Source organism: Mesorhizobium denitrificans, from assembly GCF_003403035.1.
Lineage (GTDB): Bacteria > Pseudomonadota > Alphaproteobacteria > Rhizobiales > Rhizobiaceae > Mesorhizobium_G > Mesorhizobium_G denitrificans.
In genome coordinates this window covers 285,677-343,347 of sequence record NZ_QURN01000001.1, presented here as the reverse complement: position 1 = coordinate 343,347, position 57,671 = coordinate 285,677, and the positions used below count along the sequence as shown (strand labels likewise).

Annotated in this window: 53 protein-coding genes (2 of these 53 running past the window's edge); 24 read left to right on the top strand and 29 right to left on the bottom strand. The window is 61.7% G+C overall.

The window, feature by feature from the left end; all coding sequences use genetic code 11:
• The 11 genes from DY251_RS01590 to DY251_RS01545 form a co-directional block, all read right to left on the bottom strand.
• On the bottom strand, positions 1–2,752 hold the 5' portion of the coding sequence (locus DY251_RS01590; RefSeq protein ID WP_116622292.1) for a helicase-related protein. The gene continues 761 nt to the left of window position 1, outside the view; the window shows 2,752 of its 3,513 coding nt (coding positions 1–2,752); it begins with the start codon at positions 2,750–2,752; the stop codon falls past the left edge of the window.
• A 79-nt stretch (positions 2,753–2,831) separates the two neighbouring features.
• Complete coding sequence (locus tag DY251_RS01585; protein ID WP_116622072.1) at positions 2,832–3,137, bottom strand: HigA family addiction module antitoxin; 306 nt, start codon at positions 3,135–3,137, stop codon at positions 2,832–2,834.
• Positions 3,138–3,305: 168 nt separating this feature from the next.
• Positions 3,306–3,446, bottom strand: coding sequence for a hypothetical protein (locus DY251_RS21405; protein WP_158553209.1), 141 nt, complete (start codon positions 3,444–3,446; stop codon positions 3,306–3,308).
• 301 nt (positions 3,447–3,747) lie between these two features.
• A complete protein-coding gene (locus DY251_RS01580; RefSeq protein ID WP_158553208.1) occupies positions 3,748–4,620 on the bottom strand; it encodes a DMT family transporter in 873 nt (290 codons plus the stop codon).
• Between the two features lie 28 nt (positions 4,621–4,648).
• On the bottom strand, positions 4,649–6,472 hold the full coding sequence (locus tag DY251_RS01575) for a hydantoinase B/oxoprolinase family protein (protein ID WP_116622070.1): 1,824 nt from the start codon (positions 6,470–6,472) through the stop codon (positions 4,649–4,651).
• Between the two features lie 27 nt (positions 6,473–6,499).
• The gene (locus tag DY251_RS01570; protein ID WP_116622069.1) at positions 6,500–8,560 is read right to left on the bottom strand and encodes a hydantoinase/oxoprolinase family protein; all 2,061 of its coding nucleotides are present in this window, start codon (positions 8,558–8,560) and stop codon (positions 6,500–6,502) included.
• A 26-nt stretch (positions 8,561–8,586) separates the two neighbouring features.
• Positions 8,587–9,576, bottom strand: coding sequence for an ABC transporter permease (locus tag DY251_RS01565; RefSeq protein ID WP_245415812.1), 990 nt, complete (start codon positions 9,574–9,576; stop codon positions 8,587–8,589).
• On the bottom strand, positions 9,573–10,577 hold the full coding sequence (locus tag DY251_RS01560; RefSeq protein ID WP_245415811.1) for an ABC transporter permease: 1,005 nt from the start codon (positions 10,575–10,577) through the stop codon (positions 9,573–9,575). Before DY251_RS01560 ends, DY251_RS01565 begins: the two co-directional genes overlap by 4 nt.
• A gap of 17 nt (positions 10,578–10,594) precedes the next feature.
• The gene (locus DY251_RS01555) at positions 10,595–12,082 is read right to left on the bottom strand and encodes a sugar ABC transporter ATP-binding protein (protein WP_116622067.1); all 1,488 of its coding nucleotides are present in this window, start codon (positions 12,080–12,082) and stop codon (positions 10,595–10,597) included.
• 98 nt (positions 12,083–12,180) lie between these two features.
• On the bottom strand, positions 12,181–13,239 hold the full coding sequence (gene torT, locus DY251_RS01550; RefSeq protein ID WP_116622066.1) for a TMAO reductase system periplasmic protein TorT: 1,059 nt from the start codon (positions 13,237–13,239) through the stop codon (positions 12,181–12,183).
• A 254-nt stretch (positions 13,240–13,493) separates the two neighbouring features.
• Positions 13,494–14,870 (bottom strand): aspartate aminotransferase family protein, encoded by a 1,377-nt coding sequence (locus DY251_RS01545; protein WP_116622065.1) that lies wholly within the window; start codon positions 14,868–14,870, stop codon positions 13,494–13,496.
• A gap of 164 nt (positions 14,871–15,034) precedes the next feature.
• On the opposite strand from DY251_RS01545, the gene DY251_RS01540 reads away from it, so the two are divergent.
• Both DY251_RS01540 and DY251_RS01535 read left to right on the top strand, forming a co-directional pair.
• Positions 15,035–15,724 carry a GntR family transcriptional regulator gene (locus DY251_RS01540; protein ID WP_116622290.1) on the top strand — a complete coding sequence of 230 codons (690 nt, stop codon included), beginning with the start codon at positions 15,035–15,037 and terminating at the stop codon, positions 15,722–15,724.
• Positions 15,725–15,925: 201 nt separating this feature from the next.
• Positions 15,926–18,112 carry an alpha-ketoacid dehydrogenase subunit alpha/beta gene (locus tag DY251_RS01535; RefSeq protein ID WP_116622289.1) on the top strand — a complete coding sequence of 729 codons (2,187 nt, stop codon included), beginning with the start codon at positions 15,926–15,928 and terminating at the stop codon, positions 18,110–18,112.
• A 3-nt stretch (positions 18,113–18,115) separates the two neighbouring features.
• On the opposite strand, the gene DY251_RS01530 is transcribed toward DY251_RS01535, so the two are convergent.
• Both DY251_RS01530 and DY251_RS01525 read right to left on the bottom strand, forming a co-directional pair.
• Positions 18,116–18,889, bottom strand: a complete 774-nt coding sequence (locus DY251_RS01530) for an SDR family NAD(P)-dependent oxidoreductase (RefSeq protein WP_170971240.1) — start codon at positions 18,887–18,889, stop codon at positions 18,116–18,118.
• Positions 18,886–19,806: an aminotransferase class IV gene (locus DY251_RS01525; RefSeq protein WP_116622287.1), complete on the bottom strand. Its 921-nt coding sequence runs from the start codon at positions 19,804–19,806 to the stop codon at positions 18,886–18,888. Before DY251_RS01525 ends, DY251_RS01530 begins: the two co-directional genes overlap by 4 nt.
• Positions 19,807–19,938: 132 nt before the next feature.
• Between DY251_RS01525 and DY251_RS01520 the strand changes: the two genes are divergently transcribed.
• Together DY251_RS01520 and DY251_RS01515 are read left to right on the top strand one after the other, a co-directional pair.
• Positions 19,939–20,493, top strand: a complete 555-nt coding sequence (locus tag DY251_RS01520) for a VOC family protein (protein ID WP_116622064.1) — start codon at positions 19,939–19,941, stop codon at positions 20,491–20,493.
• An 81-nt stretch (positions 20,494–20,574) separates the two neighbouring features.
• A complete protein-coding gene (locus tag DY251_RS01515) occupies positions 20,575–21,255 on the top strand; it encodes a GntR family transcriptional regulator (RefSeq protein ID WP_116622063.1) in 681 nt (226 codons plus the stop codon).
• Between the two features lie 21 nt (positions 21,256–21,276).
• Here the strand turns inward: DY251_RS01515 and DY251_RS01510 are convergent, their stop codons facing one another.
• Positions 21,277–22,716 carry an NAD-dependent succinate-semialdehyde dehydrogenase gene (locus tag DY251_RS01510; RefSeq protein WP_199498758.1) on the bottom strand — a complete coding sequence of 480 codons (1,440 nt, stop codon included), beginning with the start codon at positions 22,714–22,716 and terminating at the stop codon, positions 21,277–21,279.
• Positions 22,717–22,752: 36 nt separating this feature from the next.
• Positions 22,753–24,120 (bottom strand): aminotransferase, encoded by a 1,368-nt coding sequence (locus tag DY251_RS01505; protein WP_116622061.1) that lies wholly within the window; start codon positions 24,118–24,120, stop codon positions 22,753–22,755.
• A 150-nt stretch (positions 24,121–24,270) separates the two neighbouring features.
• On the opposite strand from DY251_RS01505, the gene DY251_RS01500 reads away from it, so the two are divergent.
• The 3 genes from DY251_RS01500 (at position 24,271) to DY251_RS01490 (ending at position 26,862) form a co-directional block, all read left to right on the top strand.
• Complete coding sequence (locus DY251_RS01500) at positions 24,271–25,107, top strand: transketolase (RefSeq protein ID WP_425373267.1); 837 nt, start codon at positions 24,271–24,273, stop codon at positions 25,105–25,107.
• On the top strand, positions 25,104–26,081 hold the full coding sequence (locus DY251_RS01495) for a transketolase family protein (protein WP_116622059.1): 978 nt from the start codon (positions 25,104–25,106) through the stop codon (positions 26,079–26,081). The genes DY251_RS01500 and DY251_RS01495 overlap by 4 nt, the downstream gene beginning before the upstream one ends.
• A gap of 103 nt (positions 26,082–26,184) precedes the next feature.
• The gene (locus DY251_RS01490; RefSeq protein ID WP_116622058.1) at positions 26,185–26,862 is read left to right on the top strand and encodes a GntR family transcriptional regulator; all 678 of its coding nucleotides are present in this window, start codon (positions 26,185–26,187) and stop codon (positions 26,860–26,862) included.
• Positions 26,863–26,903: 41 nt separating this feature from the next.
• Here DY251_RS01490 and DY251_RS01485 read toward each other — a convergent pair whose 3' ends face one another.
• The gene (locus DY251_RS01485) at positions 26,904–28,130 is read right to left on the bottom strand and encodes an aminotransferase class III-fold pyridoxal phosphate-dependent enzyme (protein ID WP_116622057.1); all 1,227 of its coding nucleotides are present in this window, start codon (positions 28,128–28,130) and stop codon (positions 26,904–26,906) included.
• Positions 28,131–28,235: 105 nt separating this feature from the next.
• On the opposite strand from DY251_RS01485, the gene otnK reads away from it, so the two are divergent.
• The 10 genes from otnK to DY251_RS01435 all read left to right on the top strand — a co-directional run bounded on the left by otnK (position 28,236) and on the right by DY251_RS01435 (position 39,219).
• Entirely contained in the window at positions 28,236–29,513 is a 1,278-nt protein-coding gene (gene otnK, locus DY251_RS01480; protein WP_116622056.1) for a 3-oxo-tetronate kinase, read from the top strand.
• Positions 29,514–29,517: 4 nt separating this feature from the next.
• Positions 29,518–30,162, top strand: coding sequence for a class II aldolase/adducin family protein (locus tag DY251_RS01475; RefSeq protein WP_116622055.1), 645 nt, complete (start codon positions 29,518–29,520; stop codon positions 30,160–30,162).
• Between the two features lie 137 nt (positions 30,163–30,299).
• Positions 30,300–31,010: a GntR family transcriptional regulator gene (locus DY251_RS01470; protein WP_137113288.1), complete on the top strand. Its 711-nt coding sequence runs from the start codon at positions 30,300–30,302 to the stop codon at positions 31,008–31,010.
• 258 nt (positions 31,011–31,268) lie between these two features.
• Entirely contained in the window at positions 31,269–32,759 is a 1,491-nt protein-coding gene (locus tag DY251_RS01465) for an ABC transporter substrate-binding protein (RefSeq protein ID WP_245415826.1), read from the top strand.
• A gap of 33 nt (positions 32,760–32,792) precedes the next feature.
• Positions 32,793–33,806 (top strand): ABC transporter permease, encoded by a 1,014-nt coding sequence (locus DY251_RS01460; protein ID WP_116622052.1) that lies wholly within the window; start codon positions 32,793–32,795, stop codon positions 33,804–33,806.
• Positions 33,803–34,639: an ABC transporter permease gene (locus DY251_RS01455; protein ID WP_116622051.1), complete on the top strand. Its 837-nt coding sequence runs from the start codon at positions 33,803–33,805 to the stop codon at positions 34,637–34,639. Before DY251_RS01460 ends, DY251_RS01455 begins: the two co-directional genes overlap by 4 nt.
• The gene (locus DY251_RS01450) at positions 34,639–35,622 is read left to right on the top strand and encodes an ABC transporter ATP-binding protein (RefSeq protein WP_425373266.1); all 984 of its coding nucleotides are present in this window, start codon (positions 34,639–34,641) and stop codon (positions 35,620–35,622) included. Before DY251_RS01455 ends, DY251_RS01450 begins: the two co-directional genes overlap by 1 nt.
• Positions 35,623–35,624: 2 nt before the next feature.
• Entirely contained in the window at positions 35,625–36,644 is a 1,020-nt protein-coding gene (locus DY251_RS01445; RefSeq protein ID WP_245415809.1) for an ABC transporter ATP-binding protein, read from the top strand.
• Between the two features lie 26 nt (positions 36,645–36,670).
• Positions 36,671–37,516, top strand: coding sequence for an SMP-30/gluconolactonase/LRE family protein (locus DY251_RS01440; protein ID WP_116622049.1), 846 nt, complete (start codon positions 36,671–36,673; stop codon positions 37,514–37,516).
• A 35-nt stretch (positions 37,517–37,551) separates the two neighbouring features.
• A complete protein-coding gene (locus tag DY251_RS01435) occupies positions 37,552–39,219 on the top strand; it encodes a N,N-dimethylformamidase beta subunit family domain-containing protein (RefSeq protein ID WP_116622048.1) in 1,668 nt (555 codons plus the stop codon).
• A gap of 147 nt (positions 39,220–39,366) precedes the next feature.
• On the opposite strand, the gene DY251_RS01430 is transcribed toward DY251_RS01435, so the two are convergent.
• From DY251_RS01430 to DY251_RS01380, 11 genes are all read right to left on the bottom strand, one after another.
• Positions 39,367–39,831 (bottom strand): GNAT family N-acetyltransferase, encoded by a 465-nt coding sequence (locus DY251_RS01430; RefSeq protein WP_116622047.1) that lies wholly within the window; start codon positions 39,829–39,831, stop codon positions 39,367–39,369.
• Complete coding sequence (locus DY251_RS01425) at positions 39,828–40,247, bottom strand: MaoC/PaaZ C-terminal domain-containing protein (RefSeq protein ID WP_116622046.1); 420 nt, start codon at positions 40,245–40,247, stop codon at positions 39,828–39,830. Before DY251_RS01425 ends, DY251_RS01430 begins: the two co-directional genes overlap by 4 nt.
• Positions 40,244–40,657 carry an FAS1-like dehydratase domain-containing protein gene (locus DY251_RS01420; RefSeq protein WP_116622045.1) on the bottom strand — a complete coding sequence of 138 codons (414 nt, stop codon included), beginning with the start codon at positions 40,655–40,657 and terminating at the stop codon, positions 40,244–40,246. The genes DY251_RS01425 and DY251_RS01420 overlap by 4 nt, the downstream gene beginning before the upstream one ends.
• Positions 40,657–41,460, bottom strand: a complete 804-nt coding sequence (locus DY251_RS01415) for an ABC transporter permease (RefSeq protein WP_137113289.1) — start codon at positions 41,458–41,460, stop codon at positions 40,657–40,659. Before DY251_RS01415 ends, DY251_RS01420 begins: the two co-directional genes overlap by 1 nt.
• Positions 41,457–42,377 (bottom strand): ABC transporter permease, encoded by a 921-nt coding sequence (locus DY251_RS01410; protein ID WP_116622043.1) that lies wholly within the window; start codon positions 42,375–42,377, stop codon positions 41,457–41,459. Before DY251_RS01410 ends, DY251_RS01415 begins: the two co-directional genes overlap by 4 nt.
• The gene (locus DY251_RS01405; protein WP_158553207.1) at positions 42,374–43,354 is read right to left on the bottom strand and encodes an extracellular solute-binding protein; all 981 of its coding nucleotides are present in this window, start codon (positions 43,352–43,354) and stop codon (positions 42,374–42,376) included. The genes DY251_RS01410 and DY251_RS01405 overlap by 4 nt, the downstream gene beginning before the upstream one ends.
• 111 nt (positions 43,355–43,465) lie before the next feature.
• Complete coding sequence (locus DY251_RS01400) at positions 43,466–44,518, bottom strand: ABC transporter ATP-binding protein (protein WP_116622041.1); 1,053 nt, start codon at positions 44,516–44,518, stop codon at positions 43,466–43,468.
• A 7-nt stretch (positions 44,519–44,525) separates the two neighbouring features.
• A complete protein-coding gene (locus DY251_RS01395; RefSeq protein ID WP_116622040.1) occupies positions 44,526–45,959 on the bottom strand; it encodes an amidohydrolase family protein in 1,434 nt (477 codons plus the stop codon).
• On the bottom strand, positions 45,956–47,623 hold the full coding sequence (locus tag DY251_RS01390; protein WP_116622039.1) for a class I adenylate-forming enzyme family protein: 1,668 nt from the start codon (positions 47,621–47,623) through the stop codon (positions 45,956–45,958). Before DY251_RS01390 ends, DY251_RS01395 begins: the two co-directional genes overlap by 4 nt.
• Complete coding sequence (locus DY251_RS01385; RefSeq protein WP_116622038.1) at positions 47,620–48,462, bottom strand: MaoC/PaaZ C-terminal domain-containing protein; 843 nt, start codon at positions 48,460–48,462, stop codon at positions 47,620–47,622. The genes DY251_RS01390 and DY251_RS01385 overlap by 4 nt, the downstream gene beginning before the upstream one ends.
• A complete protein-coding gene (locus DY251_RS01380) occupies positions 48,459–49,358 on the bottom strand; it encodes an SDR family NAD(P)-dependent oxidoreductase (protein ID WP_116622037.1) in 900 nt (299 codons plus the stop codon). The genes DY251_RS01385 and DY251_RS01380 overlap by 4 nt, the downstream gene beginning before the upstream one ends.
• A gap of 228 nt (positions 49,359–49,586) precedes the next feature.
• Here DY251_RS01380 and DY251_RS01375 point away from each other — a divergent pair, with 228 nt between their 5' ends.
• Positions 49,587–50,804: an aminotransferase-like domain-containing protein gene (locus DY251_RS01375; RefSeq protein WP_116622036.1), complete on the top strand. Its 1,218-nt coding sequence runs from the start codon at positions 49,587–49,589 to the stop codon at positions 50,802–50,804.
• 28 nt (positions 50,805–50,832) lie between these two features.
• Here DY251_RS01375 and DY251_RS01370 read toward each other — a convergent pair whose 3' ends face one another.
• A complete protein-coding gene (locus tag DY251_RS01370; protein WP_116622035.1) occupies positions 50,833–51,597 on the bottom strand; it encodes a TetR/AcrR family transcriptional regulator in 765 nt (254 codons plus the stop codon).
• A gap of 184 nt (positions 51,598–51,781) precedes the next feature.
• On the opposite strand from DY251_RS01370, the gene DY251_RS01365 reads away from it, so the two are divergent.
• The 5 genes from DY251_RS01365 to DY251_RS01345 are packed head-to-tail and all read left to right on the top strand — an operon-like array spanning position 51,782 to position 56,423.
• Complete coding sequence (locus DY251_RS01365) at positions 51,782–52,942, top strand: acetyl-CoA acetyltransferase (protein WP_116622034.1); 1,161 nt, start codon at positions 51,782–51,784, stop codon at positions 52,940–52,942.
• A complete protein-coding gene (locus tag DY251_RS01360) occupies positions 52,935–53,342 on the top strand; it encodes a Zn-ribbon domain-containing OB-fold protein (protein WP_116622033.1) in 408 nt (135 codons plus the stop codon). Before DY251_RS01365 ends, DY251_RS01360 begins: the two co-directional genes overlap by 8 nt.
• A 3-nt stretch (positions 53,343–53,345) precedes the next feature.
• Complete coding sequence (gene argE / locus DY251_RS01355; protein WP_116622032.1) at positions 53,346–54,542, top strand: acetylornithine deacetylase; 1,197 nt, start codon at positions 53,346–53,348, stop codon at positions 54,540–54,542.
• Entirely contained in the window at positions 54,533–55,726 is a 1,194-nt protein-coding gene (locus tag DY251_RS01350) for an NAD(P)/FAD-dependent oxidoreductase (RefSeq protein WP_116622031.1), read from the top strand. The genes argE and DY251_RS01350 overlap by 10 nt, the downstream gene beginning before the upstream one ends.
• A 31-nt stretch (positions 55,727–55,757) precedes the next feature.
• Complete coding sequence (locus DY251_RS01345; protein ID WP_116622030.1) at positions 55,758–56,423, top strand: RraA family protein; 666 nt, start codon at positions 55,758–55,760, stop codon at positions 56,421–56,423.
• Between the two features lie 155 nt (positions 56,424–56,578).
• On the opposite strand, the gene DY251_RS01340 is transcribed toward DY251_RS01345, so the two are convergent.
• Complete coding sequence (locus DY251_RS01340) at positions 56,579–57,397, bottom strand: helix-turn-helix transcriptional regulator (protein WP_116622029.1); 819 nt, start codon at positions 57,395–57,397, stop codon at positions 56,579–56,581.
• Between the two features lie 177 nt (positions 57,398–57,574).
• On the opposite strand from DY251_RS01340, the gene DY251_RS01335 reads away from it, so the two are divergent.
• Positions 57,575–57,671 carry the 5' end (the start) of an ABC transporter ATP-binding protein gene (locus DY251_RS01335; RefSeq protein ID WP_116622028.1) on the top strand. 1,013 nt of this gene lie beyond the right edge of the window, so the window shows 97 of its 1,110 coding nt (coding positions 1–97); it begins with the start codon at positions 57,575–57,577; its stop codon lies off the right edge, out of view.

Below are 57,671 nucleotides of genomic sequence, written 5' to 3'. Positions count from 1 at the left end.
AGGTCGTCGCCGCCAAAGACAAGGCGCGGGCTTCCTGACCAGAAGACAGCCAGGGAGCATCGAGCACGTCCTTGAGCAAGGGACGCTCGGCTTCCGGCAGAGGATCAAGGTCGAGGTGTGGCGCCCATCCGGCAAAGGCCGCTTGCCCGTCCGGGCCGACACGCACGAATTGCAGCCGCTTGGAAAGCACCGAGCCGTCGCCAGATTTGATCTCGTGCGTCAGCAGAAACAGCATCCCCGGGTCGAACCCTTCATCGGATGGATCAACCAGGATCGACCCCTGCCGCAGAAGGTTGGTGTGCTGCTCAAGGATCATGTCCGACATGGCAAGCATGAGCGGATGGCCGGGGTGCATGAGCACGGCGCGTTCCAGCCCCGGCTTGTCGAGCGGCTGGATAGCCTGGCGCTCGAAGCAAACGCGGCTGTAGCGCCGTAGAACCGGCTCATGCTCACGACGGTTTCGACCCGTGAGGCGGCGGTCGCGTTCGCGGATCGCCGCCGGAATATGGGTGATCTCCGACCGTCCGGCCTCACGCGGATGCGCCGTGCCACCAAGCGCGTCGAGAGCCTTGTTGAAAAAGGCCCGCACGAAGAACGGCTGAAGCCTTCGCGCCTCCGCCTTTTCCATCTCCTCCTTCACGGCAAACAGCCGATCCGCACTCATCGTCTCCTGCGCAAGGGCATTGCGGTTCAAGAGAGATTTCAGGTGGTCGTGGTCGAGCGCGTTGTCGATCTTCTGGGTCAGCCGGGCACGGACTTCTGGGCGATCGCCATAGCGGATGGCCTCGACCAGAAGATCCTTGAGACTGGTCCTCTCAAACACCTCGCCCAGAATATCGAAGACGCGGCCATGAAGGGCCTGGCTCTCGACCTCCAGCTTCATCAGCAGGCGGTGATAGACATCGCCCTCGCGGGTTTCCTTGGAGACGAGATTCCACAGGTGGCAAACCTCGGTCTGCCCGATGCGGTGGATGCGGCCGAACCGCTGCTCCAGCCGGTTCGGGTTCCAGGGAAGGTCATAGTTGACCATCAGGTTCGCGTTCTGAAGGTTCACGCCTTCGCCAGCGGCGTCCGTCGCTACCAGCACGCGCACATCGGGATCGGAGCGGAAGAGCGCCTGAAGGCGGCGGCGCTCGTCCCGATGCGTGCCGCCGTGGATGGTCACGATGGCATCGGGATTGCCGAGCACACCGGCAATCCGCGCCTGAAGGTAGTTCAGCGTGTCGCGGTGTTCGGAAAAGATGATGATCTTGCGCTGTCGGCCGGCGGCGTCGCGCGTTTCGGGATGGTTCTGAAGGATTCTGGACAGCTCATCCCATTTGCGATCCTTCCCGGAAGCGACGACAGCCTTGGCCTGCTCCTCCAGCCCCTTCAGGATGACGATCTCGGCTTCAAGCTCGACGACGGTTTTGGCGGCCGTGGCGTCGTCGATCAGGTTTTCTTCCAGAGTTTCCTGCTCTTCGGCGCTCAGGTCGTCGTCATCCTCTGGAGCGCCAGCGTAGGTTTCGGCGAGCGCGTGCCGCCCTTTTATGCCGAGCTTTTCATCGCGCAGCCGGTTCTCAAGCCGCTCGCGGCGGCGCTTCAGCGACTGGAAGATTGCTTCCGGGCTTGAGGCGAGACGCCGTTGCAATGCGGCTAAGGCGAAGCCGACAGAACCCTTGCGCGCGCCTTCGAGCTGGTCGGCCTTGCCCATCTCGGTTTGCACATAATTGGTGACGGCCTCGTACAAGGCCGCTTCGATCGGCGAGAGTTCGTAGTTGACCGTGTAGGCCCTGCGCTCCGGGAAGAGCGGGGTGCCGTCGAACTTGACCAACTCCTCTTTGACCATGCGGCGCATAAGGTCGGAGGCATCAACCTTGTGAACCCCATCGCGGAACTTGCCATAGAAGCGGTCGGAATCGAGCAACGATAGGAAAAGCTGAAAGTCCTCCTCCTTGCCGTTGTGCGGTGTTGCCGTCATCAACAGCAGGTGCCGGACATGCGCGCCCAGCTTCTCCGCGAAGCGGAAGCGGCCCGTCTTTTCCAGCTTGGAACCGAAATAGTGCGCGGAGAGCTTATGCGCCTCGTCGAAGACGGCCAAATCCCAGCCAGGCGCGCAGAGTTTTTCTTGAAGCTCTTCGTTGCGGGAGAGCTGATCGAGCCGAACGATAAGGCGGGGATAATCGTCGAATGGGTTCCCGCTCGGCGAGGTCTGCTCCAGAAGCGGCGAATAGACGTGAAACTCTAGCCCGAATTTTTCGTAAAGCTCGTCCCGCCATTGTTCGACCAGGCTGCCGGGCGCGACGATCAGGATGCGATGCGAGTCCGCGCGCATGATGAGTTCGCGGATATAGAGGCCCGCCATGATCGTCTTGCCGGCGCCAGGGTCATCGGCGAGGACGAACCGCAAAGGTTGCCGGGGCAACAGCGATTCATAGACAGCGGTGATCTGGTGCGGCAGCGGCTCCACATTCGAACTATGGACCGCCATCATCGGGTCGAACAGGAAGGCGAGGTCGATCCGCTTGGCCTCGCAGGCAAGCTGGAACGCCGCGCCATCGCCGTCGAAGGAAAACGGCCGTTCCACTGTGGCAATATCGACAGAAGGCTCGTCGCCCCTGTTGAGCAGCCGCTCCTTCATGCCGCCGTCAGGGGTCCGATAGATGAGCTGAACCGATCCCTCCCCAAGGGGGACGACAGCAACAGCCGTCACCACCTGGGATGGCTCGATCCCGGATAAACTGACGCCGGATTTTATGTCTTCGAGCTTCATGCGACGGCCGGCTTTCTCTGGAGTTCTGGAGCCTTCGTCCAAAAGCTTTTTGCAACCAAATGGGACGCGATAGGAATGTTCATTCCGACGCCTTTCCTGCATAAGGCGCCACATTGACTTCTTTGGCCTTCTTACGCGCCTCCGCGATGTCAAAGCTGTTCTGCATCCGCATGAGGGTCTCCATTGAAATGCCAAACGCCTTCTCGATGCGGATCGCCATCTCTGGCGACAAATCAGCTCGCTCATTCAACAGCGCCGACAAAGCGGCACGGGTGACACCAAGAGCATCTGCCGCGGCGGTGACCGACAAGCCGAGAGGGCCGATAACCTCGGCCTTCACGAAGCCACCAGGATGGGCGGGGGACTTCATGCGGTTGCCACTCATTGCGCTTTCGCCCAAGGTTCAGCCGACGCGGATCAGCCACGCCGGTTGTTTCACGTTCCGAATCTGTGGGTCGATGTTAGTGAAAAATATCGCATAGTGTCAAGCTACACTTTACGGTCAATTCCAGGCCGAAACGGAAGCCGATCTTCGTGGCCGGAGAAAGCCGCGCTATAGATCGTCGAGGTACTTTTCGATCTGCGCCGCCAGCTTGACGAGCCTCTGATCGCGCAGGATGCCGAAGAAGGTTGCGGCTGAAACGCGCGGCTGGCTGAGATTGCCCCGCGCATTCGCCAGCGTCTCGATCAGCATGTCTGGTGCCTACTCATAGAGACCGGCAAGGAAGGCATCCGGCGACCGCCCGATCAAGCCATGCTTCCGCAACTCGGCGGCCGGGAAGTCACGTAGGTTCATCGTAGGGCTATAGCGAAAACATAGTGCTCATCGCTATCGGTCGTGGCCCGCCATTGACCAGCCTACGCTTAACAGCAGGCGAACGACCGCCCAAGGCCGCAACCTTAGCAGAAACGCACATAGGCTCTGCCAGCCGTCGCCTTGACGACGCTGCATTTGCAGGCGAACACCATTTGACCGGCCAGCGATTGCCAGACGGTCAGTTGGGCTTGCGCGACAGTACCAAATACATGGCTGCAAGCATCAGCACTAACGCCAACCAGAACGAGGCGGCCGGCTGTTCGTCGAAGACGGCCAGGCTCCAGAGGATGCCCGCAGCCACCGCCAGATAGTTGAAAATCGAAAAGCGCGTCGGTCCCATCCGAGCGACCAGTTCGAAGAACAGTACGAAGAAGACGGCATTGATCACCGTTGCGAGCACGAGCGGCATCGCGGTGGTCCCGGTCCACTCGGAAGGCAATGCCGCACTGCCGAGCGCGAGCATGACAACGCCAGCAACCACAGCCGCCCCCAGCAAGGTCCCGGCGGCCATCATCAAGGAGGACGCACCTTCAGGTCGCAGCCATTTGGCGCAGTTGTTGGCGGCAGCAAACATCACCGGGGCGATGAGAGCCACGAGAAACCAACCGATACCGTCCGAGCCGACAACGCCCACATCGGGCAGCGCCAGGACAGCCACGCCGGCCACTCCGAGCAGCATGCCGGCGAGAGTGCGCCAATCGAAGCGATCGAAGCCCGCGAGCACGCCAATGCATAGAGTGAATGTGGGAGAAAGGCAGAGCACCAGAGTCAGCACCGAGGCATCGACATGCGGAGCGGCCGAAACCAGAATACCGATCGGCAGGCCAACCACCAGACCGCCTATAATCAAGTATGCGAGCAACTGTCCGGCGCTAATGGTGAACCGACCTCGGGCGGCTGCCGCCAGCGCGAGTATCACGCCGGCCGTAAGCGATTGGGCGAAAGCGAAGCCCATAGGCGGCCATTGCGCTTCGGCGGCCAACCGATTGACTGGAAAGATGCCGCCGTAGATTACTGCAGCCAGTAGCAAAAGAATTGCGTCCGTCGGCAATATGCCGCTGCCCCGCACAGGTCGTTCGTCATGCATGGCGCACCCCGCTCGTTAGAGTCAAACCGTTTCTGAGGGCGGCTGTACGGGCTTCTTCGACCTTGAGCAGGCCGGGCTCGTCGGCATCGACCAGAACCACTTTATAGACCGTCTCGGCATCCTCGCGGCTGAGCCAGCCGCGATTGACGGTCGCCGCCACCCGTTTCGGATCGCGCTTCAGCGGATCGCCGTAGCCGCCGCCGCCGCATGCGGTGAACTCGATGCGGGCGCCGTTCTCAATCGTCTCCTCGCTGAAGGCCGGCAGTACGATCTTCTCGTTGGCCCTCAGCTTGATCGTCTCGCTCTCCTTGCCGTCGCCGCCGCCCAGCACGCCGCGCGGCGGGAAGCTGGTGCCGTCGGCCGCGTACACGATCGTCATGTCGTGGTCGAGTGGATAGAAGACGCCGCCGGTCGCCGGCGCGCCTTCGAACTCGCCGAAGCCTTGCGATCCTGGCAACACGCCTCGGCGCTCGATGACGATCGGATACATCGACTCGTCGACCTCGACGGAGTCGAGCTGGATAAGACCCGCATTGGCCGGGCCGCAATAGGTCAGCCAGCCGTCGAAGCCGTGGCGGGCGCCGCCGCCGGCATAGCCGACGAAGACCTGATTGACGTACGACTTGCCGTGCTTGAACGGATCCGCGCCGGAGATGACGCCGACGCCGGCCGGGAGGTGCGAGCCGCTTTCGGCCTGGCCGTAAGGCGCGCCCATGCGCGAGAAGACGCAGTTGCCGGCAATCATCAGGCGATCGTTGACGTTGGTGGTCGCGACCGAAGTGCCAACCGGATATTTCGGCTTGCCGATGACGCTGCCTTCGCGCAGCAGCACTTTGATCTGCGACTTGGCGCCCTCATTGTGAGGAATGCTCTCGTCGAGATTGTTGAAGACGCCAATGCGGCACGAGCCGGTCGCGGTGTTCTCCGACAGGTTGAGGCCGCCCGGCACATTGTCCATGTTGTCACGCACGTCGACGACGATCTCGCCTTTCTCCGGATCGACATTGATCGTCACCTTGACCGGGATCCCTTCGTCGGCGACGCCGGGCACCGGATCATGTCGCGTCTCGTAGCTGTAGCTGCCGGCGGGCAGCTTGGCGATCGCCGCCTTGGCGCAGCGCGCGCCGTAGTCAAACCAATCCTCGACGAAGCCGAGGATGGTGTCGCGGCCATAGCGCGCGAACAATTCGCCGATACGTCTTTCGCCGGTGCGGCACGCGCCGATCTGCGCGCGCACGTCTCCAAGCCACATATCCGGCACGCGGTTGCGCATCGTGCCGATGCGCAGGATGTCTTTCTTCTCTTCGTAGTTCTGCGCGACGCGCACGCAAGGAAAATGCATCCCTTCCTCGAAGATGTTCTTGGCGAAAGGCAAATAGGTCGACGGCACAGGTGCGCCGGTGTCTGCGTGATGCGATAGCGCCACGACCCAAAACAGCGGCTCTCCCTCGAAGAACACCGGCATCGCCATGATCAGGTCGGCGTGGTGCGTTCCGCCGGTATAGGGGCAATTGTTGAGAAAGATGTCACCTTGCGTGACGTCGTCGAAAAGATCTGTCAGCGGCCGCGTCGCCATGTCCATCGACATGACGTGGATTGGCAACGCGTCCTCGACCGAGACCAGCCTGTGGTCGTAGGTCAGGATGGCGCAGGAAAAGTCACGCGCGTTCTTGATCACCGCCGAGCGGCTGGCGCGCATGACGACCAGCGTCATCTCGCGTACGATTGCCTCAAAGCGGCTTTTCAACACCGACATCAGGAAGGGGTCGACACGGCGTTCAGAAACGTCGAGTTCGGGCCTGTTGATGGAGTCCATGGGTCGATCCCTCACTTGATTGTTGAACTAGACGATGTTGACGACGAGATTGCCGTAACGGTCGATCTGCCCTTGATGCTGGTCCTTGAGATAAGCGGTGAAGGTCTCGGCCTCGACCAGGCAGGGGCCTGTGAGCTGCGCACCGGCACGTAGCTGCGCAAGTTCGTAGACCGGCACCGTTTCGACACTACCGCTCTCCTGCTGATAGATGCCGCGCTTGGTCTTGATGTCGATTGCGCCGACCTGATCGAGCAGCGTGTTTTTCTGCCAGATATCCTGCCCGGAGCGCTTGCCGATGGCGCGCAGCTTCCATGCCGTGAATTCGACGATGTCATTGTCGGCGCGGATCGAGTAGATGCGCTCGTGCATCTTGTGGAAGGACTCGACCAGACCCGGCAGATCGTCCTCGGACACCATCCCGTTCTCGGCCTCGAACGGCACCTCAATCTCGAAGGACTGATATTCATAGCGGCCGAGGAAGGACAACTCGAACTGACGGTTCTCCGGCGCGACGCCCGCTTCTGCGAGAAAATTGTTGCCGGCCTGTTTCAGCCGCTTCAGCGCATCGTTGACGCCAGCGACGTTGAAGTCTGCGTCGGAGGTGAGCAGCACCGCGCTCTCCTCCGAGCGGATGTCGGAGATCAGACCGCCGAAAGCGCTGAGGCCGGCCATGAAGCGCGGCACCATGTAGCGTTTCAAGCCGAGGATGTCGGCCATCTCGGCGATGTGGATCGCAGTGGCGCCGCCGCCGCAGACGAAGAAGGAGTCGCGCGGATTGATGCCCTCGCGCACGGTGATCTCCTCGATCGCCGCCACCATATTGTGGTTGCTGGTGGTGTAGATCGCGTAGGCCGCTTCCTGGCGAGACACACCGAGCCGCGAGGCGATCTTGTCAACAGCGGCCTCCGCCAGCTCGCGCTTCAGTTGCATCTTGCCGCCGAGGAAATAGTCCGGATCGACGATGCCGAGCACGACATTGGCGTCCGTTACCGTCGGTTCGGTGCCGCCCTGACCGTAGCAGGCAGGACCCGGCCGCGCGCCGGCGCTTCGTGGGCCGACCTGCAGCAGGCCTCCTTCGTCGACGAAGGCGATTGAGCCGCCGCCGGCGCCGACCGAGCGCACGTCGACCTTGGGAATGCCGAGTGAATCGTCGTGGATCATGCTGTCGGGCGTGACGATGATCTGATGGTCGCGCAACGCCGAGACGTCGAATGTCGTACCGCCCATGTCGCCGACGATGATGTCGGGCTCATCGGACAGCGCCAACGCCGCCATCGGCGCCAAGGTCGGGCCGGACATCACACTGTAGATCGGCTTTCGGATCATGTCGGCCAAAGGCATCATGCCTCCGACGCAATTGGCAAGCAGCAGCTCGCCTTCGAAGCCTTCCTCGTCGAGCGCCGTCTTCAGCTTCTCGATATAAGTGCGCACGATCGGGTTGATGGACGCATCAATCGCGGCCGCGATGATACGCTTGTACTCGCGCGGCATCGGGTTGATCTCATGGCTTAGTGTCACTGGAATGCCGGGCAGTTCCTGGTTCAGGATCTCGCGCACGGCAAGCTCATGCGCCGGATTGACCACAGACCATAAAAGGCCGACGGCGATCGCCTCTACGCCGAGCCCGCGGAATTCGGCGGCGGCCTTGCGGACGTCATCTATGGAGAGTGGCGCGAGCTCGCGACCACGCGCGTCGATGCGCCCGGCAACGGTCTTGGTGAGATGGCGCGGCACATATGGATCAGGATAGTTCAGCCGCCATTGAAAGGCGCCTTTGCGTGGACCTTCGCGCAACACCAGTATATCCTGATGGCCAGCGGTCAGGATAAGACCGACCTTAACCGTCTTGCGCTCGACCAGCGCGTTGGTCGACACGGTCGAGCCGTGCACGACGAGGTCGATCTCTCGCATGAATTCAGCGGCGCTCAGACCGTAGCCCTCTGCGGCTACATGCAGCACGTTGATGAACCCCTTCTCGAATTCGCCCGGCGTCGTCGGCGACTTGAAGATGGCGATCTCACCCTGGCTGTTCGAGACGAGACAGTCGGTGAAGGTGCCGCCAATATCGATGCAAACTTGATAAGCCATACGAACTTCCCGAAAAAGTTGGAGTATCAGCGCCTGGCATCATCGCGATTGACGATCAGGCTGACGATGATGATGACGCCCAGACAAATCTGCTGCAGATAGCCATCGATCTGGACGAGGTTCATGCCATTTGAGAGCACGGTGACGAACAGCGCACCGAGCACGGCGGCGCCCACGCCGCCCTCCCCGCCGGACAATCGAACGCCACCCACGACGGCTGCAGCAATCGCCTCCAGCGTGAGATTGCCACCGAGGTTGGGTTCGCCCGAACCGGTGCGTGCGGTGAGCAGAAGCGCGCCGAGCGCGGCGAGGAGTGCGCAGAGAGTGTAGGCCGCCACCAGCACCGGCACGGTGCGGATGCCCGCCGCGACCGCCGCTCTTGGATTGGCCCCGATGATATAGAGGCTGCGACCAAAGCGCGTCGCCTTGAGCACGAGGAACAAGAGAACGAACACCAGGGCGGCGATCCAGATCGGCATCGGAATCGAAAGCGGCGATCGTTGCGCGAACTCCGCGGTGAGACCCTTCGGCAAACCAGTCACGGGGAAGCCGCCGCTGATCGTCGAGGCGAAGGCCAGCACAATGTTGGCCATGCCGAGCGTCGTCACCAGCGGGTTAATGCCAATGCCAGCGATGAGCACACCGTTGGCGAGGCCGATCACACCTGCGACCAGTAGCGCGGCGCCGACGCCGTAAAGGATCGAAGCATCGCCGCCGCCCATCGCTACCATCGCCATCGAGGCGGCAACACTGACCAGCGAAACAGTGTAACCGAGAGAGAGGTCGAAGCCGCGGGTCAGAAGCACCATTGTCTGCGCCATTGCGAAGATGGCGAGATAGCTTGTCTGCAGCGCAATGTTGCGGAAATTGCCGAGGGAGAGAACACGCGGCTCGACAAGGCCGAACAGCATAAGGACCACGACGATAGCGATAGGCAGCCGCGCGACGCGCAGCACATCCATCAGCGAGAGGCCGGAGAGCCGAGCCATCGGTTGTGTCTTGGCCTCCATGCTCATGACTGCCGCTTCCTCAGCAGAAGCCGTTCGATGGCCAAGGATATGATCAGAACGGCGCCAAGTACCAGCGTCTGGTATTTGCTGTCGACCTGCACGAGGTTCATCGCATTGGCGATGACCGACAGGAACAGCGCCGCGAGCGCGACCAGTTCCGCGCGGCCGACGCCGCCGCGCAGCGAGACGCCGCCGATGACGGCGGCCGCAATGGTTTCGAGTGCAAGTGTTCCGCCAATCGTCGACTGGCCGGAGCCGAGCCGCGACGTCATCAGGAAACCGGTGAGCGCGGCGAGCAGTCCGGCCAGCATATAGGCCACCAACAGCGTACGGCCGGTGGAGACACCCGAGAGACGCGCCGAGCGCTGATCGCTGCCGACCGCATAGATGTGGCGGCCAAGCGACGTAAAGCGCTGCATGACGATGCAGGCGGCCAGCACCGCGAGCCCGATCCAGAGTACGATCGGCAGGCCCAGAAACTGGCCACGTCCGACATTGGCGATAAACGAATCGGCCACGCCATAGATCGGGATGCCTTGCGTGAAATAGAGCGCGATGCCCATCAGCACCGACATCATCGCCAGCGTCACCATGAAAGGCGAGAGTGAGAACGTCGCAACGAGCCCGGCATTGACCAGCCCGACAAGCGCGCCGACGCCGAGCGCGATGACCAACGACGCAAGGATGACGACCAGTTCCATGCCCGGGAAATAGCCGCTGCCAACGAGCATCACGGCAGCCGTCACCACAGAGGTCGCCGCCACCACCGCACCGACGGAGAGATCGAAACCGCCGGCAGTCATCACCAGCATCTGCGCCAGCGAAGGGATGAGCAGCAGCGCGAAGTTGCGCATGACATTGAGCAGGTTGAGCCGGTTTAGGAAGCGCGGCTCGATCAGCGCCGTCGCCACCACCGCCACGACGAGGAAAGTGATGACGATGCCGCCCTGCATGAGGAAGCGATCAATCCGGCTCGCCCGATGTGAAGGCGCATTTGCAACGGTCATGGTCGCCGTTTCCGAGCTCATGCGTGCCCTCCGAAATAATGCGACAGGACCTGAGCTTCGCTGAGTTCGTGCTTAGCAAGCTCGGCGACGACCTTGCCTTCATGCATGACATAGACCCGCGAGGCGAGATTGATCAGTTCCGGCAATTCGGATGTCGAGACTACGACGCAGGCGCCGGCCTCGACGAGTGATTTGATCAGGTTGTAGACATCGGCTTTGGCGCCGACATCAATGCCGACGGTTGGTTCGTCGAACAGATAGACCTCGAACGGCTTCATCAGCCCGCGCGCCAGCATCAGCTTCTGCTGGTTGCCGCCGGAGAAGGCGGACGCCTTGCGCTCGGGCGCCATGGGTCTCAGCGCCAGATTGGCGAGCGGTGTCTTGATCGTCTCGTTCTCGCGCCAGAATTTGAGCACCGGCCCGGATGACAGTTCCGGTAGGTCGAGCGAACTCATCGTTGCGTTCTCGCGCGCCGAGCGCGCCAGCGCCAAACCCTCCGAGCCGCGGTCGGCAGGGAAATAGCAGACATTGGCGGCAAGCATCGAGGTAGGCGTCGGACGCTCGACCGCCTTATCGTCCAGCATGATCGCTCCGGTCTCGACGACCTCGAGGCCGAACACTGCGCGGCAAAGCTCGCTGCGCCCACAGCCGACGAGACCGGCAAGGCCGACCACCTCGCCCGCGCGCGCCGTGAACGACGCGCCGATGACGGAGCGCTTCTCGGTCGTAAGGTCGCGCACCTCGAGCCTAACGGGGCCGGGTTTGTGCTCGATCTTTGGAAACAGCTGTTCGACGGGACGGCCGACCATCATCTCGATCAGGCCTTCATCCGAAATCTCGGCAGTTACGACGGTGCCGATTTTCTTGCCGCCGCGCAGCACGGTGACACGGTCAGAGAGATTACGGATTTCGCTCATGCGGTGCGAGACGTAGATTATGCCGACGCCGCGCGCTTTCAGTAGCGCCACGGCATTAAACAGTTTTTCTGCCTCGCCGTCGGTGAGCGAGGCCGTTGGTTCGTCGAGGATCAGCACCTTCGGCGACATGCGTAGCGCCTTGGCGATCTCTACCATCTGTTTTTGCGCGCGCGACAGAAAGGCGACATTCTCGTCGAGCGGTAGATGGAAGCCGAGGCTGTCCAGCAACTCCACCGCCGCCTGACGCATCTGCTTGCGCTTGAGGAACAGGCCGGACGATTGCTCACGGCCGAGGAAGATGTTCTCGACCACGGTGAGGTCGGGCACCAGACTGAATTCCTGGAAGACGGCGGCGATGCCGATCTCCTGCGCTACGTGCGGTGTCAGGCTGGTGATGGTGCGGCCGTTGATGCGATAGACGCCTTCCGCCCACGGAAAGGTGCCGGCGATGAGATTGATGAGCGTCGACTTGCCCGCGCCGTTTTCGCCAAGCAGCGCGTGCACCTCGCCCTCGTTGAGAGAGAAGTCGACATTGTCGAGCGCGGCAACTCCGCGGAATCTCTTCGTGAACCCTGTAACTTCCAGCATCCAAAGACCCAAAGCTGGCTAGAAAAGTCGTCTGACCGCTTCAAATGAAGCGGTCAGACCGGGAGGATCGCGATGTGCAGGTCGCGTAAACGGCCGCGCTATTCGACCGAGAACTCAGGGCGCCAGTTGTCCGGCGCGAAGATCTGGGTCGTGTCGATCTTGTCGACATTGTCCTTGGTAACGATGCCGGGTGCAACCAGCAGAACCTTCTCGTGATCTTTCTTTTCCAGCGCGCGCACCGCGAGGTCGACACCGATGCGCCCCATGATGACCGGATATTCGGTAGCGAAGCCCAGCACCGAGCCGTCCTTGACGGCCTTCAGCATGGTCTGGTTCTCATAGGAGGACATGATCGTCACGTTGCTCAGGCCGGCGTCGGCGACAGCACCGATCGCGGCTTCCGCCGTCGGAGCGCCGCCCCAGATGACGTTGACGTCTGGATGGGTCTGCAGCGCGTCCTCGACCAGCTTGAGCTGAGCCGGCACACTGGCCTCGCCGAACATTTCGCCGACCAACTTGACGTTGCCGGTCTTGGTGCTGTCGCGGAATCCGTTCATGTAGGTTTCGGCCCAGCCGCTGCCTTGTGGGCCAGGGAACGCTACTGCGGTGCCCTGCTTGTCGCCCAGATACTTCTTCACATACTCGCCAGTCTGAAAACCCTTCTGGTAGAAGTCGGGCGTGATGCGAGCGGTGATCGGTGTCTCCAGGATCGGATTGGCGACGGCGATGTTGACGATGCCCTTGCTCATGCCTTCGTTGATCTTGGCGGCCATGCCAGCTTCCGAGATTGCCGAGATAAGGATGGCGTCGGCGCCCGCGGCAACACAGTCGTCATATTGGGAGATCTGCTTCGGCAGCGCAGTGTATCCACCCGCCTGCAGCACCGTCACCTTGACGCCCAGGCGCTTGGCCTCCTCGACGATGCCGTAATCCACCGACACCCAATAGCTGTCCTGCAGATGCGGGAAGAGCACGCAGAGCTTCCAGGGCTTCTCCGCCTTATCGAGCGGCTTGTATTCGATCTCTCCAACATTCTTGAGGTCGCCATCCTTTGCCGAGGCGATCTTGAACGGCCACCAGTCGGCGGCGTGCGCCATTCCCGCCGACAGCACCGTGGCCGACAGCGCCAAAGCCAGCGTCTTCTTCAATCCACTCATATCAGTCTCCCATTTGAACAGCTGCCCTTGGAGGGCCCGTGAGTTTCTACTCGATCGACCGATTAAGCTCGGCCAGTTATGTATCCAATCTGCCACTCGTTCGTCAGAATTTCAAACTTTAAACGCAGAATGTCGCATAAATGTATCCATTCTCATTCATATCGCGCAGTTCACAACTTACATCTTATATGATATATGTCAATGCGTGATGCGCTACTTGCCCGTCAGGGTGCTTTCGCCTGCTGCTGGATTTCTCAGCCCTGCGGATGAACCTGAGGGAGTGCCGCGTCGAGCGAGCGCTCGAACGCATCCACCAGCGTGTCGATCTGCGCCTCGGTGATGATCAGCGGCGGGCAGAACGCAATTGCATCGCCCATATTGCGCGAGATGACGCCATTCTGCTGCAGGAAGCCGTTGACCAAAGTGCCGAGCGCTGCCGGCTTGCCCCAGGGCGCCTTGCTCGCCTTGTCGGCGACAAGCTCGACAGCAGCGATCAGACCGACGCCACGCACCTCACCCACCAGCGGATGCGAGGCGAGCCGACGCAGCTTTGCCTGCAGATGCGCACCGACCTTGCGGGCATTGCCTACGAGATCACGCTCCTCGATCAGCTTGATGTTCTCCAGCGCAACGGCCGCGGCGACCGGATGACCGCCGCCGGTGAAGCCGTGACCGAACGTGCCAATACGATCGCTCTCATCGGCGATAGGCTCGAAAACACTATCGTTGATCAGCAGCGCCGAAATCGGCAGGTAGGAGGAAGAGATTTGCTTCGATAGCACTATGATGTCGGGCTTTATGTTGAACGTCTGCGAGCCGAACATCTCTCCCGTCCTGCCGAAGCCGCAAATCACCTCGTCAGCCACGAGCAGGATGCCGTATTTCGACAGCACCGTCTGGATCTTTTCCCAGTAGCCGGCGGGTGGCACTATGACGCCGCCAGCGCCCATGATCGGTTCGCCGATGAAGGCCGCGATCGTTTCAGGCCCCTCGGCCAGGATGAGATTTTCCAGATCAGCGGCAAGCCGCGTCGAGAACTGCTCTTCGCTTTCACCGGGCTGGGCGTCACGCCAGTGATGCGGCGTCGAGGTGTGCAGTATATTGGCGATCGGTAGGTCGAAGGAGAGATGATTGTTGGGTAGGCCGGTCAGGCTGGCCGAGGCGATTGTGACGCCGTGATAGCCGCGCGTGCGACTGATGATTTTCTTGCGTGCATGCTCTCCCAGCGCGTTCGAACGGTACCAGATCATCTTGATCGCCGTGTCGTTGGCCTCCGAGCCGGAATTGGTGAAGTAGGCTTTGCTCATCGGCACCGGTGCCATCTGCACCAGCTTCTCGGCCAGGTCGATCAGCGGCGCATGCGCCTTCGAACCGAAGTCGTGATAGAAGGGCAGCTTCGACATCTGCTTTGTCGCGGCATTGACCAACCGCTTTTCCGAGAAGCCGACAGCAACGCTCCACAGGCCTGCCATCGCCTCGATGTAACGATTGCCGGCGGTATCCTCGACATAAACGCCATCGCCCTTTTCGATCACCAGCGGGCCGGTTTCCTGATGCTTGCGGGCATTCGTGTAGGCATGCATGTGATAGCGAATGTCGCGGGCTTCGGCAGAATTCGGTCTGGTGTCCATCGTGTGGCTCCTGCTGCAGGCGTCTAAGCGAGGAAGCATGAACTCCCTCTTCTCGAAGACGGACTGCAGTTCCCTCTTGCATTGCGGTGTTTGATGCATCATGTTTCTTATAAGATATATTGTCAAGCCCTTTTGGGTGATTGCTTAACGGGATGGACAGCGGCATGGCGGGCTTCAATTTCGAGACGCTCGAGCGCGAAAATCTCGGCGAGACAGTCTATGCGCGCGTTGCGGAGGCACTGATCAAAGGCCGCTTCGCGCCGGATGCTCGGCTGACGATCCGCGAACTCGCTCAATCGCTCGGCACAAGCGTCACGCCCGTTCGCGACGCAATTTTGCGGCTTATCCAGGACGAAGCTTTGGTGCAGAAATCAGCGCGCGAGGTACGCGTGCCCATCATCACGTTGGAGCGCTATCGCGAGATCCGTCAGATAAGGCTGAAGCTGGAAGGGCTTGCCGCTCGTGAGGCCGCGCTCAAGGCGAAGGCGAAGGATATCGAACGGCTGCACGATTTGATTGCTCTCAACGAGCGTGCGATCGCCGACAAGAATTGGGCCGAAGGACTGGAACTCAACCAGACCTTCCACTTCGCGCTCGCCGACATAGGCGACATGGTGGTGCTGCGCGGCATCCTGAACCGGCTTTGGTTGCAGATGGGGCCGCTGATTGCGGAATCCTATCACGAAGGCGGCCGCGCTATGATCGACAATCACTACGCGGTTCTCGCTGCGGTCGAAAATAAGGATTCCGACGCAGCCGAACGTGCGATCATCGCCGATATCACCGAGGGCGGAAATGTAATTCTAGAACGGTTGTTCAGCAGGCGCGCTGCTGGCGCAGACCAAGCGAACTGAGCGCGGCGCTCACCGGGCGGGCGCTAATGCGCAGCATCAATGCCGCACCCGATGCGCGCGCCATCATGAACGCGGCCAACTAGCGTTCTGAATCGCATCATTGTATCCAATTTTCATATTTTCACTGATTTTTTTGCTTTCAATCGGCATTTCTGGCAACTATCGTATCCAATATAATTATCGACTATGGCGGAGCACCGGATGCCCGACTACACGACACTGGCTTCATCGGCTCCTTGGCGCGAGCTTCGCACGACGCGCACCGATTGGGACGACACCGACCCGGCATTGCTAGAATCCATGCTGGTTTCGGCCCATCTGATCCGCGCCTTCGAGGAGAAAGTGCTGGAGCTCGCCGGGCAGGGTCTTGTGCACGGCCCTGCCCATTCAGCGATCGGTCAGGAAGGCGGTGCGGTCGGCTCGGCCGCTCTCATGCGGGCAAGCGACCAGATCAATGGTTCCCATCGCGCGCATCACCAGTTCCTCGCCAAGTCGATCCGCTATGTCGCGCCGATGGGATTGGCGCCCGCCGACGACTTCTCGCCGCCCATTCGCGGCCTCACGCAACGATCGCTGGCCGAGATCCTCGGCCTGGCGCAGGGTTTTTGCCGCGGCCGCGGCGGCTCGATGCATCTGCGCTGGGCGGAAGCCGGAAATCTCGGCACCAACGCGATCGTCGGTGGTGGCGTTCCGTTAGCTGCGGGCGCTGCTTGGGCGCATAAGCGCGCCGGCAAGGGCGACGTGGCCTTTGCCTATTTCGGCGATGGCGCCGTCAACATCGGCTCGGTGCTGGAGACGATGAACATTGCCGCCGCCTGGAAGCTGCCGCTCTGTTTCTTCATCGAGAATAACCGCTATGCCGTCTCGACCCATGTCGAGGAAGCGACCGCCGAGCCACGTCTGTCAGCGCGCGGATCAGCCTTCGCAATTCCCGCGTGGAAAGTCGATGGCATGGACCCCCTTGCCGTCCTTCTTGCGACAAAAGAAGCCATGGAGCTGATGCGCGACGGCGGTGGACCGACCATCATCGAGGCTGACGTCTACCGCTATTTCCATCAAAACGGACCGCTGCCCGGCAGCGCCTTTGGCTATCGCGACAAGGTCGAGGAGGCAGCATGGCGCGAGCGCGACCCGCTTGATCGGTTGGCCAATGAAATGGAGCAGCGCCAGATCATCGGCGCCAGCGGCGTTTCGGCGCTGCGCGAACGCGCACTTGGCCTTATGAACGAAGTCGCCGCCGAACTCATCGAGCAGGTGCAAGGCAAGAACCGTATCAAGGCCGCGCTATGGCCCGACGAGGGATTCCGCGACACCGGCATACGCAGTGACCTCACCGAGCTGCACGGCCAGCGCACGGAGGAACTTGAGACCTTCGGCGGAGCGATCACCAGCGCCGCCAAATTCATCGACACAGTGGCCGATGTCATGCACCGGCGCATGGCAACGGACGAACGCATTGTCATCATGGGCGAGGATGTGCATCGGCTAAAAGGCGGCACCAACGGTGCGACGCGTGGCCTTGCCGCAGCTTTCCCGAATAGGGTGCTCGGCACACCCATCAGCGAAGCCGCCTTCACCGGGCTCGCGGGTGGCATCGCGATGGATGGCCGATACCTTCCGGTCGTCGAGTTCATGTATCCCGACTTCATGTGGGTGGCCGCTGACCAGGTCTTCAACCAGATCGGCAAGGCCCGCCACATGTTCGGCGGCGACATCGACATACCGCTGGTGCTGCGCACCAAGGTCGCCATGGGCACGGGCTACGGCTCGCAGCATTCAATGGACCCGGCCGGCATCTTCGCCACCTCGCCCGGCTGGCGCATCGTCGCCCCGTCGACGCCGTTCGACTATGTCGGGCTGATAAATAGCGCGCTACGCTGCAAGGATCCGGTGCTGGTGATCGAGCATGTTGATCTCTACAACTCGACCGGCCCAGCACCTGTCGACGACCTCGACTATTGCATCCCGCTCGGCAGGGCCAAGGTCGTGCGCCACGGCACGGCTATGACCGTCCTGACCTATCTCGCCATGGTGCGTCCCGTGCTCGAAGCGGTCGAGCGCCTGGATGTCGATGCGGAGGTCATCGATCTACGCTCACTCGACCGCGCCGGGCTCGACTGGCAGACGATTGAGGCCTCCATTCGCAAGACCGGCAATGTGCTTGTCGTGGAGCAGGGTGCGCGTGGCACGTCCTATGGCGGGCTACTTGCCGCCGAGATCCAGAACCGCTGCTTCGATTGGCTCGACCAGCCGATCCAGCGGGTTCATGGTGGCGAGGCTTCGCCCAGCATTTCCAAGTTGCTCGAGGCAGCGGCCTGCACCCGCCCGGCGGATATCGAGCGCGGACTGCGCCAGGTCATGGCCGATCAGGGCCGGCCTCTGGCATAGAATCTAGACAGCCTTCGGTTCGTCTGGCGGCGTCCTGAAGCCGGCCGTCTCGCCGCCGTCGACGTTCAAGACCGCGCCATTGATGAAATTCGCAGCCGGAGAAAGCAGCCACGAGACGGCTTCCGCAACATCCTCCGGCGTTCCGAGCCGCGCCGCCGGGATGCGTTGCTCCAGTCTTTCGCGCCGGCCCGGAATGGCAAGCGTCTTGGCCATCATCTGGGTCGCGATCTGACCGGGGCAGACGGTGTTGAAGCGCACCTCTGATCCGTATTCCAGTGCCAGCGCCTGACTGAGCCCGATCAGTGCCGCCTTGGATGCGGTGTAGATCGCGAGCCCTTCCTCGCCAACGAGGCCGGCTACCGACGAGATCATAACCACGGCGCCGCGCCCTTTCCGCAACCCCGCCAGCGCATGACGTGTGAACAGGTAGGCCGAGGTTGTGTTGGCCGTCATCGTCCGATTCCAGTCGTCAAGCGTCGTCCGTTCGAAGGCAAGCCGCGCTCCGGCGCCAGCATTGTTGACGAGGCCGGCGATGTGTCCCCCACCGATCTCAAGCGCGACCTCGATCGCGCGCTTGCAATCGACTTCGCGGGTCGCGTCGCCCGGAGCAAAGATTGCGCCCGGAACCGCGGCTAAGACATCATCAGCCGCGGCCTGGTCCCGTCCGGTAAAGACGACGCGAGCGCCGTCCAATGCCAGCCGCTTGACGCAGGCGGCGCCGATACCACGCGTGCCGCCTGTCACCAGGACGACACGCTCTCCCGCTTCGGCGCTCACGCTTCTGCTCCGTAGTCGACGGGTGTGCAAAGCGGCCCTTCCTTGTGCGCGGCCCAATAGAGGTCGTGGATACGGTTAGTGACCGGGCCGGGCTTGCCATTGCCATAGATGCGACCATCCAGCACCGTCACCGGCATGATGCCGCCGGCGGAACTCGAGATGAATATCTCGTCCGCCTCTCGCAATTCCTCGATCGGCAGTGGTCGCACTTCGCAGGTGACGCCCGCTTCACCGGCAAGTTCCATCACCGTGCGGCGCGTCATGCCCTCGAAGACGCCACGTTCGGGCGTGGTGATGACGTTGTCCTTCACCGCGAATACGTTGAACCCGGCGCCTTCGGTGACGTTACCCTTGCCGTCATGGAGGACGGCGACGATGGCGTTGTTGTCGTAGGCTTCGAAGATGCCCATCGTCAGGTCGAGCCAGTGGAAGTTTTTCAGGCGCGGATCGAGCGATTCCGGCGGTATGCGTTGCACTGAGCTCACCACCATCTTCAATCCGTCGCGTCGCTGCTCCTCATTGGCGATCCAGACGAAGGGCTGCGCGAACACGTATAATCGGTTCTGACACAGCCTCGGATCACGGGTGCCGACCGGCGGCACGCCGCGCGTGCAGGTCATCTGCACATAGGCATCGCGCAGCCCGCTCCGGCGCACGCATTCGACAAGGATATCGGCTATCTCGGCCTTCCCCATTGGCAGGCTCATGCGCAAGCCGCGCATCGACGCCATGAAGCGCTCGATGTGATCGTCGAGCCTGAAGAAGCGGCCTTTCCAGACATGCGTGACGTCATAAGTCGCGTCGGAACGCACGAAGCCACGGTCGGTGATAGGAATAGCCGCCTCAGCAAGCGGCATATAGCTGCCGTTGACGTATGCTATGCCCAATGCCGGATCGTAAGCGGTGTTGTCTGCCATGAAATCCTCCACAAATGTCGACTCCATCATTGTATACAATCTACTGAATTTATTCAGCCAGATCGCCTAATTCTCTTGCCAATAGGCGCACGTTGGATACGGTCGTACCGAATTGTAAACGCCGGATCAGCAATGCCTCACGATACAAGCCACACCCGCAACGGCCTTCCGGGGCTGCGCGGCACCGAGCATATAGGCTTCACTGTTCCCGACCTCGACGAAGCGGTCAGCTTCTTCGTCGAGATTATCGGCTGTGAGCCCTTCTACGAACTGGGGCCTTTCCAGTCCGATGGGGACTGGATGGAAACACATCTCGATGTGCACCCGAGAGCGGTGATGAAGCGGCTCAAATTCCTGCGTTGCCGTCATGGCTCCAACTTCGAGATCTTCGAATACGCGGCTCCTGACCAGCACGGCACTCAGCCCAGAAACAGCGATGTCGGCGGGCACCATCTCGCTTTCTACGTGGACGATATCGGTGAGGCAGTTGCCTATCTCAGGTCGCACGGTGTGCGTGTGCTCGGCGAGCCGACGGTGCGCACCGAGGGACCGAGCGCTGGTCAGAGCTGGGTCTATTTCCTGAGTCCTTGGGGCATGCAACTCGAACTGGTCTCGTTCCCGGCTGGCAAGGGCTATGAGCGCAAGACGAAGCACCGGCTCTGGCATCCGGCCAGTCCTCACCTGTGAGCGATTGACTCGTGAAGATTCCCACCTGCTCGCCGATGCTCTAATATCTTCGGAATCGACACGATGCGGGGAATTGAGATCATGGACGGCAGACGCGCAAGCAGCGGAATCGACGGCAACGGCGCCGCTCTGGCCAGCGGCCGTGTTACCGATGCACTGCGCGACGCCATCCTGTCGGGCCGACTGCGCCCGGGCAGCCGCGTCCGCCAGGAGGAACTCGCCGAAGAATACGGCATCAGCCGTATCCCGGTGCGCGAGGCGCTTCGGCAACTGGAAAGCGAGGGACTGGTCATCCTCGTGCCCAATAGCGGCGCCTGGATTTCCAAGCTCGACCGCGCCGAATGCATCGAGATATACAAGATCCGCGAGCGGCTGGAGCCACTGGCGCTTTCCGAAAGTAGCGCCAACCTCTCGCCGGAAGCCCTTGCGCGTCTGGAGGAGCTCGTCTTGCGCATCGAAGGCGTCGAGAGCATCGACGAGTTCCTCCAGCTCGATCGCGAGTTCCACCTCCTGAGCTATGAAGGCGCACGCATGCCTCAGCTCGCTCATATGATACACAAATTCTGGAACACCACTCAGCAATACCGCCGCGCTTTCGCCGCCTCGGTTGGCAAGGCCGGCATGGCGGCGGTGCATCACGAGCATCGGCTGATCCTCGAAGCGCTGAAGCGGGGTGACGGCGAACAGGCCGGCCTCATCCTATACGGCCATATCCGTCGCACCCGCCTGCAGCTCGAACAGCACACCGAGATTTTCACCTAACCCAAGCAGAGGTGGGAAGCACTAGAACCCCGCCTGGCTGATGAACTTGGTGACGAGATAGGCTTCCAGCGCTTCCGAACCGCCTTCGGAACCGTAGCCGCTATCCTTGACACCGCCGAAGGGCACTTCTGGCAGCGCCAGGCCCAGATGGTTCGTCGTCAGCATGCCGGTTTCGATCTCGGCGCCAAGTTCTGTCGCCGTTTTCAGCGAACGGGTGAAGGCGTAAGCCGCGAGCCCATACGGCAGCCTGTTGGCCTCGGTTACCGCCTCTTCGAAGGTGCCGAACGGCATGACCAGCGCCACGGGCCCGAACGGCTCCTCGTTCATGATACGCATGTCGGGTCGCAAGTCGCTGAGTACGGTGGGCTCGAAGAAGGCGCCCTTGTTGCCGATGCGTTTGCCGCCAGCCTCGAGCTTGGCGCCCACGGCTACCGCTTCGGAAATCATCGCCTCGACGGCCTGTAGCCGCCTTTCATTGACCAGCGGTCCCATACGTGTGCCTTCGGCCAATCCGTCGCCAACCTTAATGGCGCGCGCATGGCCGACGAGCTTGTCGACGAACTGCGGGTAAGATGCCTCCTGGATCAGGAAACGCGTCGGCGAGACACAGACCTGACCGCCGTTTCGGAACTTGGCCGTCGCCAACAAGCTTGCCGCGTTGTCGAGGTCGGCGTCGTCAAAGACGATGGCAGGCGCGTGTCCGCCAAGCTCCATAGTCGCGCGCTTCATATGTTGACCAGCGAGCGCGGCGAGGTGCTTGCCGACTGGGACGGAGCCGGTGAAGGACACCTTCCGGATCACCGGATGCGGGATCAGGTAGTTCGAAATTTCCGGAGGGTTGCCATAGACGAGGTTGAGCACACCGTCGGGAAGGCCGGCGTCCTTGAATGCCTCGGCGAGGCAGGCGGGCGAGGCAGGCGTCTCTTCCGGTGGCTTGACGATGATCGAGCATCCGGTGGCGAGAGCCGCGCCAATCTTGCGGATCGCCTGCGATACCGGGAAATTCCATGGCGTGAACGCCGCGACCGGGCCGACCGGCTCGCGCACGACCAGTTGATGGACGTTGCTGGCCCTGGCCGGCACGATGCGGCCGTAAGTGCGACGCCCTTCCTCCGCGAACCAGTCCAAAATGTCGGCCGAAGCCAATACCTCTATGGTCGCCTCGCTCAGTGGCTTACCCTGTTCCAAGCTGAGCAAGGCCGCAATCCTGCCGGCACGCTCGCGCATCAAGCGCGCAGCTTCACGGATAACCTTGCCGCGTTCGAAGGCCGAGACCTTGCGCCAGACCTTGAAGCCGCGTTCGGCAGCCGCCAACGCACGATCGAGATCAGCGGTGCCAGCAACGGCAACCGAACCGATGATTTCATCGGTGGCCGGGTTGCGAACCTCGAGCGTCTTGCCGCTCGACGCGGCGCCCCACTTTCCGTCGATGAAAAGCTCGACGTTGGGATACATGGTCATGTCCTGTCTGATTGTTATTGTCATGGTAGCCAAGCCTCAGAGCGAGAGGCTTTCCCTTGTGTCTTCGATTGCGAGGAAAAGCGCGCGGACAAGCTCGTCGATCTGGTCCGGCTCAATGATGTAAGGCGGGCAGAGCGCCAGCACGTCGCCCATGTTACGCAGGATTATGCCGCGTTGCCGGCAGGCACGCTCGACCTGCGCGCCAATCCTGGCCTCCGCTGGAAAGCCCTGTTTCGTGCGTCGGTCGGCGACCAACTCGATGCCGGCAAGCAGGCCGACACCGCGTATCTCGCCGACCATCGGATGATCGGCAAGCGCTTCGCGCAGCGCCTCCAGCATCTGGGCCCCGAGGACGCGGGCACGGCCGACGACGTCGATCTCGTGGTAGATGCGCAATGCCTCGGCGGCGACCGCTGAGGCCACGGGATGGCCTGAATAGGTGAAGCCATGTCCGAAGGTGCCGTTGCGATGCGCTTCGTCGGCGATCGTTTGATAGAGCGCATCTGAGACGACCACAGCGGCGATCGGCAGGTAGCCGGAGGAAAGCCCCTTGGCAACCGAGAACATATCCGGCTTAAAGCCGAAGGTCTGACTGCCGAACCAGTTGCCAGTGCGGCCGAAGCCACAAACCACCTCATCGGCCAGAAGCAGGATATCGTGCTTTTGGAGCAGCGTGCTGAGCTTGGTAAAATAACCTTTCGGCGGCACGACAACTCCGCCCGCGCCCATCACTGGCTCGGCTATCATCGCCGCGATCGTGTCAGGGCCAGCCGCCAGGATCATCGTCTCCAATTCGCCAATGAGCCGGTCGGTGAATGCCTCTTCGGTCTCACTATCCCGCGCCTCGCGGTAGAAATGCGGCTTGCCGGCATAGAGGATATCGTCAGACTTCATGCCGAACGAGCGGTGCATATGCGGCAGGCCGCTCAGCACCGCGCCCATCACCGTGCTGCCATGGAAGGCGCCATTGCGGCTGATGATGCGCCTTTTATCCGGCTTGCCGCGCGCGGCCTGATAGTACCAGGCGAGCTTGACCATGGAATCGTTGGCTTCCGACCCGGAGTTGGCGAGAAATATCTTGCAGTCCGCAATTGGCGAGACCGCCGCGAGCTGTTCGATCAAGTCGATGCAGGGCTCGTTCGTACGGTGGTTGAATGTGTGATAATTGGCGAGTTGAGCGAACTGGGAGGCTGCAGCGGCGGCCAGTCTCTGGTCGTTGAACCCGAGCGAGGCCGTCCACAAACCGGACATGCCCTCGATGTAACGGTTGCCGGCATCGTCGCGAACATAGACCCCTTCGCCGCCCGAAATGATCAGCGGCCCATCCTGCTCGTGCCGGCGCGGATCAGTCTGCGAATGCAGATGCATGCTCATGTCGATGGCACGCGCCGAATTATGCGGCATTTCCTGTTCCTTCGGACGGGCGATTGTTCTTGCGGCTCAATCGAATATCTTATAACTTATAAGTTGTCGAGACTGTCCAACACTGAAAACCGGGGAGAAGCAGGCGTGGCATCAGGTGCGAACCGCTGGCCGAGTAATAGCGGCGGCGACATATCGGACGAGCAGGCCGCTCTTCTGCGCGAACGCGCGCGCTTCGTGCGACTGGAAACGATCCGGCTGATTTCGATTGCAAAGGTCGGCCACTATTCGTCGGTATTCTCCTGCGCTGAGATCTTTTCGACGCTCTATTACGACACGATGCGAATCCGTCGCGGTGAGCCGAACTGGCCTGAGCGCGACCGCTTTCTGATGGGCAAGGGCCATGCGGCGGTCGGGCAGTTTCCAATCCTCGCCGACCTCGATTTCTTCGACCGTTCCTGGCTCGACGACTACACCCGTCTCGGCAGTCCGCTGGGTGACCATCCCGACATGCGCAAGGTACCCGGGGTCGACTTCAGCTCCGGCTCGATTGGGCATGCGCTGTCCAATGGCGTCGGCATGGCGTTGGGTGGCCGCTTACAGAAGCAGGATTTCAACGTGTTCGTTCTGCTCGGTGACGGCGAGATGCAAGAAGGACAGGTCTGGGAGGCAGCGATCAGCGGTGCCACCCATCGTTTGAGCAAGCTCGTCGCCATCGTCGACCGCAACGGCTATCAACTCGACGGCAAGGTCGACGACGTCGCCGCGGTCGAACCGCTGGGCGAGAAATGGCGCGCATTCGGTTGGGAGGTGCATGATGTCGACGGCCACGACGTGGTGGCGCTCGCCAACCTGCTGCGCAAGGTCAAGGCCGATACAGATCGCGAAAAGCCCTGCTGCATCATCGCAAGGACCGTCAAGGGCAAGGGTATCGATTACATGGAAACCGAACCTGGTTGGCATCTCGGCTACCTCGCGCCAGAAGACGAAGCCCGCGCCCGCGACATGATCCTCGGAGGTGCAAAATGAGCACGATCTTGCATCCCGACAGCTGGCAGTACCGCGAGATAAACAAGCGCGCTCCTTCGCTTGCAACTTTGGCCGACACGCTGATTGAGCTTGCCGAAGCCGGCCATCCGGTCGTCGCTGGCGCCGCCGACCTGCAGTATTCCAATGGTCTCGTTGGCTTTGCCCGCCGCTTCCCCGAGCGCTTCACGCAATTCGGCATTTCCGAACAGAACATGGTCTCGGCCGCAGCCGGCATGGCGACTACCGGCGTCATGCCGTATGTCGCGACCTTCGCGTCCTTCCTCGCGCTGCTCTGCTGCGAACAAATCCGCATGGACGTCGCCTATTGCGCGCAGCCGGTCCGCCTGATCGGTCATCACACCGGCATTTCGCTCGGCTTTTACGGCACCTCGCATCACGCAACCGAGGATATCGCCATCATGCGCTCGATTGCCGACCTCACCGTGATCTCGACCGCGGACGGCCCGCAATTCGCGGCAGCGTTGCGCGCTTCCGTCAATCATCCGCAACCGATCTACTTCCGCATTTCGCGCGGTCACGATCCTGTCGTCTATGCCAATGATGCACCGTTCGAAATCGGCAAGGCGGTGGTCCACGGCATCGGCAACGACATCACCATCATCGCCTGTGGCATGGCTGTGCACTCTGCAAAACAGGCGATGGAAGCCTTGAACGGCAAGGGCCATTCCGTCGGTCTCATCGACATGCACACGATCAAGCCGCTCGATCGCGATGCGGTGATGGCGGCGGCACGCAAATCGCGCATCATCCTGACCGTCGAGGAGCACAACATCCTTGGCGGCCTGGGCGGCGCGGTCGCCGAAGTTCTGGCCGAGGAAGGCGGCGGTGCACGGTTGGTCCGGCATGGCATCAAGGACGAGTACAGCCTGATCGCGCCACCGAGCCACCTTTATCGCCACTACAAGCTCGATGGGCCCGGCGTCGAAACCGTCGCGCAATCCTTGCTCGCTTAGCAGGCTCGACAATACAGTGGGGGAAAAAGCGACTATTGGATATATCTTGTAGAATCACTGCCGGCAGAAAACGCCACTCAACAATGCGGAGGAGACCTTTGTCGTGAACATTCAGCCGCTCGAGCAAGGCAACCTTTCCACGCGCGCCTATGTCGCCCTTCGCGAAGGGTTGGTCGCAGGACGGTTCCGGCCAGGCCAGCGTCTGGTAATGCAGGATCTCGCCGACCAGCTCGGTACCAGCGTCACCCCCGCCCGCGAAGCATGCCTGAGGCTTGTCAGCGAGCGCGGCCTGGAGCTGCGTTCGGGCCGCTTCGTCACCGTGCCGGCGCTGACGCTTGCGCGCTACATGGAGGTCCGCACCATAAGGCTGTCGCTGGAAGGCCTTGCCACGGAGCTTGCGGCGCAGAACGCGACGAAGGACGACATCGATAAGCTGACCAGCATCCAGAAAGTGTTCGAGAAGGCAGATCGCTCCGGCGATCCGGAACTTTCATTCCGCTACAACCGCGACTTTCACTTCACCGTCTACCGGCTCTCCGGCATGGAAATGCTGGTCGCCCATATCGAAAGCCTGTGGGTTTCGATGGGGCCGATGCTGACCGTCTTTTTCAAGGAAGGCGAACACAAATATGTGGGCGCTGCCCAGCACCTGACGGTAATAGAGGGCCTTCGTGAAAACGACCCGCAAAAGGCCCGCACCGCCATGGAACAGGACCTTATCCTGGGAGGCGAGGATTTCCTCCGTTTCCTGCAAGAGCACGAAGGCTTCGTCGCGTCCTGATCCGTCCCACGTCGGTCGCGAAGCAAATCCTGCATCAGTATCTAAAGCCGGGCAACCGCAGCTAGCGCTTCGTCGGTTGCCGCGAGTGCCATATCGATATCAGTCTCCCGGTGCGCGGCGGACAGGAAGAGTGTGTGAGACGGATGCAGGTAGACACCGCGTGCGAGCGCCTCCAGGCAGAAGGTATCGCCGAGCCTGCGGTCCGCATCGCTCTCGAACAAGAGTACCGGCATCTGCACCGGCCCGCTTTGACGCAGCGGCACGCTGTGCCTCTTGGCTTGTGCGTCGAGGCCGTCACGAAAGCGTTGGCCCATCGCGCGCATATGCACCACGGCATCGACCGCGCTGAGTTTCCGGATCGTGGCGATCGCGGCTGCCATCGACACACCGGCCGTCCAGAACGAGCCGGTCGTGAAGATGCGCGTTGCACCCTCGCGGAAGCGGTCGTTGCCGGTGACAGCGGCCAGCGCATGGCCATTGGCAATCGCCTTGCTCCAGGCGGCCATGTCGGGGCGCACGCCCACCAGTTCCCAGCTGCCGCCCATATCGAGACGGAAGCCGGCGCGAACGTCGTCGACGATCAACGCCGCATCAGCGCTATCGGCGAGCGCCCGCGCCTTTTGCGCAAACGCCACGGTCGGCAATTCATGCGGCTTGCCGAGGTCGTGCTTGAAGGCCGAGACCAGTATCGCCGCGAGATCGCCCCTGCACTCTTCGGCCGCGGCCTCGAGGCTCTCGACATTGTTGTAGTCGTAATAGAGCAGGTGCGCCCGGTCCTCATCCGTAACGCCGACGACCGACGGTGAGCACCACGGAATGGCGCCGTGATAGGCACCGCGCGCGACTAATATCTTGCGTCGCCCTGTGCCTGCGCGGGCGATCGTCAGGCAGGCTGTGGTGGCATCCGTGCCGTTCTTGGAGAACATCGCCCAGTCGGCATGCGGGACGGTTTCGACCATAAGCTCTGCTAATTCGACAAGCCGCTCGCTCGGTCCGTTCATCGCGTCGCCAAGCGCACGCTGCCTATCTGCCGCGGCCTCGACGTCGGCATCGCCGTAGCCCAGGATCGTTGGCCCCCAGCCGCAGATGAAATCAATATACTCACGTCCGTCCGCATCCCAGGTGCGGCACCCTTGAGCGCGTTCGAAATATTGCGGGTATCCGGCCGGCATTCGCGGCGCGTTCTGATGGCCCCACATTCCCCCTGGGATGACGCGCATAGCCCGGGCCCGCAAGGCACCGTCACTGCTCTTCGACTGCTGATCCATGAAACCCCGCCGTGCGTCTTGGGACCCGTCGCCCAAGACTGCTTTTCAGTTTTCGATATATGATGTATCATCTTTGCACAATAGCTTCGGAATTGCGGGAGAAACATGCAGCCCATCATTGGTGTCGTTGCCGACGATCTCACCGGCGGTATGGAAACGGCGGCAATGCTGGTGGCGCTGGGTATCGATTGCGGCTTTGTGACCAAGCCTGCGCTGGTTCAGGACTTTGCCCACTCGCCCGCAATCGTCGTCGCGCAAAAGACCCGCGTCATTCCCGCCGCCGAGGCCGTGCGGAAATCGGAATATGCGGCTCAGCAGTTGCTCGAAATCGGCGTGAGGCGGCTGTTCTTCAAATATTGCGCCACCTTCGATTCCACTGACGATGGCAATATCGGCCCGGTCACTGATAACCTGCTGGCTCTGACGCGGTCCTCCCAAACCGGCTTCTGCCCGAGCTCCGGCGACCTCGCGCGCAGCGTCTTCCAAGGCCATCTCTTCGTCGGCGCGCAGCTCGTTTCGGAATCGCCGAAGCGGCTCGACCCGCTGACTCCTATGACCGACCCCAGCCTGGTGCGCGTGCTACAGCGGCAGTCCAAACTCTCTGTTGGCCTCTTGCCGCACAATGCCGTGCGGGCGGATCCTACCAGCCGCCGCGCCCATCTCGACCATCTTGTCGCACAAGGCGTCCGGCACATCATCTTTGACGCTATATATCCCGAAGATCTTGCCGCGATCGCCGAACTGACCGTCGACTGGCCGCTAATGACGGGCAACGCGCCGGTCATCCGCCATTATCCCCCGCTGTGGCGCGAGCGCGGCTGGCTGGATGACGCGCCGCCGAAGCGGCCGCTGCCAGCCGTTGAGAGCCCCGGCGTCGTGCTTGCGGGCAGTTGCGCTGAATGCACGCTGGAGCAACTCGCGGCCTTTGAAAAGGCAAGGCCGGTGCACCGCATCGACATCGCTTCGGTCGCAAGTGTCGATACCGCGGTTGAGAAGGCGCTAGCCTGGGCAGGCGACCATCTCGACAGCGGGCCGATTTCGATCGCCACATCGGCAGGCCCGGACCAGGTCGCGGCCGCGCAGGCGAAATTTGGTCGCGATGGCGCTGCGGCCTTCGCCGAAACTGTCCTTGGCCGGCTTGCGGTCGAACTGCGCGGACGCGGTGTCCGGCGCTTCCTAGTCGCGGGCGGCGAGACATCCGGCACGGTGGTCGAGCAGCTTGGCATCGACCGGTTGAGGGTTGGCGCCTATCGCGGGCCGGGAATTGCCCGGGCGACAACGGAAGGGGCGGAGGTTGTTGCCCTCAGCCTCAAATCCGGAAAGCTCGGTCCTGTCGACATGTTCCTGCCGACGCTAGAATCAATGCGGCATCCAGAGGACTGAGGTGATGGACGAAGACGCAGCCGGCCTCGCAATCGTCGACATCGTGGGTCGTCTGCAGGACAAAGGCTTCAATCACGGCAACAGCGGTAATGTTAGCTGCCGGATAGCCGACGCCATGCTGATCACGCCAACTGGGGCAAACAGCGCCAATCTTTCCCCTTTAAGGCTTGTCCGGGTCGAAGACGACGGTGGCGCGACCGGTGGCATCCCGTCGAGCGAATGGCACATGCATTCGGCGATTCTGCGCGCCTATCCGGCCGCCAATGCAGTGATCCACACTCATGCAGACGCTTGCGTGGCGCTGGCATGCCTGCGCAAGCCACTGCCTCCCTTCCACTATATGGTTGCGGCCTTCGGCGGCACCGACGTGCGCTGCGCCCGTTATGCAACTTTCGGCACGGGCGACCTTGGGGCGGCGGCTGTCGAGGCCCTGAAGGATCGCACCGCCTGCCTGCTCGCCAATCATGGCATGATCGCCATTGGAAAGACGCTAGAAGCCGCATTCCAGACTACGGTCAAGCTCGAAACTCTTGCCCGCCAATATCTGATGGCGCTGCAAGGCGGCGAGCCCATGCTGCTCCCGGAAGAAGAAATGGCACGTGTCGGCAAACGCTACGGCAATTATGGAACAGGTTTGCTAGCTGGCTGACGAGCCTGGCCAGCAAGGTATAATGACCCTCGTTATGAACTGGATTTTCGAATGCTTCCCAGACCACGATATGGACATGCCTGGTGCTGTGTGATCATGAAGACGGTCGTCCAGTTGCAAAAGCGAGCCCGCTGAAAATGAACAAGCTGCCTGAGATCCAGGCGACAAGCCTCTCCTCGCAGATATACCTGCGCTTACGTCAGGAGCTTATGTCTGCGCGGTTACATCCTGGCGACCGGCTGAAGATCCGCGACTTGGCTCAGCAACTCGGCACCAGCGAGACGCCAGTACGCGAGGCGCTGTTCCAGCTCGTCAAGGACGGCGCATTGGAAATGAAACCGGGTTACTACATTCGCGTACGGCGGATCAGCCTCAAGGAATATCTGGAGCTTCGCGATATCCGCCTGGTGCTGGAACCCTATGCGGCCGCGAAGGCAATGCCGCACATCGACGAGCCATTCCTGAGCACGCTCGAAGAGATACACGACAAGCTAGTTCAGGCAGAGCGCGCCAAGGATTATGCGGCCGCGCTCCAGTACAACTACGACTTCCATTTCGCGGTCCATCGCAAGTCGGAAATGCCGCATCTCATCGAGATGATCGAGAAGCTGTGGATTCAGGCCGGGCCGTTGCTCAGCCTGCTCTATCCGCATGGCCACCCGACCTATGAAGGCCGACACCAGCACGTCAACGTAATCGCAGCCTTGCGTGCCAAGGACGAGGCGGCGCTCCGACACGCCTTCGAACAGGACCTGATCGAAGGCGGCCGCAAATTCATCGAGCACCTTGCTGGGATCGAGAGCAAGGAAGAAGCCGGGGATGAGCCCCCGCGTCGGTCACGACGCTAGTCCGGCCCTTTCCCTCCCCCAAAATCGAGTACCCCCTCCATTCTGTAGCGACACGGAACGGGCTTGAGCATCGGCGTTTTTCGCCGTGCCTCAACGCTGCTTCTGTTCCCGATTTTACCGCTCTCCGCGCAATGCGGAAAGGTCGTCATGCGCGCTTGCGGCCTCTATCATATATGATATATTCTGTTTCCAGAGGTCAAAAATACGGGGAGAGAAATGAAGCTTCGCAACGGAATTTTGGGAATAGCGCTCGGCCTTATGATGGGTGGCGTCTCCTACTCGGCATTCGCCGACGACGCGTCCACCTTCGTATATGCCGATGCCGGCGAGCCGAGCACCATCGACCCGGCCAAGGCCAATGTGAATTGGGAATTCACCGTCACCCGCAACATCTACGACCGCCTGATCGACTTCGATCTCGCCGACCCTTCGAAGCTGCTGCCGGCGCTTGCGACCGAATGGACGCAGGACGGCAAGGTTTGGACTTTCAAGCTGCGCGACGGCGTCACGTTCCATGACGGGTCACCCTTCGACGCAACCGACGTCAAGGCAACGCTCGACCGTCTGCTAAAGATCGGTCAGGGCCAGTCCTATCTCGTCGACGATATTGCCAGCGTCACCGTGGTCGACCCCATGACCGTCAAGATCGAGACGAAGCAGCCAACCGTCTTCCTTGCTTCCAACCTCAGCCGCATCGAGATGCTGTCGCATGTGGACATCGACAAGCACAAGGACGACCAAGGCCAGGCCTGGTTCAACGAGAATGCCAACGGCACAGGTCCCTACGAATTTGTGTCCTGGACGCGCGGCACCCAGATCGAGTTGAAGCGCAACGACAAATGGTGGGGCAAGTTCCCGGAAAAGCCGTTCGACCGCGTGCTCGACCGTTTCGTCACCGACGGCGCGAACCGCGCCCGTGGCCTCGAAGGCGGCGAGTTCGACCTCGCCAATTTCGTGCCGCTAGACGAAGCACTGCGCATCGGCACCAGCAGCGGCTTCCATATGGTCGAGGGCAACAATCTATGGGCCTGGCCGGCGATCTATCTCAACATGGATTTGGCACCAACCAACAACAAGGATTTCCGCGACGCATTGGTGAAGGCGTTCGACTATAATGCCATGGTGCAGTCGTTCCAGGGCAAGGCCGAAGTGGGCCGCGGTCCGATTCCGGCATGGTTCCCAGGCAGCCCGGAAAAAGAAGAGCCGGAGATCAAGACCGATCTCGACGCCGCCAAGGCTGCACTTGCCAAGTCGGGTCTCGCCAATGCCAAGATGAAATGCTCAGTACCCGCTGGCTTCCCGGAATTCCGCTTTGCAGCGACCGTGCTTCAGTCGTCTGCCCAGCAACTCGGCGTCACAGTCGAGATCGAGGAGCAGCCCTTCGTCGAGGCGATCACCGCCATCAAGTCCGACAAGAGCAACTGCTTTGTGCTCGGCAACGCCAATCTGAGCCCGTCCGACGCAACCAAGTTCTTCTCGGCCCACTATCTGAAGGGCGGTTTCTACAATTCGGGTAAGTTCTTCGATCAGACGCTGCAGGATCTTGTGGCCAAGCTGCCGACAATCGCCGATGCCACAGAGCGGGGCAAACTGCTCAAACAGGCGGCTGATATCGTGGTAGACTCCCACTATGTAATCTGGACAGCACGGCCGAAAACGGTGGTGCCTGAGCCCGACCGGATCGGCGGCTACCGCATAGACCCGGCCGAGTACATCAACGCCCGCTTCTGGGAAATGTACAGCAAGTAACAGCAGCGGGGTGGGCATACGGACAGCACGGTTGTGATCGCATTCCTTTTCAAGCGTCTGGTTTGGGGCCTTCTCGTCCTCATTGCGGTTGCGGTCATAACCTTCTTTCTCAGCCGTGTCGTTCCAGCCGACCCCGCCGCCTTCCTGGCTGGCCAGAACGCCTCTGAGGAGACCGTGCAGCGCATCCGCGCAGAGCACGGTCTCGACCGTCCGTTGCCGGAGCAGTTTGCCTCCTACATGATCGGCCTCGCCAAGGGTGATCTCGGCCAGTCCATTCGCACGCGTCGCAGTGTCAGCACCGACCTCAAGCAGTATCTACCGGCGACGCTGGAGCTTCTGACCTTCAGCTTCGTCCTCTATTTGGCAATTAGCTTCTCGCTGGCGGTGCTCGCGGCTCGCCACCCCGGCGGCACGGTGGACGGCACCATTCGCCTCATCACCATGATCGGCACCGGGATCCCGGTTTTCTGGCTCGGCATGACGCTACAGTTCTTCTTCTTCTACAAATTGCACTGGCTGCCGCTCGGCGCGCGCTTCCCGATCCGCGAGACGGTGCCGCCCGTGGTCAGCGGCTTCCTGCTGATCGATTCCCTGCTCGCCGGCAGCCTCTCGGCCTTTCTTGCCAGCCTGAAGCATCTGACCCTCCCCGCCGCGACCATCGTCGTCAATCTGCTTGCGGTGGGCACAAGGCTATCGCGCGCCGCCCTCATCCAGGAACAGAGCCGGCTCTATGTGCGCACGGCACGCGGCAAGGGCCTGTCGCCGAACCGCATCCTGTTCAAGCACATCTTGCGCAATGCGCTCTCGCCGATCCTGACAGCAACCACCATGCAGTTCGGCTACATGATCAGCTGGGTTATCCTGGTCGAGGTGATCTTCGACTGGCCCGGCATCGGCCTCTACGCCTACCAATCGTTCCAAGTCTTCGACTATTCTCCGGTCATCGCACTGGCGATCGTCTCGACGGCTGGCTTCGTGATCATCAACCTCGTGATGGATCTACTCTATCCGGTGATCGATCCGCGCGTGCAGAGTGTCGGCTCATGAGCATTTCCACCCAACCTGCGCGCTGGACCATCACGAGGCCGAAAGGCGTGCTGCTGCCGCTCGCGTTGCTGGTGCTGGCGATACTGGCAGCCTTCACACTTCTGCCTGGCGTGATCGCGCCGCACGACCCGATCGCACTCGCCATGGCCGACCGGCTGAAGCCGCCGAGCCTTACGCACATCTTCGGCACGGACGAGGGTGGCCGCGATGTATTCTCGCGGATCGTCTACGGAACCCGCTATTCGCTCGGCGTTGCGATCGCCATTGTCTTCGCCTCCGCCCTGTTCGGCGTGATCTACGGCGCGATCTCCGGCATGGCGCGCCGGGGAATCGACAATTTGATGATGCGCATCGTCGATCTCTTCTTCGGCTTTCCGGCACTAGTTCTGGCGCTCGCCGTCGCCGCCTCCATCGGACGTGGCCTCGACAGCGTGGCGCTGTCGCTTGCCATCATCTGGTGGCCGGGTTATGCGCGGCTGGTGCGCGGCGAGGTGCTGCGCCTGCGCGAACGGCCGCATGTCGAGGCCGCCCGCGCGCTCGGCGTTTCCGAGATGACTATCCTGCGCCGCCACATCATTCCCTTTGTCGTCCAGGAGGTGAATGTGCGCGTCACCACAGACATCGGCTATGCGCTGGTCGCCGTCACGGCCCTCTCCTTCCTCGGCCTCGGTGCCAATTCGCCGACGCCGGAATGGGGCCTGCTGATCCGCGACTCCCGCCCCTATTTCGGCTCTGCCTGGTGGTATCTGGTCTTTCCCGGCACGATGATCATGCTGACGGCCACCGCTTTCTCGCTGATCGGCGATGCGCTCGCTTCGAGGCGCGCCGCATGATCCTCTCAGTTCGCGACTTCGCAATCGGTTTCCAGCGCGAGGGCCAGAATCTGGTAGCGGTGGATGGCATATCCTTCGACGTCGAAGCGGGCGAGACCTTCGTCATCATCGGCGAGTCCGGGTCGGGCAAGTCGCTCACCGGCATGTCGATCGCCGGGCTGCAGCCGCCCACTGCCTTCGTCTCAGGCTCGATCCGCTTCAAGGATCGCGAAATGCTGAATCGGCCCGATGCCGAATTGCGCAAGCTGCGCGGCCCGGAGATCGGTCTGATCTATCAGGATCCGTTGAGCTCGCTGAACCCGGTCTGGCCGGTCGGCGACCAGATCGCGGAAACGCTTACCGCTCACGGCCTTGCCGACCGAGCCGAGGCAAACAAGCGCGCGGTGGAGATGCTGGAGCGCGTTCGTATTCCCGACCCGCGCCGTGTCGCTTCGGCCTATCCGCACGAGATCAGCGGCGGTATGCGGCAGCGCGCCATGATCGCGATGGCGCTGGCCGCCAACCCGAGCCTGCTGATCGCCGACGAGCCGACGACGGCGCTTGATGTCACCATCAAGGCGCAGATCCTCGAGTTGCTTGCAGACCTGAAGCGCGAGCTGGCGTTGACGATCATCCTTATCACCCACGACATGGGCGTGGTTGCTGAAGTGGCCGACCGGATCCTCGTGCTCTACGCTGGCCGAATTGCTGAGATCGGGCCGGCCGATTCCATCATGCTGCAGCCCTCACATCCTTACACCGCGGCGCTGATGACCAGCGCCATGATTTCGCAGACACCGGCCAAGCAGGAGCTCAACGCGATTGTCGGCGGCGCGCCTGGGTTGGGCGCCTTCCCCGCTGGATGCCGCTTCCATCCGCGCTGCCCGCGCGCGCAGGACGATTGCAACACTGTCGAGCCGCCGCGGCGCAAATTCGGCGCCGTGGAGCTCGCCTGCCATCATCCGATCGAGGTAGCAATGTCTCTTCAGGTCGCGAGGAGCTAACCATGGCGCTGCTCGAACTCGACGCCGTCTCGAAAACCTTCTCGCAGCGCCGCGGCGGCCGCGCCGTGCAGGCGGTGGCTGGTGTTTCGCTCGCGGTTGGCAAGGGAGAGACGTTGGGGCTGGTTGGCGAGAGTGGATGCGGCAAGTCCACCCTTGCCCGGCTGGCGCTCAAGCTGGTCGACGTGACGGACGGTCGCGTGCGCTTCGACGGCGTCGACGTCACCGGCTTGACCGGCCGGCGCATGTTGCCCATCCGCCGCCGGTTGCAGGCCGTGTTTCAGGACCCGCTCGCATCGCTCAATGCGCGCATGACGATCGCCGAAGTGATGCGCGAGCCTTTCGATACGCATGGCGTCAAGCTCGGCGCCGGGCTCGAAGCGCGCATCCGCGAGCTGCTGTCTTTCGTCGGGCTGGAGAACATCGATATACAAAAACTACCCGGCCAGTTTTCCGGTGGCCAGTTGCAGCGCATCGCAATCGTGCGCGCACTGGCGCTCGAGCCGGAAATCATCGTCGCCGACGAGCCGACATCGGCGCTCGATCCGTCGATCCAGGCGCAGATTGTCAACCTGATGCTGCAGATCCAGCGCAAGCGCGGCATTTCCTACCTGATCATCTCGCATGACCTCGACGTCATCGGCCATGTCGCCGACCGCATTGCAGTGATGTATCTCGGCACCATCATCGAGCAGGGGACGGCTGACGAGATAATGCAGCGGCCGCTGCATCCCTACACACAGGCCCTGCTGTCGGCCGCGCCAACGCTTGCCGCGCGCCGCCAGGTCGGGTGGAAGCGGATCATGCTTTCCGGTGACCCGCCTAATCCGGCGGACGTGCCATCTGGCTGCCGATTCCACCCGCGCTGCCACCTGGCACGTGACATCTGCCGGACAAATGTGCCGCCACTGCGCGCTATGCCCGGCACTGGCCAGATGGTTGCCTGTCACCTCGCGCCCGACGAGACGGCGCGTGCGGGCGCCGAGGTCGGGCGTGACAGGCGCGGGCTGCCTCTTGCCGGCTGAGGCGTAACGAGAACAAGGGAGACAAAATGAAGCGGACCAAGGAAATCCATGTGACTGGCTTGGGCTTTCCGGAAGGTCCGGTCGCGCTGCCAGATGGTTCGATCGCCTTCGTCGACCTCCTTCATGCCAATGTCCGCGCCTTCACGGACGGCGTCGTACGCGAGTTGGCCGCCCTCCCTGGTGCGCCGAACGGCATGCGGCTTGGCCCCGACGGCGCACTATATATCTGCAACAATGGCGGGCTTGCGCCAGAATCGTTGGAGACGTTGCATCTCGCCGAGCCGATGATTCCCGGCTGCATCCAGCGCCTGCAACCCGACGGCCGCTGGGAGAATTTTGCTGACCAACTTCCGGGCGCAAAACCGTCGCGGCCAAATGATCTCATCTTCACGCCGACAGGCGAGATCGTATTCACCGATCCGCAGAACTGGGAAGTGCTCGGCGCCAACGCCAATGCCTATCATGGCGGGCAACTGCTTGCAGCGGGTCAGGACCGAAAAGTCCGTGCGCTGGCCAAGATGAGCGGCTTCCCGAACGGGCTGGTGTTCCATCCCGACGGCTCGCTGATCGTCGGCATCACGATGGAGCATCGTCTGATGCGCTGCGACTGGAACGACGGCAGCGTCGGCGAGATGATCGAATGGGTTCGCCTCGACGACCGCTTCAATCCAGACGGAATGGTCTTCCATGAGGGCCTGCTCTACGTCACCGGCAGCACCGGCGACCGGATCGCAGTTCTCGACACCAAAGGCCAGCTCATCATGATGATCGATTGTGGTGAAGGCAGTGACCCGACCAATTGCTGCGTTCATGACGGTCGGCTCTGGGTGACGCTCGGCCTGCCAGGCCAACTCGTCTCCTACCCGCTTTAATGACCTTCCTGCTGATGACCTGAGAGAGCAAGCCCATGTCCCGTGAAGACGATTTCGTTCCGCCCGAACTCGGCCCTGTCAACATCCGTCCGCGCAAAGCGTGGGCCATGCCCGCCGACGAGCATTGGCACTCAAATCCCTGGTACGAGGCACCGCGTGGCGAACCTGCTCTGCCAGAGGTCTACACCTACACCGATACCATGTCCTATGATCCGGGCGACGAGGTTGTTTTCCATTCCTCGACTACTGCTCCGCAGTGGACGCTGGAGATCTACCGCGACGGCTATCGGCCGGAGACAATCCTCAAGGTCGAGGACATCCCCGGCGTCTTCGCGCCGACGCCGGCGGATGCATACCGCTCCGGCTGCGGCTGGCCGATCAGCCATCGCTGGCGACTGCCCACTGACCTACGCTCGGGCTTCTATCGCGTCGTCTCGACCTGCGCTCGCGCCAATGGCGGCAAATTCATACAGCATCATTTTTTCGTTGTGCGCCCGACAGAAGCCACTCGCCGCGCCAAGATCCTGATGATCCTGCCGACCGGCACCTGGACCGCCTATAATGATTTTGGCGGTGCCAACCACTATTTCGGCGTTGCCGGTCCGGACGCGGACCAGCCCTCACCGGTGCTCTCGCTTGAGCGCCCATGGACCCGCGGCGTGGTCTGGTTGCCGCCCGGCGCGCCGCGCATCTGCGCCGATCCGCTGCCGGAATTCGGCGACGCACCGCGCTATCCGATGAAGGAATGGGCTTATGCCAACGGCTTTGGCCAGTACTACGCAGCCGCCGGTTGGGCGCAGTTCGACCGCCATTTCGTCGTGTGGGCAGAGAAGGAAGGTTACCAGCTCGACATGATCACACAGACAGACCTCCACTACAGGCCGGAGCTGCTCGACGCCTATCCGTGTGTGGCCATCGTTGGCCACGACGAGTATTGGACCCGCGAGATGCGGCTGGCGATCGAAGCCTATGTCGAGCGTGGCGGCAGGCTTGCGCGCTTCGGCGCCAATTTTCTCTGGCAGATCCGCCTGGAAGACGACGGCAAGCGCCAGATCTGCCACAAGTTCAATGCCATAAACACCGACCCCGTCGCCGGTACCGATAAGGCGCATCTGCTGTCGACCGCATGGGAAGACAAGGACGTTGCGTGGCCGGGCGCCTCGACGGTCGGTGTCAACGGATTGCATGGACTTTATGCGTCCTGGGGTGGCTTCGCACCACACGGGCAGAAGGGGTTCACCGTCTACCGCCCGGGGCATTGGGCGTTTGCCCGCACCGGGCTGCACTATGCCGACATCTTTGGCGACAAGGAGCGCATCTTTGCCTACGAGGTCGACGGTCTTGACTACACCTTCAGGCATGGCCTGCCCTACCCCGTTCCCGTCGATGGCCAGCCGGAGGCGATCGAGATTCTCGCCATGGCGCCGGCGGTGCTTGCCGAGGACGAGCCGGACGGCGAAGGATTCCGCTATTATGTTCGCAGCAGTGACCATGAGGGTCTGGTGAAATGCGTCGCCGGCGAGGTTACGCCGGAAGCCCTCGCCCGCTACAAATACGGCGCCGGAATGATGGTGCACATGACGCGCGGCAAAGGCGAGGTGCTGACTGCCGCTACATGCGAGTGGGTCATGGGTCTTAAGCGCGGCGACCGCTTTACTGAGCAGATCACCCGTAACGTACTCGATCGATTTACGAGATCATAACGTCAGCTGCCGCAAAACCACGAAGCAATAGAGCCGAGCCTTGCCGCGCCCGTGAAGCAGGCGCAGACGTGCATAAGAGCTGCAACTTTTTGGACGGGATTGGATGGCGACGGGTGTCGATGTTCGCCAATTGCCGTGAGCACTATATCAGGGTGGGCCGACGACAAGATCGTAGCGAAGATAGTCCATGCGCTGCGCGACCTTTTCGTAGAGACGCTGCGCTGCGTGGTTGTCGGGTTGTGTCATCCAAAAGATCTTGTACCAGCCGGCGCTCTCGCCGATTGATTTGAGCTCAGTCAGCATCGCCTGAGCGATTCCTTTCCCTCGATAGCTGGCGTCAACATAGATGTCTTGAAGATAACAGGCGTCACCACGGCTCCAGGTAAACGGGAATGCTAGATAGAGGGTGAAACCGGCCGGTGTCGTGTCGGATGCGCAGGCGATCAGGCAGCGCAGGCCGCAGCCGGTGTCCATGATGCGATTCCAGTTCAATTCGCCGATATCGGGGTTGCCGGGTTCGTCCGGCGCCAGTGCGACGAAATTGCTCCACATGCTCAGAAACGCATCGCGATCGGCGGGAGCAGCAGGGCGGACGAAGCAATTTGCTGTCATGGAACGCTTCCCGATGCAGATATAATGGCGCTACGACGTATCCTCGCCGTCCCCGAAAGAACTATATCGTCCGGCGCGCGAACCATTTCTGCCGTTACGTCGAGACAACCGGTATCGTCCGGTGCAGGCGCAATCTCCGTGCAGCGAGCGACCAGCCGGTCAGCCGGCCATACCGGGCTGCGAAACCGCACTGAATAGCGCGACAGGCTCCCGACGCCAAACCAGCGAGTTAGCGCCGTACCGAGCAGCCCGGCCGTCAGCATGCCATGCGCCATCACGTCAGGCAGGCCAGCGTCGGTGGCGAAGTCGTGATCGTGATGCAGTGGATTGAAATCACCGGACGCGCCGGCGTAGCGGACCAGGTCCGTGCGCGTAAGCGGTGGAAATTCTATAGGCTCGAGAGGCGACAGGGTCATGGCGAGGTCGCCGCCTTCTCTATCGACGTCATCGTCTCGCGGCAGACCGGATCGCCATTGTCGCGATCGGTATATTCTATCTCTGTGACGACCACGCGCATGGTGCCGCCGCGCCGCCCCTGCTTGTGCTCGTCGCTCACCAACCGCGCCCTGCAGCGCAGATGATCACCGGCATGGATCGGCCGAGCATATGCGAAAGCCTGCTCTCCATGCACTGTACGGGACCGGTCGAGAGCTAGAATGCTGGTCACCAGTCGCTCGACGAAACCAGCCGAAGCGACCATCGGAAAGGTTGGCGGCGCGACCTCTGCGGTGGCCCAGTCCGGCTGCATGACAGCGCGCGCAAACTCGCGCACCTTTCCCGCCTCGACAGTGAACTGCCATTCATCGAGGATGTCGCCCGGCTGCATCAGCCCATGCCTCCCGGAAACCCACGACGCCGCGTCAAAAGTAACAGGCCGGCAAGCGCAACGAGGTTGAAGGCGATAAGCAGCGTTGCCACGGCGGTGATCGTGGGATTCACCTGCAGCATGAGTTCGCTGAACATGCGTTTCGGTATCGTCGTTGTCGTGCCCGAGATGAACAGCGTCACGACAACCTCGTCGAAGCTCATTACGAAGGTAAATATCCAAGCGGCGGCAGCGCTCGGGGCGAGGTTGGGCAGCACCACCATCGTAAGGATCTGCCTTTGCGAAGCGCCCAACGTGGCGGCCACCTGTTCGATGCGTATGTCGAATGAGCGGATCGCCGCTTGCATGATCAGCACGACATAGGGGACGGCCAAAATGGTATGGCCAAGTACGAGGCCCGTGAAGCTGCCGAGCAGGCCTATCCTGGCGAAGAAGATATAGAGCGCTACCGCTGTGATTATCGAGGGAACGATCATTGGCGCCATGAAGTTCGCCTCAAGCAAGTGACGCCCCGGAAAGTTGCCGCGAACCAAAACGTATGCCGCCAGCGTTCCCAGCACGATGGCCGCGCTGCTGGACAGAGTGGCGAGCATCAGGGAATTCTTGCCGGCGTCTATCCAGATCGGATTGCCCAGCAGATTCTCATACCAGCGCAGCGACAGGCTCGGTGGCGGGAATTCCAGCGATTGGGCACTGGAAAACGACATCGGGGCGACGATGAGAACCGGCAGACACAGGAAAAGCAGCACCGAGGCGCCGACCACCGTCAGCCAGACCGTGGAAAGCCTGGAACGGGCGTTCATGCGCTGCGCTCCCGTATCCACTGGTATATCGCGTAGAGAGAAAGCGTCACGGCCATCAGCACCACCGACACCACTGCCGCGATCTCCCACCGCGCGAAGCGGTTTATCAGAAGGTCCATCATGTTGGCCACCAGCGGCACCTTGCCGCCACCCAGCACTGCCGGCGTGATGTAGAAGCCGAGGCTGAGGATGAAGATGAGGATGCAAGATGCGGCAAGTGTCGGGACCGTCAGCGGGAAGAACACCTGCCAGAAGATGCGAAGGCGGCTCGCGCCCAAGGTCTCGGCAACCTGCAACAGTCGCTCATCGAGGCGGACCATCGCGGCATAGAGCGGCAATACCAGAAAAGGCAGAAGCACGTTGACCATGCCAATCAGGATACCAAGCTCGTTATAGAGAAACTGAACTGGTTTCGATATCAGGCCGAGGTCCATCAGAGTGCGATTGACGAGGCCGGCATTTCCCAGGATGACGATCCAGGCGTAGGTGCGCACCAGGATCGAGACCCAGAAAGTCGTCACCACGAGCCCCAGCATGACCATGCGCAGGCGTCGGCCGAGCTTGGTGATCCAGTAGGCGAGCGCATAGCCGGCAACCGCAGTGATCGCAGTCACCTCCAGCGCGATGACCAGCGTACGCCAGATGATGCGCATATACGCGGAGGATTCGGCAAACTCGCGGAAATGCTCGGTGGTCGGGTTTCCGGCATCGTCGACGGTGCTCCAGTATAGCGTGTTCAGGAGCGGCACGTCGAAGATGGCGACGACCAGGATAAGCAGCGGCGCGATCAGCAACACCAAGTCCCAGCGGACTCTCCCCTGCCGGCGTGCCGGCGCCTGTGGGCGGCCGGATGCGGCTTCTAGGGCGAGAGTCGCTGGGGTCATGGCGTCTTTCTGATCGCGCGTTTCTTCAGTCACTGCAGCAGCTTGAAGTCATTCCAGCGTTTCTCGACTTCCTTCGCGTTGTCATACCACCACTGGCCGGGCATCAACCACTGCACCTTCTTGTTTTCCGCGGATGTCGGGAACGTCTTGAGCACTTCCGGCGTCACGATTTTCTCCAACTCCGGGCTCGGCCCCGGATAGGGCAGGAAGTCGAGCAGGCATTTCTGCACTTCCGCGTTGGTCTGCAGCCGCAGCCACTTGTAGAGCATGTCGCGCTGATCGTCGGTGATGCCCTTGGCGACCGTCCACCAGGAAATGTCGAGCATGCCCTGATTGTAGGTCGAGGAGACACCCTCCTGGCCGAGCACACGCCCGGACCAGGCGATAGCGTACTGCACCTCGTTATCCTTCAACAGTTGTGCCGGTTGCGCGCCTGATTGCCACCATATCACGTCGTTCTTGACGCGCTCCAGCGTCTTGAAGGCGCGGTCGAGGTCCAGTCCTTTCGAAACTTCCTCGGGTGTCATACCGTCACCCATGGCGGCGAAGGCGAGGACAAATTCCGGATAGTCCGGAAGCGCGCGCTTACCCGGAAACTTCTCGGTGTCGAAGAAGTCAACGAAGTTTTGCGGCGGCTTGGCATCGCTGCGCCATGCCATGATGGTCGAGTAATAGCTGGCGCCGAACCCGTTCGGATTCTTGGCCTCCTCAAACATCGGTTCAGGATTGAGCTTCGCCCAGTCGATCGGCTCGAGCAGACCTTCCGCCGCCTGGCGGTACATGTCACCCGTCGGTCCGTCGGTTACCGTATTTGTAATCACACCCGACTTGGCCTGCGCGGCCATTTTGGCGTAGCCGCCGGGCGTTTCCTGAATGACCTTTATGCCGTCACTTTTCAGCAGCGGCGCATTAACGCATTTATCCAGCGAGTCGGCATACTCGCCGCCCGAGTCCATGATGTGCAGTTCTTTGGCGTTCTGCGCGACAGCTTGCGACGACCAGGCCGTCATTGCGACTGCACAGACCCAAGACAAGTTCCCCAGTGATTTTCTCATGGCGTCACCCTTGTTGGTTGTTTCGACAGGGTCACATGCAGCCTCGGCCGCCCTGCCACGGCCGCTTCAGTGCACCGCGCCTCCTTCGTGCGGCAAAATCCAGATGCGCTCGGGATCCCACGAGAGCCAGACAGGCTGCCCCTCGGTGAAACGTCCGACGGCCCCACCTACATGGACCGTCATCATCCTGCCCGTATCGAGTTCGACGCCGTATCGGGCGATCTCGCCGAGAAAGACGACGTCTCGTACGGTGCCGCGCACGAAACCCTTTTCCGGCGATGCGGTGATGTCTTCCGGTCGCAGCAGCCCGCAGACAACACCGGTTCGTTCGCCGGCCGACGCACAGGGAAAGCGCCCCTCGGAGCCGACAATCGCCCCGGCCGGATCTAACCTGCCTTCGATGAAATTGGCCAACCCCAGGAAACCCGCCGCAAACCGGGTGCGCGGCTGATGGTAGATCTCGAAAGGCGTTCCGATTTGCTCGACGCGCCCGCCCGAAAGCAGCACGACGCGGTCGGACAACGACAGAGCCTCTTCCTGGTCGTGCGTCACCATGATGGTTGTGATGCCCAGCGCGCGCTGCAGAGCACGAATCTCGGAGCGCACTTCTTCGCGAAGCTTCCGGTCCAGAGCGGCGAGCGGCTCATCTAGCAGCAGGATATCCGGCTTGAAAACGACGGCCCGAGCCAGCGCAACGCGCTGCTGCTGCCCGCCCGACAATTGGTGTGGGCGCCGGGCCTCCAAGCCGGAGAGACGCACCATGCGCAGCGCGTCTTCCACGCGGCTGCGGATTTCGGCAGCGGAAAGGCTTCGCACTCGAAGCGGAAACGCGATGTTGTCGAAGATGCTCATGTGCGGGAAGAGCGCGTAGCTCTGAAAAACCAGCCCGATGTTGCGCTTGGCAGCCGGCACGAAGGTGATATCACGGTCGCCGAGCACGATGCGACCAGTGTTCGGCTGTGAAATGCCCGCGATCAGCGACAGCATCGTCGTCTTGCCGGACCCGCTCGGCCCCAGGATCGTCGTGAACTCGCCGGAGCACACCGTTAGCGAAAGATCGCTGACGGCCTTTACCGCTCCGAACGACTTCGAAACCTGGGAAAAGCTGACCCGAGTCATCGCAACCTCAACCGATCTCGGGCCATGACCGGCTCGGCCGCATTCCGGCGCGTTCGGCCGTCTGGATAGCCGAGGCTCGGGCAAGCGCGTAGATTTCGCCTTCGTCAAGGCGAACAAGGCGTCCCCCTCGCACCACTGTATCGCCGTTGCAGATGACCGTGTCGACGCCCTTGGTGCGCGAAACCAGCACCAACTGGCGCACGACGTTGACGTTGGGTTGGGCGTCGGGCAACTCGGTCGAGCGGATCACCAAGTCGGCACGCTTTCCGGCTTCGAGGCTGCCCAGATGTTTTTCCATGCCCATTGCGCGGGCGCCGCCGAGGGTGAACATCTCCAGGATCGTCTCGGACGGCAGATAATCTCCCCACTCGCGCGACACCAGATACGCGATGATTCCGAGGTCACCCACCACCCAGGTCTTGGCGATATCCGTACCCAGCGCAACCGATGTGCCGCGGCGATGCAGTTCCGGAAAAGCGCTACGGCTCGTCTGCGAGATAGCGTAGTACATGAAATTGCCCGGATGCCAGACGACGGCCATTCCGCTCGCGGCGACCGCGTCGACTTCCTCCGGCACCAGCGCGTTCATATGCGTGAAGACGCTGTTTGGCCCGATCAATCCCTTTTCCGCGAAATGGACCATCGCAGGCTTGCCGAAGCGCTTGCGGTCGTAATCGGCGTCGCTCGCCATCAGGCTCTGATGCTGGTGGAACACAGTGCCTTCGCGGTCGGCCAGCGTCTTGGCTTCGCGCATCAATTCCTCGGTGGCGCTGCCGAGGCCGTAGACAGCTACATGGCCACGCACCAGTGCATTCTCGTCACCGTTGCGCCAGAGTTGACCTCCCATCTCGCGACGGCTACGTGCCAGATCGCACGGCGCGCGCGAAATTTCGGCCGCCATCGGCTCTCCGCCGACCAGATCCCACAGCATGCAATCAGTCACCGATGCGCGGATACCAACCGCTTCGGCCGCCTCGGCAACGAGATCCGGCGAAAAACTGGTGGCCGCATCGACGAAGCCGGTAAAGCCATTGAGCACCATTTCGGTGCAAACCATCAGGGCGCTGGCGTATTCGTCCTCGTCAGTGATGGCGTTGATCCAGCGCGTGAAAACACCAGGCCCGCCCCCTCCTTCGTCCTTCGGCGGATTGGGGTTGTCGGTGATCGAGCCGCGGCTGAGGTGCAGGCCGGCGTGATAGTGACCGTCGATAAAGCCCGGATGGACCGCAGCGCCCTTGGCGTCTATACGCCGGTGCGCGGTCCAAGCCTTCTCGATTTCGCTGGTCGGCCCAACGGCTGCAATCCGGCGGCCGCTGATCGCGACGGCGCCGTCGCGATAGACGGTACGTTTCGCGTCCATGGTCAGCACACAGCCATGGACGATCAACAGATCGCAGGTTTCCCGCTTGCCTTGGCCTGCTTTTGTGGTAGCCGCACTCATTGCTGCACCTTGCCGGTCTCGCGATCCCACGCCCCTTGGCGCAGATCATCCTTTTCCTTGATCAGACCTTGCTTTTGCACGCGCATCGAAGGAGTGCGCTCGAAATCCGTCTCGCGGTATTCAATGAAGCGCGGGATCTTGAATGCCGCGAGATTCTGCCTGCAGAAAGCGATGACCTCTTCCGGCGACAGCTGTTCGCCGGGCTTCAATTGCAGGTATGCCTTCACTTCTTCGCCACGCAGCGTATCGGGCACGGGCACGACGGCGGCCTCGATCACCTTGGGATGCGAGCGCAGCACACCCTCCACCTCGGTCGCGGAAATGTTCTCGCCCATGCGGCGGATGATTTCTTTCTTGCGGCCAACGAAATAGAGAAGACCGCGCTCGTCGCGCCGTGCGACATCGCCCGAATGATACCAGCCACCACGGTTGGCCTCGGTCGTTACGTCGGGCCGGTTAAGGTAGCCCGCATAGAGATCAGGCCCGCCGATCAGACACTCGCCGGCTTCTCCCGGCGGCACGTCGACATCATTGTCGTCGACCAGCCGGATGGTCACGCCGGGCGGCTCCACGCCCATCGTGCCGGTGCCGATCAGTTCGTCAGCCATGTGGTGCGGCACGCGACTCATCACGCCGCCTTCCGTGCTGCCGTATTGGTTGTGCCAGTGGAACCCATAGCGCTCCACCATTTCAGCATGTAGTTCCTTCGGCAGCCCGGCGTGGATGGCGAGGCGGATGCGATGATCCTTCTCCGTGGGGCCAGGTTCGCCTTTCATAAGAAGCGCCGGAATTGACGCGATCGACAGGATTTCGGTGGCGTCGTACTGCGCGACCACTTCCCAAAACCGCGAAACAGAGAAGCGGCGCATGGCCACCATCGTTCCGCGGCTGGCCAGCGAGGTCAGCAGTTGGATCGCCGGATCGGCGTAATAGAAGGGCAGGCAGCACAATTGCCGGTCCTGCCAGCCACGTCGGAACAGCCTGAGGTCGATGTCGATCACCCGCAGCCACCAGCCGTGATGAAGCATACAGCCCTTCGGCGCGCCGGTGGTACCAGAGGTGTAGTAAACCGTTACGATATCCTCGCGCTGGCACGCGGCCTTCAGGAAGTCAAATGGTTCCCCCGCATCCTCGTAAGGCTTCAGCCCGTCAGGCTCCTCCCCGTCGACGACGATCACGTGCGCCATTGCGGGGACGTTCGCGCGCACAGCGTCGATGATCGGTTTCTGGGCGCTGCCGCAGATCGCGACGGTCGGCTGGGCGTCCTTGACGATGTGCCCCGCGTCATACTGCATCGCGGTCGGGGCGATCGACACCATCGTAGCCCGGTTGGCGATGATCCCGAACAGCGCAATCATGAACTCGAGCCTGTTGTCCAGCATCATGACGACGCGGTCGCCGGGCTTTACCTTATCGCTCAGATAACCGGCAAAACGCTGGCACCTGTCGAGGAATTCGCGACGCGTCATGGTCGGCCCGCCGTCGATGATGATCGCCGGCCGCTCGGGATCCTCCAGGCAGCCCTTCGCGACGATCTCAATCACCGTCTGCTGGGGCAGCGCGCTCCAATCGGGCGCGACGTTCTGGTGGCGTACCCAGCTATCCGGGCGCGGCGGAATGTTGGTCACGCCGAGTTCTTCGCGCGGGGAAAAGGGCACGGTCATTGAAGCACCTCGGCATAACCGTTGCGGATGACGAGATTGCCCGCCCGGTCGGCAGCCTCGAACCCTACGAAACCGTCGCTTCCCATCCAGTGACTGACCGTGATCTGCTCGCCGGGCGTCAGCAGCAGCGGGTGTGCGAAGCGGCAACCGAGGCGCTTCAGGCGTCGCGTTTGGCCGCTGCAACACTCGTCGACGATCGCCCGTGCGGCGAATGCCAGCGTGCACATGCCGTGCACAAGGGGTGCGGCAAAACCTGCCTTCGCAGCAGCAGCGGGGTCAATTGTATATGGCGAATAGTCCCGGGCAGCATCAGCATAGCGGCGGGTCTGGTCATCCGTCAGACCATAGGCCTGGTGGCTTGTTTGTGTCTTGACGACCGTCGGACGCGCTGGCACCCGCTCGCCGACGCTTGCAGATGACTCCGAACCACGGACCAAACACGTGCTGTACTGACTGCAAACAGCTTGCCCGTCATCGGTGGCCGTGTCGGACCTTATAACGTAGCTGGTACCCGCGCGGTTGCCGTGAACCCCGATGAGTGTCGAACGCGACAAGAGCCGTATACCGGGAGTAATCGGCCGATGGTAGATGAAGTCATGCTCGCCATGGAGCGCAAACCCGCTGGTGACCGTGGTCAGAACTTCGACCATGCTCTGCATAACTGGCACGTGCGCGAAGACAGGCGAGGCGACTGTACCTGAAAGATGATGCGGATTGCTATCGTCCACCGATCTTGCGAACTGGGCGAGGCGATGGCTGCTGGTGCGAAACTCCTCAGAGTCGCGGCTTGCGCCTATCGGCATGGCTTCAGCGCCGTGCTGTTGGGCGGCGGTATTCATGCGGGCAATCCTTCGACGAAGTCACCGAGGCCGGGCAGCCGCGGCAGTCGGGGGGTAAGCTCTTTTTCCAGATCCTCAATACCCCATCGCCCCTCGGCGCGAATGTCCACCGCCAGCGCGCTTGGCGCAATAACCGCAACCCGATTGCCGTAGGCCTGGAACACCTGCCCGGTCGCGGGACAATCCTCAAGTGCCAGCCAGCAGATCAGGGGTGCCACGTTGTCAGGATCGAACGTATCGAAAGTGCCGGGCGGCGGCGGCTTCAGGGAGGTCTCGATGCGCGTGCGGGCCGAAGGTGACACCGCGTTCGAGCGCACCCCGTATTTCGCGCCTTCGAGTGCGAGCGTGCGGGAAAGACCTATGACGGCAAGCTTCGCGGCGGCGTAATTCGCCTGGCCGAAATTGCCGACAAGACCTGCAACTGAGGTCGTGTGCACGATCGAAGCCGCGACAGTTTCCCCCGCCTTTGCGCGGGCGCGCCAGTAAGCCATTGCGTGGCGGGCGGTGGCCGCATGTCCCTTTAGATGAACGCGGATGACGGCATCCCACTCTTCCTCGGTCATATTGGCAAAAAGCTTGTCGCGGAGGATTCCGGCATTGTTGACGAGGACATCGAGGCGGCCGAACTTCGATACCGCCAGATTGATGGCTGCTTCCGCGTCGGCCCAGTCGGCGACATCATGGCCGCTGACGACGGCTCTGCCGCCCGACGCCTTGATTTCTTCCACCACACCTTCAGCGGGGCTCGGATCGCGGCCCTGACCGGCCAGATCGCCACCGAGGTCGTTGACGACGACAGCCGCGCCCTCGGCAGCCAACGCCAGCGCATATGCTCGGCCAAGCCCGCGGCCTGCTCCGGTGACCAACGCAACACGACCGTGAAGGCGATCCGTCATTGACTGCACCCCAGACCGCGTGGCGTTGAAATCGGCATAATTTCTCCCGGCGGACGCCGGCCCATTCGTTGGGGCGTCCTGCTCTTGTTCCCATACGAGACCCGCCGCTTCTTATCGCCGGCTTTCAGCTCGTGCTTTTGACAGGGAGCAACAAAATGAATATGAAGTCAATATCAATTTTAGCACCTTGCGAGCAGGAACTGGATTGGCCAGCTACGGGAGAACGCGATGCTGAACAACGAGCGAGGGGCGGCGGTCCGTCCGTCTTTTTCGCGCTGGCTGTCGCAGACAAACGACATCACCCAGCAGTTCATGGCGATGGGAGTGGACCCCTCGTTCATCAGCATGGCCGGTGGCCTGCCCGCAGCGGAGTTCTATCCCGTGGCCGCGGCAGCCGAAGCTGCCGATCGCGCATTGTCACGATGGGGAGCGGCTGCGCTGGAATATGGTCCAGTAGATGGATTCATGCCCTTGCGCGCGCATATCGCTGATCGCATGAGCCGCATGGCGGGCCGCCACTTCGACACCTCCAACGTGCTTTTGACTGTGGGAGCGATGCAGGGCCTCGATCTTATCGGCAAGGTGCTGATCGACGAAGGAGACCGGATTGTAACCCAATATCCGACGTATGTCGGAGCGCTTGATGCATGGCGGCCTCGGCAACCAGTCTATACCCCGCTCGACTGGGGCAAGCCGGGAACGTCGGTCGAAACGCTTCGCTCGGCCAAGTTTGTTTACGGCGTGCCTAACTATTCCAATCCCACAGGCGCGCTTGTCCCCACCCCAGCGCGAGCAGCGCTGCTGGAGAAGGCGCTTGAAGCTGACACCTGGCTTGTGGAGGACGATCCCTATCTTCCGCTTCAGTACGACGGCGACGCAGGCCCGAGCATGCTTGCCCTGGACGGCGCGATGATGCCCGGCGGGCCCTATAACGGTCCCGTAATTTACCTCGGCACGCTATCCAAGAGCATCGTACCGGGACTGCGCGTCGGTTGGGTCATCGCTTCACCCGACATGATCGCGGCATTGACCCTCGCCAAGCAATCGACAGACATCTCCAGTTCCATGCTGACCCATGCCGTCGCGCTGGAACTGCTCGAAGCAGATATCGAAAAGGTACATGTGCCCGGCATGGTCGGCCACTACCGGGAACGGCGCGATGCGCTCTGTGCCGCCGCACTGGAAACGCTCGCACCATGGTTCGAGTGGCAGGTGCCTTCCGGCGGCATGTTCGTGTGGATGAAGGCGCGAAACTCTACAATCGATACCGGTGTGCTTTATGCGCGGGCACTGCGCGAGAAGGTGGCTTACGTTCCGGGCAGCGTCTTCGATCCAGCTGGCGTCGACACGAGTTCCATGCGAATCAACTTCACCCGCAATGCACCGGATGTGCTGCGCGAGGGTGCGCGCCGCCTAGCCGTCGCCGCGAAGGACGCGTTTGGCTGAAGCTATATCTGTCCAGTCCAGGAATTCACTATTTACCAGCCAGAACCGACTCAGCCTGATGTCGTGCTGCCTCGACCTCTTCCACCGGAGGATCCTTGCAGTAGACCGCGCGATACCAGACGCTGGACAGCATCAGCGCCAGATTGTCGGCGCGAGACGGATCTTCCTCCTCGAACAGATGATCTTGGGAGACGATCACTGAATAGAGGTAGTAAAAGACCATTCCCTCCAGGGCGCGCGCGACGCCGACCGGCGACCCGATCCCGCCTTTGTACTGACTGCGCCGTGCGATCGAACGCCCGAGTGTTTCTATCCATTTTTGGTGCATGGGGCGCCAGATGTCCTGGAATTCGGACAACTGGCTCTGCAATTGGACGTGGCATTTCATCAGGCCGGGATTGGCCTCGTACATGGCGACGAAAGCACGGTTGGTGTTCAGGATCGCATCGAAGTCGCTGCGGCCATGGCCGACCTGCCGCGCCGTCTCGTACATATGAGTCACGAAGTCGATGACGACCTCGATAGCGATCTCGTTCTTGTCCTTGTAATAGACATAGAAAGTACCTAGAGCGACACCGGCGTTGGAACAAACATCGGAGACTTTCAGGTCCGTGTAGCCGACTTCCTCCAGTGCTCGGGCGGCGGCGATCTTCAGCCGATAGCGTGTCCGGTCCCCCTTAGAGCCGAACGAAAGCGTGTCCAGGCCGCGTTTGAGGTAGTCGGCATAGCGCATGAAGACCGGTGGTTCTGCCCTGCCACCATCGGCTTGCGTAAGTTTCTGACCTGTTGTCATGCGCCGTCCTCCTTGGTCGATATTGCACCGCCAGCAAGGTTGTTCAACGTCGTTTGCCAGCTGCTCGGCTATGGCGCACAACTCAAATATGATATTGACTTCAATTTCATATTATATAGTGTCCCGTTTCGCCGGTATGAGCAAGCTGCATTTCGTATCACTCGGTTCAGCATAAAAGGTCTCCATGCCATCTCAACTCACCCGCACGCCCGTATATATCGTCGGCGCCGCTGAGACGCCGCTTGGCAAGGTGGCGGACCAAAGTGAGTTCTCGATGGTGGCGCTGGCTGCACAAGAGGCGCTGGCCGAAGCTGGCCTGAAATTGCGCGACGTGGATGCCCTTTTCACGAATTACATGGGGGAGGAAGGTTCGGTTCAACTCGGTGAGTATCTCGGCATCCAGCCAAGATATGCTGAGTCTTCCGACATGGGCGGCTCGTCGTTCGAGTTCTTCGTACATCACGCAATCACAGCAATCGTCACAGGCCGGTGCGAAGTGGCGCTGATTGGCTATGCCTCCCGCCAACGCAGCAGGCGCAACCGCAAGCGCGCCGCGGCAACGCTCGACGGGTCGCTCGCCGCGCAGTTCGAAACCCCTTACGGTATTCACTTTCCAATCGGCCACTATGCTTTGAGCGCGGCGCGCTACATGCACCAATATGGCGCAAAGCCAGAGCATCTTGCCGAGGTCGCTTGCGCCGCGCGGCAGTGGGCATCACTGAATCCGAAGGCCTTCGTGCGCGATGCGCTCACCATCGACGAGGTGATGGCCTCGCCGCTCCTGTGTGACCCGCTGCGCAAACTCGACTGTTGCCTTGTCACCGACGGCGGCGGGGCAATCGTGATCGCCCGCGCCGATCGAGCGGCCGATGCTGTAAAAACCCCCGTGCGCATCCTCGGAGCCGGCGAAAGCCACGTGCAGTGGCACGTCGCACAATGCCCCGACTTGACGATCACCCCGGGCGTGGCCTCCGGGCGGGATGCCTTTGGCATGGCCGGCATTACGCCGCAGGACGTTGATGTTTTCGAACCCTACGACAATTTTACCCACGCGGTGCTACTCTACCTCGAAGATCTTGGCTTCTGCGCCAAGGGTGAGGCGCCCGACTTCATCGCCGGCGGCAGGTTGCGGCCGGGTGGCGGACTTCCTTCCATGACCTCCGGCGGCGGCCTGTCCTACTGTCATCCCGGCGCGCTTGGCATCCTGCTGTTGATTGAGGCCGTACGGCAACTCCGGGGCGAAGCCGGTGCACGGCAGGTGCCCGACGCGTCCATCGCCGTCGCGCACGGCACCGGTGGTCTTGCTTTTTCAACTGCTTCGACCGTGGTGCTCGCCCGTGACTGACCTCTCCCCCAACTACAGCGATCTTGGCGCTGCCGATCCCACCACCGAACCTTTCTGGCAAGCCTGCGCGGCCGGAAGGCTGACGGTTCAGCGCTGCACGGTTTGCGGACACCACCAGTTCTATCCGCGGCCCTTCTGTCTCGCCTGCGAGGCGACGCAACTGGATTGGGTCGATGTGTCCGGCGAAGCGACGATCTATTCCATCACCAGAGTTCGGCTGCCGGTGAGCGAGGATCTGCCGCCGCCCTACCTTCTCGCGCTGGTCGACCTCGACGAGGGCCCACGGCTGCTAACCAACATCGAGGCTGACGACGCGGCCATCGGCGATCGCGTCGCGGTCGCCTGGAGGCAACGCGGAGGCGGTCTGCCGCCACTGCCCGTCTTTCGCCCGAAGGCATGACGCATGGGCGCTGCCGGGCTCTCCAGCACTCAGGCTTGCATCGACAGCATTGAACGGCTGATCGCTTTTCCGACCGTCTCACGCAACCCCAACAGCGACCTGCTCGCCCATGTCGAGGCTTGGCTTGATCGCCACGGCGTCGCTTCGACGATCTTGTGGAACGAGGATCGCAGCAAGGGTAACCTCTGGGCGACTATCGGCCCGACCGACGTTCCGGGCGTGATACTGTCGGGACACAGCGACGTCGTTCCGGTCGACGGACAGGACTGGAGCAGCGATCCGTTCGTGGCTCGCATCGCTGACGGAAAGCTTTATGGCCGTGGCGCATGCGACATGAAGGGTTTCGTCGGCATCGTGCTGGCAGCCGTCCCTGAACTGACGCAGCGCAAGCTCCTCGCACCGATCCATATCGCCATCTCCTACGACGAGGAACTTGGCTGCACCGGTGTCAGAAGCCTGATCGATCGCATATCGGCGATGCCCGTGAAGCCTGCGCTATGCATCGTCGGTGAACCGACCCTGATGCAAGTGGTTCTCGGCCACAAGGGAGGCGGGCTGTTTCGTGCCATCGTCACCGGCTCGAGCGCCCATTCCAGCCTAGCCCCGCAGGCGGCGAACGCGATTGAAGCGGCGGCCGACCTGATCACTTTCATCAGGGAATTGTCTCGCGAGCAATCTGCTTGCGGTCATCATGACCATGCCTACGATGTCCCGCATTCAACGCTATCCGTGACGACGATCTCCGGCGGTGCGGCGCTGAACATCATTCCAGAGCATTGTGAATTCGGCTTCGACATACGCTCGCTACCCGAAGTCGACGCGCCGGCATTGATCCGGCGCATTCGCGACCATGCTGAAACGCAATTGCTCCCCGCCATGCGCCGCGTCGCGCCACATGCCTCCATCGTCATCGAGCCAGTCGCCGAATTTGTCGGCCTTTCCACGGACGCCGAGCACCCTGCTGTCACCTTCGTCAAGCGTCTCGCCGGCCGCAATGATCACGCCAAGGTGGCCTATGGTACTGAAGCGGGCCTGTTCAGCACGAATGCAGGTGTTCCCTCAGTCGTTTGCGGGCCTGGCTCGATCGAGCAAGCGCACAAACCGGACGAATTCCTGGCCATCGCAGAAATCGACCGCTGCCGCCAGTTTTTAGGACGGCTGGCGGACGCCCTCGAGCAGGAGGCGCCGCAATGGGCCTGAGCGTGGAGGCGGTGGTGATTGGGGCCGGTATTGCCGGCACGGCAACGGCGCTGGCGCTCCGACAGGCGGGCATGGCGGTGGCGCTACTGGACACGCACTACGTAGGATGGGGTGCCTCAGGCCGCAACCCCGGCTTTCTGTGGCTGCAGACCAAGGCCAAAGGAACGGCCATGGATTTTTCGCTCGCCTGCCGCCACTTCGCGGGCGAATTGGCCGAAAGCCTCCCGGATTTCGGTTTTCGTGCCTGTGGCGGATTGATCCTCTATCGCGACCTTGCCTATGAACCCGTGGCTCGAGCCTTCGTCGCCGATCGCAATGCTGCGGGACTGCCGGTCGCATTACTCGACCGGCCGGCTCTTCTCGAACTCTGTCCGGACATCGGCCCGGAAGTTTCTGGCGCCGTATGGAACCCGCTCGATGCGCATCAGGACACGCGCCGTCTTGTCGCGCTGCTGGCGCGTCAGTTTGAGGAGGCGGGTGGCTTGATCATGGCGCCTTGCCGGGCGCAGTCGATTGAAGCAAGCGCGTCTGCAATCAAAGGGGTCCTGCTCGCCGACGGGACACGAATTGCCTGCCGTTTCGTCGTTATCGCCGCCGGCCCTTGGACGAACGGCCTGCTTGATCCGCTCGGGCTTCGGCTTCCTCTTACCAGCATCCGCTTCGAAGCGGCTGAGACCGGTCCGGCGCCTTTCCGACTTGGGCCCGTAGCGGCCGGTCAGGCGCTTTTCCGCTTCTTCACTCCGCCCGGTGTCGATCTCGCAAGCCTGCCCCGGGAGCCGACGGAAATGCTTTGCCCCGATCTCGGCTTCACAGAGCAGATCGCCAGCCTACCCGATGGGTCACTGCAGTTCGGCTGCGCCTATGCGATCGGCAATGACAGCGACGCGCCGACCGTAGCCGGTCAGGCGATGGCCTACGCCATTCACAGCAAGAACTTTCCCGCTGTTGCGCGCCTTCCCGTCGTGAGAAACTGGGCCGGTTTGGTCGCCCAGACGCCGGACGGGCTGCCCGTCATCGATGCTGGAGCCGGTCCGGAAGGGCTGGTGATCAACGCCGGCCATTTCTTCGGCAACCTTGCCGGAGCATTTTCGGGTCGCCTGGTGGCCCAGACGCTAACCGGTCAGACCCCATCCTATGCGATCAACGCCTTCAATGCCGGGCGTTTCGGCTTGGTGGATGGGTGATCCTGGCTGCGGATGAGGGATCGGAGGACGCATGGCAACGAAGATAAATAGGGTCAACATCGCACCTCTGTCCGCAGCAACGGCCGAGCGCTGGCGCAGTGTTCCGGTGACGATCCTTTCTGACGTGACGGCGGGCCGCGTCGTTCCCGACCCGCGCATTCGTCCACTGCAGCCATTTTCGCCCGGCCGGCGTGTCGTTGGGCCTGCGGTGACCGCGTGGTGCGAGCGCGGCGACTTTGGCGCCATGCTGCATGCGCTGGACATTGCGCCTGCCAGATCGATCGTCGTGGCAGATGCCGGCGGCTGCCTGCAGACCGCTTATGCAGGCGAAATCCTGTGCGGATATGCGCGGGCGAAAGGTATAGCCGGGCTGATCGTGAACGGCGCGATGCGCGACATCGACACCATAGCCGCATGGGACGATTTCTGCGCATTTGCGCTCGGCAATACCGCACGAGGACCGCTTTCGAAAGAGCGCGGGGCGGTAAACGTTCCAATCGTGTTCGGCGGGGTCTCGGTCCAACCAGGAGACATCGTAGTGGCGGACAATGACGGACTGGCGATCGTGCCATTGGCCGAGGCTAGCGACGTGCTTGAGGCAGGCCTACAACGTGTCAGCGCCGAAGCCGCCTGGCAAGCCGAACTGGGCAAAGGCCGCTCTCTGGTCGATGTGTTCGCTGTACCGGAGGCGATCTGAGAAATCGGCTGCGATTTCGTCGAGACGGGTAAGTTTCTGCTTCCAGAATTGTTCACAACTCCGCCGTGGGTTGTCACCAATTTCGGACTACCGGACCTGCACACTGCGAAGTGACAAGTGCTTGCACTCCACCCGGCATAAAAGCGCGGCGACTGCTACATGCTTGCACCCATCTCGAGGTTTTTCAGATAGATGGAGAGGAGTTGTGTTTGTGAGGAGATTCCGAGCTTGCGATAGACGTTGCGGCGATGGACTTTCACCGTCCCGGTAGCGATGCCGAGCTTGAGTCCGATCGATTCCGACGAATGGCCTTGCAGTACCAACTCCACGATCAGAGCTTCGCGCGCGCTGAGTTTAAGACCTCTCCATACAGTGGCCGCGGTGCGTGACGCGCCTGCAGGCTTGGCACGCCGCCGCGAACGGGACGCCGTGCCGGAGAAGCGCTGCGCCAACCTCACGCAGTAGTGCCGCACCATTGCTGCCACGAGGGGCTCGACCTTGCGCAATAGTGAAAACTCTGTCGCCGGGAAAGGACCTCTCTCCTCGCGCCGCATCAGCGACAACACCACGGTTATTCCCTCACTCGTGGGAACGAAGAAGCCGATTTCTTCCGCAAGTCCGGTCTGCACATAGTAGGAGCGATAATATTCGCTTGAGAAGAAGCGATCCGGCGCCAGTTCACGCATGCGAAAAACGCCTTCCCGCCGTTCCCGCGCCGTATGATAAAATGGATCGAGCAGGTAGGGACCGACCTGATACAAGGACACAAACACGATATGCTCGTCGTGGTCGAAGGTGCTGTAGAGATCAATCGGCCTCTCTGATCCGCAATAGGCGAACACTACGACATGATCGAAGCGCACAAGCGCCTGCATCATTCGCCGGAAAGCCTCGCCGAATTCCCCGTCGGTCAGCGTATTACTGCCGACGAAGCTGCCGAAGGCTGCAAACAGGCCTTCCACGTTCACGCTCACGAGACGCCGCCCTCCTTTGCCGCGCTTAGGAACCGGCTCTATACCTCCCACAGGCCGGTTTGCCTAAAAATACCTCTCTTGGGGTATATATCCCACGCCGGTTTTTACTCTACGTTTCTAGTTGCAGGAGTGGCAGGACGAAAAGAACAAAGAGTTCGGCCATCACGGCGAACAGGCGTGACATCGGCTTCGACGCACAACATCGAGTTCCGCTCGGTAAGCAAAACTTACGGTTCCGTCACGGCGGTTTCGGACATCAGCATCAATGTTCCGA

Bases quoted from the DNA above. Each gene is read 5' to 3' on its own strand.
- DY251_RS01585 (WP_116622072.1), bottom strand. From the start codon at position 3,137: ATGAGTGGCAACCGCATGAAGTCCCCCGCCCATCCTGGTGGCTTCGTG.
- DY251_RS21405 (WP_158553209.1), bottom strand. From the start codon at position 3,446: ATGCTGATCGAGACGCTGGCGAATGCGCGGGGCAATCTCAGCCAGCCG.
- DY251_RS01575 (WP_116622070.1), bottom strand. From the start codon at position 6,472: ATGGACTCCATCAACAGGCCCGAACTCGACGTTTCTGAACGCCGTGTC.
- DY251_RS01570 (WP_116622069.1), bottom strand. From the start codon at position 8,560: ATGGCTTATCAAGTTTGCATCGATATTGGCGGCACCTTCACCGACTGT.
- DY251_RS01565 (WP_245415812.1), bottom strand. From the start codon at position 9,576: ATGAGCATGGAGGCCAAGACACAACCGATGGCTCGGCTCTCCGGCCTC.
- DY251_RS01560 (WP_245415811.1), bottom strand. From the start codon at position 10,577: ATGACCGTTGCAAATGCGCCTTCACATCGGGCGAGCCGGATTGATCGC.
- DY251_RS01555 (WP_116622067.1), bottom strand. From the start codon at position 12,082: ATGCTGGAAGTTACAGGGTTCACGAAGAGATTCCGCGGAGTTGCCGCG.
- torT (WP_116622066.1), bottom strand. From the start codon at position 13,239: ATGAGTGGATTGAAGAAGACGCTGGCTTTGGCGCTGTCGGCCACGGTG.
- DY251_RS01545 (WP_116622065.1), bottom strand. From the start codon at position 14,870: ATGGACACCAGACCGAATTCTGCCGAAGCCCGCGACATTCGCTATCAC.
- DY251_RS01540 (WP_116622290.1), top strand. From the start codon at position 15,035: ATGGCGGGCTTCAATTTCGAGACGCTCGAGCGCGAAAATCTCGGCGAG.
- DY251_RS01535 (WP_116622289.1), top strand. From the start codon at position 15,926: ATGCCCGACTACACGACACTGGCTTCATCGGCTCCTTGGCGCGAGCTT.
- DY251_RS01525 (WP_116622287.1), bottom strand. From the start codon at position 19,806: ATGGCAGACAACACCGCTTACGATCCGGCATTGGGCATAGCATACGTC.
- DY251_RS01520 (WP_116622064.1), top strand. From the start codon at position 19,939: ATGCCTCACGATACAAGCCACACCCGCAACGGCCTTCCGGGGCTGCGC.
- DY251_RS01515 (WP_116622063.1), top strand. From the start codon at position 20,575: ATGGACGGCAGACGCGCAAGCAGCGGAATCGACGGCAACGGCGCCGCT.
- DY251_RS01510 (WP_199498758.1), bottom strand. From the start codon at position 22,716: ATGACCATGTATCCCAACGTCGAGCTTTTCATCGACGGAAAGTGGGGC.
- DY251_RS01505 (WP_116622061.1), bottom strand. From the start codon at position 24,120: ATGCCGCATAATTCGGCGCGTGCCATCGACATGAGCATGCATCTGCAT.
- DY251_RS01495 (WP_116622059.1), top strand. From the start codon at position 25,104: ATGAGCACGATCTTGCATCCCGACAGCTGGCAGTACCGCGAGATAAAC.
- DY251_RS01485 (WP_116622057.1), bottom strand. From the start codon at position 28,130: ATGGATCAGCAGTCGAAGAGCAGTGACGGTGCCTTGCGGGCCCGGGCT.
- otnK (WP_116622056.1), top strand. From the start codon at position 28,236: ATGCAGCCCATCATTGGTGTCGTTGCCGACGATCTCACCGGCGGTATG.
- DY251_RS01475 (WP_116622055.1), top strand. From the start codon at position 29,518: ATGGACGAAGACGCAGCCGGCCTCGCAATCGTCGACATCGTGGGTCGT.
- DY251_RS01470 (WP_137113288.1), top strand. From the start codon at position 30,300: ATGAACAAGCTGCCTGAGATCCAGGCGACAAGCCTCTCCTCGCAGATA.
- DY251_RS01465 (WP_245415826.1), top strand. From the start codon at position 31,269: ATGATGGGTGGCGTCTCCTACTCGGCATTCGCCGACGACGCGTCCACC.
- DY251_RS01455 (WP_116622051.1), top strand. From the start codon at position 33,803: ATGAGCATTTCCACCCAACCTGCGCGCTGGACCATCACGAGGCCGAAA.
- DY251_RS01445 (WP_245415809.1), top strand. From the start codon at position 35,625: ATGGCGCTGCTCGAACTCGACGCCGTCTCGAAAACCTTCTCGCAGCGC.
- DY251_RS01440 (WP_116622049.1), top strand. From the start codon at position 36,671: ATGAAGCGGACCAAGGAAATCCATGTGACTGGCTTGGGCTTTCCGGAA.
- DY251_RS01435 (WP_116622048.1), top strand. From the start codon at position 37,552: ATGTCCCGTGAAGACGATTTCGTTCCGCCCGAACTCGGCCCTGTCAAC.
- DY251_RS01430 (WP_116622047.1), bottom strand. From the start codon at position 39,831: ATGACAGCAAATTGCTTCGTCCGCCCTGCTGCTCCCGCCGATCGCGAT.
- DY251_RS01425 (WP_116622046.1), bottom strand. From the start codon at position 40,247: ATGACCCTGTCGCCTCTCGAGCCTATAGAATTTCCACCGCTTACGCGC.
- DY251_RS01420 (WP_116622045.1), bottom strand. From the start codon at position 40,657: ATGCAGCCGGGCGACATCCTCGATGAATGGCAGTTCACTGTCGAGGCG.
- DY251_RS01415 (WP_137113289.1), bottom strand. From the start codon at position 41,460: ATGAACGCCCGTTCCAGGCTTTCCACGGTCTGGCTGACGGTGGTCGGC.
- DY251_RS01405 (WP_158553207.1), bottom strand. From the start codon at position 43,354: ATGACGGCCTGGTCGTCGCAAGCTGTCGCGCAGAACGCCAAAGAACTG.
- DY251_RS01400 (WP_116622041.1), bottom strand. From the start codon at position 44,518: ATGACTCGGGTCAGCTTTTCCCAGGTTTCGAAGTCGTTCGGAGCGGTA.
- DY251_RS01395 (WP_116622040.1), bottom strand. From the start codon at position 45,959: ATGAGTGCGGCTACCACAAAAGCAGGCCAAGGCAAGCGGGAAACCTGC.
- DY251_RS01390 (WP_116622039.1), bottom strand. From the start codon at position 47,623: ATGACCGTGCCCTTTTCCCCGCGCGAAGAACTCGGCGTGACCAACATT.
- DY251_RS01385 (WP_116622038.1), bottom strand. From the start codon at position 48,462: ATGAATACCGCCGCCCAACAGCACGGCGCTGAAGCCATGCCGATAGGC.
- DY251_RS01380 (WP_116622037.1), bottom strand. From the start codon at position 49,358: ATGACGGATCGCCTTCACGGTCGTGTTGCGTTGGTCACCGGAGCAGGC.
- DY251_RS01375 (WP_116622036.1), top strand. From the start codon at position 49,587: ATGCTGAACAACGAGCGAGGGGCGGCGGTCCGTCCGTCTTTTTCGCGC.
- DY251_RS01370 (WP_116622035.1), bottom strand. From the start codon at position 51,597: ATGACAACAGGTCAGAAACTTACGCAAGCCGATGGTGGCAGGGCAGAA.
- DY251_RS01365 (WP_116622034.1), top strand. From the start codon at position 51,782: ATGCCATCTCAACTCACCCGCACGCCCGTATATATCGTCGGCGCCGCT.
- argE (WP_116622032.1), top strand. From the start codon at position 53,346: ATGGGCGCTGCCGGGCTCTCCAGCACTCAGGCTTGCATCGACAGCATT.
- DY251_RS01350 (WP_116622031.1), top strand. From the start codon at position 54,533: ATGGGCCTGAGCGTGGAGGCGGTGGTGATTGGGGCCGGTATTGCCGGC.
- DY251_RS01345 (WP_116622030.1), top strand. From the start codon at position 55,758: ATGGCAACGAAGATAAATAGGGTCAACATCGCACCTCTGTCCGCAGCA.